This is a genomic window from Pseudoalteromonas sp. A25 (assembly GCF_009176705.1).
Lineage (GTDB): Bacteria > Pseudomonadota > Gammaproteobacteria > Enterobacterales > Alteromonadaceae > Pseudoalteromonas.
On the sequence record NZ_AP021846.1, the window covers coordinates 626,028 to 683,698 of the forward strand.

Genomic DNA, 57,671 nt, shown 5'->3' on the forward strand with positions numbered 1-57,671 from the left:
TCAGCTCTAAGTTAAATACGCAAGCGGCGAGTGACCAATTACAGCGATTAATGCCCGCCATAACGTGTCATACATTAACTCCTTTAAATAAAGGCTTAAGTAACGATAACTTTTTGGTGGAATCATCAATGGGGCGTCTGTTATTAAAAAGCTACAAAGAACATTTCCCTCTTGGTGCTTTAAAGTCGCAACAGCAATTGGCGAGGTGTCAGGATATAACGGCAAATGTACATGCATGGGATGAAACTTTAGGTATCGCTGTATTTGATTTTTTACCGGGTACAGACTCTCCTGTAATGCTAACTGACAGTTTGCTAAGCACAGTATTGACGGTTCATCAGTTTGAACCTTCTCACACATTTTCTTACGCTTCAGAACGTTTAGATATTCTTCCATTACTTAAGCAATTAGATAAACATATTATTCGTGAGATGGAAGAGGCGTGGGCTTGGAGTGTCGCTGTACTAGAGCGTTTGCCAAAAACATTAGCATTTTTTCACAATGATTTGGTCAAAGAAAATCTTATTGTTGGTAAGCAAGGGAGCAAGATTATCGACTTTGAATATGCGGCTTATAACGATACCTTTTTTGACTTAGCTGCACTTTGTTGTAGTTTTGAGTTGACGCGCGCTCACCGTAGTAATTTGTTAGAGCGGTATTTTGCATTGAAAAAACAACTTTTGCCTAAATACGCTGACAATAAACTTGCAGCGTATCAGCTCGGTTACCTGCTTTTGAGTATCCAGTGGTATGAACATCGAGGTCATGCTGAGCTGGCAATTCCTTTGCGGCATCAACTAGAGCAATGGCAAGTCTAAATACCGCCAAGTCTTTGGGCGAGCTCTTTGTATTTTTCAACATCTGACTTATCAAAAATAGGGTGACCTTCAGCATCTTGGTCTTTAGCAACGAGCAGGTTCTCACGAGCGAGTCGCTTTACGCGCTCAACTTTAACACCTAAAAATTCAGCAACTTGCTCAGTAGTCATAGGGGTCATAATTTAAAATCCTCTTGATGTATAAAATTGCAATGACGCTTTGTTGTATAAATGATGCGACAGTTGCATTGTCATTACGAGTACAGAGCCCAATTTAAACATCTGTATCTATAAGCATAGTTAAATATCGTGTTTTTTGTGTCTTGTATAGTGTTTTTTTAAATTTTAGGTTGTTTATTAACCATATAGCACACAAACGCTAGTATTTATCAGGTTATGCCATTATCATTATCGCACTGACGTGCTCTCGTGGTGAAATGGATATCACGTAGCTCTCCGGAAGCTAAGTTGCAGGTTCGATCCCTGCCGAGAGCGCCAGTCATGCAATGGTTCACCTGTTATTACAGCCAATGTTTAACCCTAAAATAGTACCCAATCCCGCCAGTCAATACACACAAAGAAGTCACAAACAAAGCAAACGCATAAGGTGATTCTGTGCCGGGTATACCGCCAATATTTACCCCAAGCAAACCGGTTAGAAAGCCTAATGGTAAAAATAATGCGGCAACAACCGACATAACATACATACGTTGGTTTAATTGCTCACTCAGCTGGTTGGATAAACTGTGTTGAATAACTTGTGCTCTTTCAATTGCTGACTCAAGTTCTTCAATATATCGACTCAAAGCATTGTCGGCTTCGTTTATTTTATGTGCTGCAGTGTCATCTAACCAAGTAAGTTGGCACTCTAGTAATTCGCTAATGGCGACTTTTTGTGGCTTTAAATAGCGTTTTAAAGCAATGGTTTGCCTGCGTGTAGTAGACAGTACAGTGGCATCAATCTGGCCATCATGGTTATCCAATATGTCTTCGAATATATCGAGTTGTTCGTCAATTTGATAAATAACATCTTGCATTCTTGCCGTTAGTCTTTGCACTAATGTGCTCAATAACTCTGCTATGTTTTTGGGTCCTTTGCCAACTTTTAAGGCATGAAGTATATCTTGTGCTGACATGAGCTGACGTTTTCTACAAGTGATCAGTATATGCTCATTCATAAAGCATCGAATTGACACCATATCTTCTGGGCTTTGCTGTGGATTTAAATTGACGCCACGTAAAAATAGCAACAGACCGTGTTCAGCTTGCGTTACTCGGGGTCTTGTCTCATCTGTGGTCATTGCCTGCCATTCCCACTCTTCAAGAAATGGTTGGGCTTTCAACCAATTTATCGTTTCGTCTGAGCTGTAGTCAAAGTGCAGCCAAACAGGCTTCTTCTTTGCTAGTAAGTGCGTAATATCAGTTAACTCAGCTAAGGGCGTTGCGCCACCTAAACCATCTAACTGTACTGCATGGACTAAACCTGAATTCATCGTACTATCCTTTTCTTATCTTGTTATCATGGTTGTACAAAACTATTGATACTTCAATGTAATTTACTTATTGTTTGGATAAATAATATTCGCTGTTATATGCTGGGAATTGCTGTATAAGACAGTTTTTTAAGGAGTGAGTATGTCTGACATGATTAATGTTGGTTGGCGAGAGTGGCTATCTTTACCTGAGCTTGGCATAGAGAAGATCAAAGCTAAGGTTGATACGGGGGCACGTACCTCTTGTTTACATGCGTTTCGAGTTGAGCAGTTCGATAAGCAAGGTCAAGCGTGGGTTAGATTTTGGCTTCACCCAGAGCAAGAACGGACCGATATCGAAGTATATTGCGAAGCGCCAATCAAAGATGAAAGACAAGTTACAGACTCTGGAGGCCACAAAGAAATGCGCTATGTGATAGAAAGCAGCGTAGTGATTGGTAACAAAAGCTGGCCGATTGAATTAACACTTACGAATCGTGACAACATGAAATTTAGAATGCTATTAGGACGAACAGCAATGGCCGGACGTATTGTTGTAGACCCAAGCGCTTCGTATTTAACTAAAGACATGGATTAACAATGAAAATTGCGATTTTATCACGTAACAAACAACTCTATTCAACACGCCGTTTAATTGAAGCTGCCAAGCAGCGAGGCCATGAAATTTTGGTACTAGATGCATTGCGTTGTTATATGAACATTAACTCTCAAGAGCCCGAAATTCACTTTAAAGGTGACAAGATAACTGAAGTAGAAGCAGTGATCCCGCGAATAGGTTCTTCGGTGACTTTCTATGGCTGCTCTGTGCTTCGTCAATTTGAAATGATGGGGGTTTACCCACTCAATGAGTCGGTGGCAATTACTCGCTCAAGAGATAAACTCAGATCACTACAATTACTGTCGCGCAAAGGTGTCGGCATGCCTATTACTGGGTTTGCGAGTAAACCTGATGATGTTAAAGACTTGCTAGAGATGGTAGGTGGCACACCGGTGGTGATCAAATTGCTTGAGGGAACTCAAGGTATCGGCGTAGTGTTAGCAGAAACCCGTAAAGCGGCTGAAAGTGTTATCGAAGCATTCATGGGACTTAAAGCAAACATTATGGTGCAAGAATATATTAAAGAAGCGGGTGGTGCAGATATTCGTTGTTTTGTTATTGGTGATAAAGTGATTGCTGCGATGAAGCGCCAAGCGCAAGAAGGCGAGTTTCGCTCTAATTTGCACCGAGGCGGTAGTGCCAGCTTAGTACGCATTACACCCGAAGAGCGAAAAACAGCCGTTGCTGCCGCTAAGGCGATGGGTTTAAATGTGGCGGGCGTAGATTTATTGCGTTCAAGCCGTGGCCCATTGGTTATGGAAGTGAACTCATCTCCTGGCTTAGAGGGGATAGAAAAAGCAACAGGTAAAGATATTGCCGGCATGATTATTGATTTTATTGAAAAAAATGCCGCTTCTAAGAGGACTGCAACGCGTGGCAAAGGCTAAAATAAATAGACCTTTTACTTTATTAGAAACGTCAATTGGTGTGGGCGAAAGGCAAACCTTGTCTTTAGAGATAGCCAAGCTATATACCCACACACCATTAACGATCCCTATCGAAGTTGTTAATGGTTTAGAGGCAGGGCCTGTGGTATTGGTGTGTGCGGCCATACATGGTGATGAGTTAAATGGCGTAGAGGTAGTACGCCAGCTGCTTGCAAAAGTCGATGTACACGATTTAAAGGGGACATTGATAGCCGTGCCAGTAGTTAACGTGTTTGGCTTTGTGCAAAAGTCACGTTATTTACCCGATAGACGAGATTTAAATCGTTGTTTTCCTGGCTCAGAGCGAGGCTCGCTGGGTGCAAGAATGGCACACATGTTTTTTTCACAAGTAGCGAGTTTATGTACTCATATTATCGATTTGCACACCGGAGCCATTCATCGTTCTAACTTACCACAAGTGCGTGCTGATTTATCTTGCCCAGCCACAGCTGAGATAGCGCACGCTTTTGGTACGCCTGTAGTGATTGACGCAACACTTCGTAACGGCTCACTGCGCAGTGAAGCAAGTAGCCGTAATATTCCCGTTATTACTTATGAAGCGGGCGAAGCATTACGCTTTGACCCTGTCGCCATTGCTGGTGGTTTACAAGGTGTTGAGAATGTACTGCGTAAGCTTAAAATGCTCAAAGGTCGGCGACGTAAGAAAGGGCCGGATGCAGTGATAGCTGCGTCAACTAGCTGGGTGAGAGCTGAAGTAGACGGGATAGTGCGTGCTCAGGTTAACCTGGGTGAAAAGGTGTCGAAGGGGCAAGTACTAGCCTATATTGATAACCCATTGGGAAATAATGAGTTAGCACTATTAGCCCCACGTAGTGGCATTGTTATTGGACAACAAACTATGCCCTTGGTAAACGAGGGAGATGCGGTGTTCCACCTGGCATATTTTGCTCATGCTAATAGTATCGTTGAGCAACAAGTGGAGTCGTTTATTGATGAACTCAGTGATACCAATGATAGTAATGGTAGCGTAACACTTAATAACTAACCTCAGCTGCACATAAGAGAATTTGCCCAATAAAGCTATTTCGCTCACTCTCTTCGTTATTTTCATTTGTAATAGCTCGCTATTACTTCACGAAAATGCCTTGATATTGAGCTAAATATCGTCATTGGATATTGAAGGGGTTGCAATGTCTCTCTTCTGAACTATCAAAACTCTTATCCGCAGCTGAGGTTAACTAAAACCAGCGAAGTGATCATCTAGGTTGTGAAAACAATAAAGGTCAACCATCAGGTTGATAGCGCCAGCAGGCGCTATCAACAAAATCTAAAGAGTCGTTATTTCCTCGGCCCTAATACGCGCTTAGATGCAACAGCCTTAGGTTTTGTTGGTTCTTGGTTAAGCACCAAAACGGGGCGGGTAACAAACAGATTATTTGGATAAATAACTCGGTGCCCATCAAGGTTTTTTAATACGACGTTCATTAGTCCCATTTCAATAATACAGCCTTCAACATGGTTTGCTCCGTCGACAATTCTCACCCAATTACCCACACGGCAATAGTTTTGTATAAACATCAGCAAAAAGGAAGTGAGATTGCTGAGCAAAGACCAGCCCGCAAAGAGTGCGACACCTAACATGGCAAAAAGAGAGGAGCCAAGCACTAACAAACCTCGTAATTCAATGCCCCAAAATACCAGCAATAAACACACTAATACCATGGCTGTGATCATTTTGAGCAGCAGTTCGGCTCTAAGCTGTCGGTGTGGATCAATTTTGCCTTGTGTAACTTTCTCTAACAGGCGTCGACTGAGCTTTAAAATGATGGGGAAAAGCAGCAATACAATAACGGTCACGATCAAACGGTATTGTTCGCTCAAAAAGGTCATAAGGTAAGACAAAATAATGTGTTCTCAGCTAAAATTCTATGGCTACATCATAGCGTTAGGATTGCGCTGTTAAAAGCGATTCTTAACGGTGAACAACCACTGTACGCCATCTATATTGTCTGGGCTGTTGATTGGGGCTGCAACATCTAAGTGTAGTACCAACCCGGCATTCGCCCTACTGGGCGCAAGGCGAAGTCCCATACCAATATTTTTCAAATAGTTAGGGTCGCTTGCAACTAAACTATTTCCTCTTACGCGGCCAATATCAAAAAATATCGCCCCTCCGACTTTAAATAGTTGCAATAAATCATATTCCCAGTAGTAGCGTTTTTCTAGGTTCACCAAGACACTTTTACTACCATGCTGATATTTAATTGGATAGCCACGTAAACCGGTTTCTCCCCCAAGTGTTAATTGCACATCTTCGGTTAGGTTTTTGGCAAAGCGTAACTGGATTTTTGCATACCAAGATTGATACAAGCTGGTGTTAAGGTAATATTCGAAGCTGGCTTGTGAGATCATATTTCGAGCGGTGTTTTGCTCGCTGTTCCACTGGCCATTAAGCGCTAGCGCTGTTCGCCAGAGGCTTCTATCTGAAGTGAAGTGAGCCTTTTCTATAGAGAGCTGATAGACAAAATGGCTTTCATCATTACTCAATTGGTTATCAGAATAGCCTACCAATGCATTAATATTCCAACCTAAATTAAGATCTTCTGTGCGGTAAATAGAATCAAAGTTTCTGACTTTTATAAAATCATCTTCAAACCAGTGTGCTCGTAAGTATGGGTAAGTGAGAGCTCGGTTTTGAGCAAGTGGTAATCGACTCGCTGGCGTGGCTTCAAAAATATCGTCTTGGTTGCGAAAACCAACGCTCAAACGCTGAGTCCAGTTCTTCTGTAAAGGTGTGGCTATGCCAAAGTAAACATCCGATACCTGACTGGTATGTTCATATTCTGAGACAACTTCGCCTGCTTCGTACAGAGATTCTGTGCGTTGATTATGAAAATCAGATATTCCGTAGCTATAAGGCGCATCTGTAGAGTAAAAGGGGTATTGAATACCAATGTAATGACGTTTTCCATCGCTGTTGTCTGCATATTCGACTCGGCCGCGGTAGCGAGTTGAGTATATTTGTGGGTCGTCATAGACGAACAAATATCCCGAGCGGTCTTTATCATTAGTTTGAGTGAGTGATAAACGTTTGCCCCAACCAAATAAATTGGTCTCTCTAAAGCCAATTCTAGACGAATTTTCTCCGCCGCTGCGACTAAAGCTAAGTTCGGGTAGCAGCGTCCATAAGTCTCGTGTAACAACATTAACTGTAATGCTGCCGTCGCAGTGTTCTTCTGCAAATACTCTGGCATCGTATAAAAAGCTTTGGTTTCGCAGTAAACGCTCTGACTCGACGAGTTTTTTCTGCGAATAGGTATCTCCTTCTTGGAACAGTAATATGCTGCGCAAGACTTCGGGCTTAGTGGTGATATGAGCACGGTTGGCAAAACGGAACAGCGGGTTGTTTTCCTCTGGAATACTCGTGTCAAATACGTTGAGCTGGTGAAAGTTGATAGTGCTTATCTGCTTGTTATCGCCTTCTTCGGGGAGCTTAACCGCTTTGTCTACTTGTCTATCCAAGTCGCTGTTGAGCGGCTCTTGTGGTCTTTGGTTTGCACAACTTTGGGTTATATTAAGGCTGTTATTTGATAGCGCTGGTACACTTATAAAGAAGCTGAAAATGATGAAAATTTGATTGCATTTTAGTGCTTTCATTCACAGCTCCTAAGGAATTATTTAGTCATATGAACTTGTTACTATAGTGAACTCTTTACATATAAGTCTATTTCATTATTGAGAATTTGATAGAAATAATAACGCCAAGTTTTCTAATTGTGCGTGAGCATCAAGCCCAAGTGGGGTTATCCAAATACTGTCGCTATAGTGTTCAAAGTTTAAGTGAAAGCTCTGTTGGGCATAATTAAAGCGTAGTTGGTGGCGATCTGCGCCTTGCGAAAATTCCAGTATTTGGATGTGCTCGGGGAAGTGTAAAAATATTTTCGCCCAGAGCTCGAATTCATCTGCTTCAGGGAAGCAGGTTGGATCTATGATCAATACCTGGTGCTCAAGATCAAGTTTAACTGTGCTCATAAAAGGCCTCTTAATGATTAACTAGCGGCAAGATAGTTGCGGATCAATTGCATAAAAGGTGCGCCATATTTGCTTAGTTTGGTAAAGCCGACACCGGAAACTTGCAAAAATTCGCTGTCATTGGTTGGCATGCGTTGAGCCATTTCTGCCAGTGTTTTGTCATTAAATACCACATAGGGTGGTACGTCATCTTCATCGGCAAGTTGTTTGCGCAAACTGCGAAGTTTTGCAAACAACCTTTTATCATAGTTAAACTTGGCTAGTTTATCTTGGTAAACATGCTGAGCTTGTAATCTTGGTTCAGCTAACTGTAGTGCGTATTCACCTTTTAAAACAGCACGAGCGGCTTCTGTTAACCGCAAGCATGCGCCTTGCGTTATATCTTGGGTTAGTAGACCATGATGAATAAGTTGCCTAAGCACACTGAGCCAATACTCATTGCTATGCTGTTTACCAATCCCATAGGTACTTAATGTATGGTGCTGGTTGTCTCTTACCCGACTGGTGTTAGCGCCACGTAATATATCTACGATATAGCCTAAACCAAAGCGCTGCTCAGCACGATATACGCAAGACAAAGCTTGTTGTGCGACCAGCGTGCCGTCAAAACGTTTTGGGGGGTTTAAACAAATGTCACAGTTTCCACATGGTTCTCGTTGGTATTCGCTAAAGTAGTTAAGTAAGATCTGACGACGACACGTTTGTGCTTCGGCAAAGCTAGCCATAGCATTAAAGCGTTGCTCTTCGACTCTGCGTCTATGCTCGTCTTCAATATCTTCAAAAAAGCGCTTTACGCGACCTATATCCGCAGGATCGAAGTACATTATGGCTTCTGCGGCGAGCCCATCTCTACCTGCACGACCGGTTTCCTGATAATACGCCTCAATGCTTTTAGGTATGTCGTAATGCAAGACAAAGCGAACGTTTGATTTATTGATCCCCATACCAAAAGCGACGGTTGCAACGACAATATGAATATCATCTTTGGCAAAAGCGCTTTGCACAAATTGACGTTGCTCGTTGCTCATTCCTGCGTGATACGCTGCTGCGTTAAACCCTGCATCCGCCAGTTTTTGTGCTATTTCGTCTACGCGTTTTCGACTCGTGCAGTAAATAATGCCACTTTGACCTTTTTGTGCCCTTAAATAGCGCATAAGTTGTGATAGAGGCTTAAATTTTTCCTCGACGGTATAGCGTATATTAGGTCTATCGAAGCTGCCGGTGTGAATGTAAGGCTGGTTTAACCCCAACTGCTGGACAATATCTCTGCGTGTCGCGGTATCTGCAGTTGCAGTCAGGGCCATCATTGGTACAGATGGAAAATGTTGTTTAAGCTCGCTCAAGCGACAATAGTGAGGCCTAAAGTCATGGCCCCAATGTGATACGCAATGCGCCTCATCAATGGCAAATAAACTAATGTTTAGCTGTTTTAAGCGCTCTTTAAACTCATACTGCAGAACTTTTTCTGGTGCGACATAAAGCAGCTTTATGTCTCCTAAGTGCAGACGCTGATAGATAACCTGTTGCTGTTCAAACGTGAGACTGTTATTCACAAACTCAGCGTTGATTTCCAGCGCTTTTAACTGGGCCACTTGGTCTTGCATTAAAGAAATAAGAGGCGATACAACAACGGTTAACCCAGGTAAGGTAAGAGCCGGAATTTGATAGCAAAGTGATTTTCCGCCGCCTGTTGGTAGCAAAACGAGTGCGTCTTGAGATTCTAATACCGCATTTATCACGGCATTTTGGCCATCACGAAACTCACTGTAGCCAAAAACGTCTTTGAGCACAGTGTACGTATGGGTTTGATCAGTTTTAAGCACTTGGTTTTCCATCGCCGAGCATTCTAGAGGTTTTTCACTCGCTTGTCTGTAACTTTTAGCGCTTGCAAAAAGGGGGCATTGCGCATAAATTTAACTGGTCAGATGAGCTTGTGGGGTAAATATGGATAAAACATTATTAATCAGCCAAGTAGGTAATATTTTTGTCGAGAAAATGCCATTTAATCGATTTTTAGGTATTTCGATTAAAGAACTCAGTGCAGAAACTGCGCGCATTGAGTTGCCATGGCAAGATGCATTTATTGGAAATCCTAGCCAAAAAATTCTTCATGGTGGAGTTATTTCTGCAGTGCTTGATAATGTTGGCGGAATGCTCGCTGCGGCATCTATTATTTATAAGTTACCAGACGAAGAGCTTCATAATGTACCGAGCAAATTAGCAACGCTTGGCACGATTGATATTCGTACTGACTTTTTACGCCCAGGCCGAGGAGAGTGTTTTGTTGCCAGTGCAACTTTGATACGTTCGGGTAATAAGGTGTGTGTTTGTCGCATGGAGCTGCATAATGAGGAGGGAGTACAAATAGCTTTCGGTACGGGCACATACTTAGTTGGATAGTCGCTTATGTTACTTATTCCAGCCTGCAAATGACGCATAAAATAAGATACTTTTAGTTGATAGAATATCGAGTGTAACTTTGTTTTTAAATTAACAAATCTATTACGTCAATTTGACGAACAACTTGTTGCAAAGTAGGTATAATGCGGCCTCTTTATTGAAGGGGGTGGTATGGGCCAAGAAAATGCAGCACAAAAAGGCTACTTTTTAGCTTCGTTAGCTTTTTTGATGTGGGGGTTAGCTCCTATCTACTTTAAGCAAATCGATTTTATTAACGCCGTTGAGATTTTAGTACACAGGGTCATTTGGTCGGTGGCATTTATTGCTGTGATCATTGGGCTTTTAAAACAGTGGCATAAAGTACAACATATTATAAAAAAGCCTAAATTGCTGCTTATGCTTTGTGTGAGTGCTTGCTTACTTGGCTTCAATTGGGGCTTGTTTATCTGGGCTGTAAACAGTGAACATATGCTTGATGCAAGTTTGGGATACTACATCAACCCGCTTTTGAATGTATTTTTAGGTATGATATTTTTGTCTGAAAGGCTACGAAAGTGGCAATTGATTGCGGTAGGTTTGGCTGTTGTAGGGGTTGTTATTCAAGTTATTAGCTTTGGATCATTTCCGGTAATTGCTTTTGCTTTGGCGAGCTCTTTTGCTGTGTATGGGTTAATTCGTAAGAAAGTGCCGGTAGAATCTTTACCTGGATTGTTACTCGAAGCGGCTATCCTACTACCATTGGCACTTGCGTATTGGTTTTTTTCTGCGCCTTCACCCACCTCAGATCTGAGCGCCAATAGCGCTAGCGTAAACATTTTATTGATCAGTGCAGGTATTGTTACCACGCTACCATTATTGTGCTTTACAGGTGCTGCTAAACGGATCCCATACTCTACTTTAGGGTTTTTTCAATATATTGGTCCAAGCTTAATGTTTGTTTTGGCAGTGGTGTTTTATGGTGAAGTTTTCTCGGCGCAGCGTATTGTAACATTTGCCTTTATTTGGAGTGCGTTGGCATTATTTAGTTGGGATTCTTATCAGTTCGCCAGAACGGCTCGAAAGCTAAAAATTCAAGCGCAGTAATGGTTTTGGCAAAAGGGTTAGAGAACAATCTTGTTTCTACCTAACTCTTTTGCTTCATATAATTTTTTATCTGCCTCTTTCAAAAGTTCGTCTATTTCTGGCTCTTGGATTGAGACATACCCAGCTGAAATCGTAAACGGTATATTATACTGGGTAAACGAGCTACTATTGAGTTCTATAAATTGTCGAAATTGCTCCAACCTGTCGGTGTTTTCTTGCTCATTATTACTATCAAAATAAATCACAAACTCCTCCCCTCCAAGTCTTGCCAGAAGTTGCTCGGGGAAAAATTTTGCAAACACCTGTGCGATTGCGACAAGTACATCATCACCAGCATCATGGCCAAAGTCATCGTTAATTCGTTTAAAGTGATCGATATCGATCATGGCAACTTGGCTGCGCTGGTTTTTAACTGTACGCACTTTTTGGGCTTTTTTGGCTTGCTCGAAAAAGTATCTGCGGTTGGGAAGCTTGGTTAGGTAGTCGGTATTTGCTTGCAGTCGAATAGTTGCTATTTGGTCTAACATATCGACGTTTAAGCTAAGTCGACAATAAAACTCTTCTGAATTAAAAGGTTTTCGTAAATAGTCATTGGCGCCGCATTTTAGAAATCGAGCTGATAGGTGCGCAGAGTTTGACCCTGAGACACCGATAATAACCTTGTCCTCATTACTATATAATCTGCGAATTTCTGAACATAACTCATCTCCGTTCATTCTCGGCATTTCGTTATCTGTGATGATGACAGAAATATCGGGGTTTTCTTTAAGCACCTCTAGCGCATCGATACCATCTGTGGCTTCTAACACTTGGTATTTATGTCTGCACAGTAAGTTTTTGATATATAGCCTTGAATGACGAGAGTCTTCAACAACCAGTACTTTAACCGTTTCGTTGCGCGGTAATCGCGAGAGTTGCTTTTTTAAGTACTGGTAAGCTTGTTTATTTTCTTTTGTGATGTAGTCAATGATAGGGTATTTGTCTACGGTTTCTCGGGTGCGTTTATCAATGTTACCCGTCATGACAATGGTTGGAATTTCCGCTTTCACTGTTACGGGAATTGCGTCACCGTTAGGTGCATCAGGTAAAATAAAGTCAACCACGGCGCAAAAGTAACTGTGCTCGTTTATAAGTTCTTGTGCTTGTGCCAGTGACTGAGCTATATCTGCCTCATAACCACAAGATACCGCGATGTGTTTTTGTACTTTTGCAATGGTCGGGGTATCTTCTACGATGAGTATTCTATGTGTCACTATGCTTACCTTGTTATATTTTGCACGTCTAAGTTGTAAACTGAACCACTCAAAAATGCAATGAATACGAACGAGTTTGTTCTATTAGTTTAGTATAAACTTATAATTTTAAGTAGTTTGTTAAAATGTTAGCGTGCTGCATAGTAGGTGCGCCGATAAAGACGCACCATAAAAACTAGGTTATAGATCGTCGTCAGCGCTGTATGCAGGGGTGTAAGAATCAGGAACGGCTCTTGAGCGACCAAATAAGGTATGAAATTTCGATTTACAAGTTGTGAGCTTTAAATATTTGGCCCAAGCACGTTCAACCACATTGCTAGGTGGGAGCTGACCGTCCATGACATTAACAAATTGTAGTTGAAAACTATTTTGTGGTTCGCAGTCTTTGTTGTATAAGCTTTTTAGTAATACACCATGTTGTTCAAGAGCTTGAGCTTCAGCAAGCGTAAAATGTCCGCTGCGGCTAAATCCTCTTGGAAAGTTGGCATCGTCATAAAAAGCGCGAGGGCTTACAAAAGCATTACGCAAATTTGCTAGGTTCTGATCCATAACTCAATCCTCACATTGATATTGGGTGGAGTATGGATCAAGATTGAAATTTTTTTAAACAAGTTTTTTTTATCGTAAGGAACAAAAGTGGACATAGACCTATTAAAAACTTTTGTCGAAGTAGTTAAGACGCGCCATTTTGGCCGAGCAGCAGAAAATTTATATATAACTCAATCAGCTGTGAGCTTCCGTATTCGTCAGTTAGAGCAAAGTTTAGGTGTGAATTTATTCATTCGTCAACGTAATAATATCCAGCTAACTGCACCTGGAGAAAGGTTGTTACCTCATGCCACGATGATCCTGACAGGGATGCAGCGAGCAAAAGTTGACGTAGCGCTGGCTAATAATATGCATAAACAGCTTTCTTTATCAGGGACTCCGAATATATGGGATGCATTTTTACAATTTGGCATTAACAATATTGTTGCCGCAATGCCCGGTGTATCGCTGGTTGCCGAAGTTAAAGCACAGCAAGAAAGCACTCGGTTGCTGCTAGAACGAACACTCGATCTCGCTGTGCTATTTGATCCCCCAAAGGTTGATGAGCTTATCGTTAAGCCAATTAGAGATTTGCCAATTATCCCTGTAAGTACCTTTGAGTGTGAAGATGCTTTAGCATTTTTTAATAATCAATATGTCTATGTAGATTGGGGCACCGCTTTTTCTCTGTGGCATGCCAAACAATTTTCAGGCAGTACACCCCCTTACTTTAGAACAAGTACAGGTCGAATTGCCCTTGACCTTATAATGCAATGTGGCGGTAGTGCATTTATTCCTCAAGCATTAGCACACGATATGATTGAGCAGAAAAAACTGTTTCATATTGATTGTGTTGACCAAGTTTCTAGAGAAATATTCATCGCATATCACAAAGATAATGAGCAAAAAGAACAGATAGAAACAATCACTAGATTACTCGAGTCATTAAATTGAGTCATTTGTATGTTTTTTTTATGACATGTTTGTGTTTTAGGTAAAGTTTTTAGTGTTTTGATTTGTAATGCTTTTTTTTGTTTGTTTCTAAAGGGTTTCATTTTTAAGACTGTTTTTTTACTAAGTTTCGCCCTATGTAATATTTTTGTCATTTATCGCTGGCAAACTGCGCTTGTTAAAAATTAACGTGTTGCGATATTGAGGAAATACACATGAAACTGACTAATTCTGCACTTTTGTTCTCTGTATTGAGTGCATTGTCATTAAACGCATACGCTGATGTATCAGTGTACGGTAAAGCAAACGTTTCACTGCAATCGAGTGATGAAGGTGAAGGGTCTGCCACTGAGATCAAAAGTAATGCGTCTCGCTTTGGTTTTAAAGGCGCAGAAAAGTTAGAAGGTGGTTTAGAGGTTATCTATAAGCTCGAGTTTCAAGTGGACGTATCTGACGCTGATTCAAAAAATGGCAAAGATAACATAACGGCACGTAACCAATATGTAGGTTTAAAAGGCAGCTTTGGTGAAGTTGTGATTGGTCGTAACGATACTGCCTTTAAACAGTCTCAAGGCAAACTAGACTTATTTAATGACCTTGAAGGTGATATTAAAAACTTATTCAAAGGTGAAAATCGTTTAGGTAATTCTATCTCTTATAAGTCTGCAAGTTTTAATGGCTTTAAATTTTTAGGTACTTTTATTGCTGAAGATGACGTTGAAGGTAAAAACGGCTATTCAACAGCGCTGACTTATGGTGACAGCAAATTGAAGAAAACTGCTCTTTACGCCTCTGTCGCTGTAGATAGCGAAGTAAAAGGTCGTGACGCTGTTCGCTTTGCTGTGCACGGTAAAGTTGCTGACTTTAAACTGGGTGCCATGTATCAAACGCAAGAAAAAGTAGATGGCTCTGATGAAGCTGATGGTTACATGCTTAATGCAGCGTATAGCTTTGGCGCAAATACGTTAAAAGCACAGTATCAAGTTATTGACTTTGACCAAGGTGACAAGCTAGACGGCGTGTCAATCGGTATCGATCACAAACTTAATAAAGCAACAAAACTTTATGGCTTCTACTCAACGTTTGACGGTGACAACCAAGTTGAGCGTGACTACCTAGGTTTAGGTATTGAATATAAGTTTTAATTGTTAGTTGACTAGAATTCTAGTTCGCTTAGACAAGAAAACGCTCGATGACCAATCGGGCGTTTTGTATTTCAAGCATTTACAGTATTTATACCTAAAGGCCCTTTATACTTTTCAGAGGAACGGCGACACAGCACAAAGTTCTTAACACATTTCTCGCTTATAGTATTTCTGAGTACAACTTCGTGTGTTGAAAAATATCTCTCCCCATTAAATACATACTTAAATCACCTTTTTACTAGAGTATATGTTGACCATTTAATAATATTAAGTAATGGATAAATGCATTATAAAATAATAGTCTTGAGTGCAATATAGCGACATAAAGAGTGATGATATGAAAGATTTGGACTGCGATGAGTTATTGCATAAGCTTCATGAAACCAGTAAAAAGCAATTTGCTCGGGCACATTTATCGAGGCGTAGCTCTTTAAAAGTAGACGCGTCTTTATGGCTAAATGACTTGGTTGATACAGGTCTTTGTCAGGTGTTTGCTGAACAGTTAAGCAAGGAGCCCTCCGCTTTTAAACAAGCTGCACTAATAGACAAGCTTATCGACGTTATGGTATCAGAGGAATTAGATAAACAGCTGATTTCTTACTTTCAAAGTGAATACGCTATTGCGAGCTGCAGTGCCCACACTATCAGTGATAGCGATGTTACACATTGGAACTACCATCTTACACCCAGACAGCAGCTCACTCTGAGGCTATATATCCAAAGTGATGGAAGTGTTGCTCATCATGGTAATCTCTTGGATGCCAACAGTACCGCCAAAATTAGAGAGACAGTAATCCTTAATGATGAGTTGGAAGAAACATTTGAAATATGGTGCCAAAATAACTCTATTGATCTTGATAAGAGTATTCTGCCACCTATCAGTGTCGGCTCCGGGTTATTGTATAACCCGACTGAATTGGCTTTAAAAGATAGTGACCATGCCAAGCATGCCTTCATCGAAATCTGCTTCGTACCCTCTCCATACCATTATAAATATGTTAAACAAAGTGTTGCGCCTGTTGAGTTTCATAAAGATGGGCTCATGAATGTAGTATTAAAGCTAACTGATGATTGTGAAAATAAAACTCAAACAACAGATGCCTTCACTTCATTCCCACCTACAAGTCAAATAACGTCTTTACAACAGTTACGAGTCCTTTTGAACAGTATTTTTCCAAATAATGATTTTGCATGGCATATGTTTACACAGTTTATTGCGTTGGACCCTGACTTGAAAGAGCTCAATAACCTTGGTGAGCTTGTGAACACACTGAAGTTGTCATTCCAAAATAGTATCGGATGGTCTCAAGCGAGTCGTCTTGGTACGGGGAATATAAAAAATTTAATGCAGTTAGCCGAGTTTGAGCAAAGATTTGATAACAGTACCACGCGATACGCGAAAAAGGGTAAACCAGATCCAAATGCTATTTTTTGGCCTAATCCAAATCCAAAAAAAGAGGACAATCGCGAGCCGTTATCTCGATTTAAACAATTACCATTTGTAAAGCGATACCCTATTGTGAATAAAGACACACCAATAGGCTCTGCTGGAAGTTGTTTTGCTCAAGAGATAGCCAAAGTGTTTCAAGAGGAAGGGTATAATTACATCATTGAGGAAAGAAATGATGATCCAGCTGCTGGAATGGTAGTGGATAATTATAAAATTGGAGATAAGCATGCAATTGCTTGTGCTAATTATGGTATCTTGTTTAATACTCCTAGTTTTAGGCAGTTAGCAGAGAGAGCATTTGCAACAAAACCTACCCAGAAAATTTTGTTTCAACGAGAAGATGGTTTGTGGCTAGATCCGTTTCGTGAAAATGTGGGATTTTATAGTCAACAAGCGTACAAAAATGATTACCAAAACCATTTGGATGCAACACGCCGAGCGCTCGAGAAGTGTGAGGTTTTTATTGTCACATTGGGTCTAAACGAATGTTGGGAGTTATACGATGGTACGGTACTATCGAGAAACCCACAGAAGCAAATATATGCACTTGTTAAACACAAGACGCTCAGTGTTCAAGAAAATGTAGATAATATTCAAGCATTTTTTGATACGGTTAAAAAGTATAATCCTAACTTTAAGCTTATTATCACGGTATCTCCCATCCCATTTTTGGCGACTGGGCATGGTGAAGAGCAGCATGTGATCACTGCAAATACGCACTCTAAGTCAGTACTGCGCGTAGCGGCTCATGAGCTGGTAGCAAATAACACAGATATGTATTATTTACCGAGTTATGAATTAGTTACTCAATGTATAAAAGATCCATGGCAAGAAGATGACCGCCATGTGACAGTCGATACTGTTAAGCAAGTAGTACACTTATTTAAAGAGATTTTTGTTGATGAGCTAAGTTGATGAATTTAATCAGTATTGGTTCTAACTCGAACAGTCCAGAAGGCTTACATCTTTGCTTGTATCAATATGCGAGCTGTAATTTACCTAACTCGAGTTTTAATTGACGTTACATAGATTGAAATAGCTTATGCTTTTTGATTTTTAACGCGAAAGATGCACAACGATCAAACAGCCATTCATTAGGCTTTAGCTTGAGAGGCTAATGAATGGCTTTAATCGGTAAAGGTTAACTTTGGCCGGTCAAACGTAAGTACTTCTCCGCGAGCGTATCTAAGTCTTCCTTATGATGAGGGTCGGGCTTGATACAATCAATCGGGCAGACACTAACACAAGTGGGTGTATCATAGTGACCAACGCACTCGGTACATTTATCCGGGTCAATTTCATAAATCTTTTCCCCAAAATAAATTGCCTGATTAGGGCACTCCGGATCGCACATATCACAATTGATACACTTTGAGTTGATCATCAAAGCCATGGTTATGCCTTTTTGAACGGATTACGCGTATCTTGGTTGTTATCTAAATTACGCATTAAAATAGCGTGATCTAAATTGAGGTCCTCAGGCAATGGAATTTTTACGATGTGGCCAGAACCTTTGGCATCATCAATGCGCTCACCTTTTTTGTTTTCCATGTGCTCAAGGTTAAAGGCAATATTGCCCTGTGGTGTCATCAGCTCAAGACTATGCCCAGTACAGAATTTGTTTTTAACATCAATTTCAACCAGGCCATTGTCGTGACGACCGAGCACTTCGCCTACAAACTGCTGCTTGTCTGACACTGAATGTCCGTACTCGTAGTTTTGATAGTCTTGATGCGCGTGGCGCTTTAAAAAGCCTTCTGTATATCCACGGTGCGCTAAGTTTTCTAGCGTATGCAGCAAGTTCGGATCAAATGGTTTGCCAGCTACCGCGTCGTCAATGGCTTTACGGTACACTTGTGCGGTACGCGCTACATAATAGAAAGATTTAGTGCGCCCTTCAATTTTTAAACTATGCACACCCATTTTGGTTAACTGATCAACATACTGCACCGCGCGTAAGTCTTTTGAGTTCATGATATAAGTACCATGCTCATCTTCAAACGCAGGCATATATTCGCCCGGGCGACCTTGCTCTTCTAGCATGAATACCTCAGAGGTGGGTTGGCCTTCACCGAGAGTGGGGATCACTGACTTGGGATCAATTTTATGAACCACATCACCCGTTTCGGTTTCTTTTGCTGGTTTTACGTCATATTCCCAGCGACAAGCATTGGTGCAAGTACCTTGGTTTGGATCACGCTTGTTGATGTAACCGGATAATAAGCAGCGGCCTGAGTACGCCATACATAAAGCACCGTGAACAAACACTTCCAGCTCTGTTTGCGGGCACAGTTGGCGAATTTCAGCGATCTCTTCCAGTGATAACTCACGTGATAAGATCACGCGTTCAATCCCTTGCTTGGCCCAAAACTGCACGCTTGCGTAGTTGACCGCATTCGCTTGCACAGATAAATGAATTGGCATGTCTGGCCATTTATCACGTACTAACATGATTAGACCAGGATCTGACATGATCAGCGCATCAGGCTGCATGGCAATAACAGGCTCTATATCGCGTAAGTAAGTTTTTACTTTGCTATTATGCGGCGCAATATTTGAGACCACATAAAGCTTTTTGTTTTGCTGATGCGCTTCATTTATGCCCAATGCTAGGTTGTCTAAATCAAACTCGTTATTACGGACACGTAAAGAGTAACGTGGTTGGCCGGCATAAACGGCATCTGCGCCATACGCAAAAGCGTAACGCATATTCTTTAAACTACCTGCAGGTGAAAGGAGTTCTGGTACAAACATGGTAAACCTCATACATCGAACTGGGTACAAGCCAGCTGTTTGGGTCAAAATTGACTCGAAATAAAAAAGCGGCGCAGTATAAATCAGCACCGAAAAGAGCGTTTTGATTTAGATCATGATTTGTTTTACCAAGAATGATGTTTGCTGTTGCATAAACTGCGTCACATTGAAAACAAATGTAGTAGGTTTTTGCAGCTAAAACGCGTATAATTCGCGCCCGTCAATAATCACAACTTTTTTGGAGCAAAAAAGATGGCTTTAGAGCGTACTTTTTCAATCATCAAGCCTGATGCGGTAGCTAAAAACCACATTGGTGCAATCTATAACCGTTTCGAATCAGCTGGTCTTAAGATCGTTGCTTCTAAAATGGTTCACCTTTCTCAAGAGAAAGCTGAAGGTTTCTACGCAGAGCACAAAGAGCGTCCTTTCTTTGGTGCACTAGTTTCTTTCATGACTTCAGGCCCAGTAATGGTTCAAGTTCTTGAAGGTGAAGATGCAGTTCGTAAGAACCGTGAAATCATGGGTGCTACTAACCCTGCTGAAGCACTAGCTGGTACTTTACGTGCTGACTACGCAGACAGCATCGACGAAAACGCGGTACACGGTTCAGACGCACCTGAGTCAGCTGCTCGCGAAATCGCTTACTTCTTTGCTGAAGAAGAAATCTGCCCACGTACTCGTTAATCTCGATACAAGGCAATTGAAAGAAGGGCTTTTGAGCCCTTTTTTCGTCCTAATCGTTTTTTGTTAAACACTCCAAGCGCTAACTATAGAGTTTTTAGCAAAGCACAATAGAGTTAAGATTGTTATCGCTGTTCATATTTTGTACAATGCGCGGCTACCTTACTAATGTTATACCGTCACTTGAATTGAGGTTGTTTCATGGCCAGTACTGAGAAAAAAATTAATTTACTTGATTTAAACCGCGAGGGCATGCGTGAGTTGTTTGCTTCTTACGGTGAAAAGCCGTTTCGTGCTGATCAAGTAATGAAATGGATCTACCACTTTGGCATTGATGACTTCGAACAAATGAGTAACATTAACAAGAAACTCAAAGCAAAGTTAGCTGCTGAGTGTGAGATTAAAGCTCCTGAGATCTCAGTAAAACAAGTTGCAAGTGATGGTACGATAAAATACGCACTGTTGCTTGAGGGGGGTCAAGAAGTAGAGACGGTATGGATCCCCGAAAAAGATCGCGCTACGTTATGTGTATCCTCTCAGGTTGGTTGTGCGCTGGAATGTACATTTTGTTCAACAGCCCAACAGGGCTTTAACCGCAACCTAAAAGTGTCTGAAATCATTGGTCAGGTATGGCGTGTTGCTAAAGACATTGGTCTTCATGATGGTGATAGTACTAAACGACCAATTACCAATGTGGTAATGATGGGTATGGGTGAGCCATTGCTTAACCTGAATAACGTTGTACCTGCAATGGAACTAATGATGGATGATTGGGCGTTTGGTTTGTCAAAACGCCGTGTTACATTGAGTACTTCAGGTGTTGTGCCAGCACTTGATATTCTGAAAGAAAAGATTGATGTTGCGTTGGCGATTTCTTTGCACGCGCCAAACAACGAATTGCGTGACGTATTGGTACCAATTAATAAAAAATATCCAATTGAAGAGTTCTTGGCTGCATGTCGTCGTTACATCGATGGCTCCAAAGCGAATAAAGACGTGACAATTGAATACGTAATGCTGCAAGGCGTGAACGACAGCACAGATCATGCCCATGAACTGGTAAAAGTGCTCAAAGGCACACCGTCAAAAATAAACCTTATTCCGTTTAACCCCTTCCCTGGTAACGAATACGGCCGTTCAAGCAACAGTCGCATTGACCGCTTCTCTAAAGTGTTACAAGCCGCAGGTTTAACCTGTATTGTGCGTCGCACACGGGGTGATGATATTGATGCGGCATGCGGTCAGCTGGTGGGCGATGTGGTAGACAGAACCAAGCGTTTAGCTAAAAAGCAGCAACGTGATGATAATGCGATTGCTGTTAAGGTAAGTGCTAGTTAATACCTTTAACCAGCGAAAAGTGTAGTTAGTGCAATTTTAATCTGTCCTTATGGTAAAAAATAGATGAATCATAAGGACTTTTAGGTAGTATAAGGGCACAGTGATATTACATAAAGGGTGGTACATGCGTTCTTGTTTGATTTCTCTCGTTGCAATTGGATTATTGTCGGCGTGTGTTACTGAGACAAGCTCAGTTACCAGAAATAAGCCAAATGTAAGAAATGAAGTTAATGGTCAAGAGGCCGCAAAAACGCGTATTACTCTAGCTTTACAATATTTGCGTTCGGGCAATAATAGTCAAGCCAAATATAATCTAGAAAAGGCGCTGCAACTTGCACCAGAGCTGCCTCAGGCTCACTACTCATTAGCTTATTATTACGAACAAGTTGGTGAAGATGCGCGTGCTGATAAAGCTTATCAACAGGCGCTATCAATCGATCCTAACAACCCTAATACTCTAAATAACTATGGTACGTTTTTGTGTCGTATTGGCGAGTATCAAGCGGCTAGCGAACAGTTTTTTAAAGCCATCGATGTGCCTAGTTATCTGCGAGTGTCGCGCAGCTATGAAAATTTAGCGCTATGTGCCATAAAACAAGATAACTTTTCAAAAGCTGAAGATTACCTCAACAGTGCGATAGCGCATGATGGGCGAAGTCAATCGGCTTTGATCAGCTTAGCGGCCATATTTTATGCTAAGAGTGATTTACACCAGGCTATGGGGGTTTTAGAAAACTACTCAAATAAAGGCTTTGTATCAGCGCGCAGTATGCTTTTACAGCATCTTTTGCATGTCAGCATGGGGCATTTACAAAAAGCACAAGAAGTAGCTAATTTGCTTATTCAAACATACCCAGATTCGTTTCAAGCTAAGGTTCTTCTTAATGAGCAAGCACAAAACAGTGAATTTGTGCGTTTAAAAGAGCAATATCGTGTTGCACAGCTAAAAAAAATAACACAAAAGTCACCGTCATATTTATCACAGCAACCAAAAATAAAAATTAAACGTAAGATAAATCATCAACAAAAGACATCTGTTGCAAAGACTGAGGCTGTTTCATTACGCCCATCAGAAGAATTCACAGCGCGTTCAGTTACTCAAACTACTATAGCGAGCGGATCTGACAATAACAGTATTGCTACGCTAACGAATGAAGCGGCATTACAAAAACAAGAAACCGCAGAGGCGGAAAAGCCCACTAAAGGGATGGTACGTTTTTACGAGCCTGATCCAAACGATGTACGCTTTGGCAAGTCAGCGACGACTGTAGCGTATGAACGCGACGCATTTGAAAGTAATTTGCAAAATTTGCCACTTGTGAATACTAAAGTGAGTGCACCAAAAGTTCCGTTTCATATAATACAAGTTGGTGAAAATGTGTTTAGCTTGTCCGTAAAATACGACATTAAGCTAGTAGATTTGCTGCGTTGGAATAACCTAAAAGAATCCGATAGAGTGGTAGCAGGGCAAAAAATTTACCTTAATAACCCGACTACCATGCATGCTATTCAGGCAGGAGATACTCTATTTAAAATTGCGACTCAACATGGATTGCTGATCGATGAGTTAATGCGATGGAATGATTTAACACCGGATGTGGCCTTAAAAGAAGGTCATGGATTATTGATTGTGGACCCTGATAGTTACGTTTTATGAAACAAGAAAACATCGAAATGGAAGAACAAGTTCCTACTATAGGACAGTCGCTGCATACTGCTCGAATTGCTTCTGGCATGAGTGTTGAAGATGTATCGCAGCGTCTAAAACTGACGGCGTTGCAAGTAACTAAGTTAGAGCAAGATGATTACCAAGACTTAGGCCCTGTCACTTTTATTCGCGGCTATATCAAAAGTTATAGCAATTTACTGGGTCTTGATTCTCAACAGCTATTGGCATTAATGGATGCTCCTAAAGCACCTGAGCCTACCAAGAGAATGCAGAGCTTTTCGAGGCGTACAGAAAAGGAAGCCAGCGATAATCGGTTAATGATTTTTAGCTATTTAATATTAGCGTTGGTGATAGGCTCTTCAGGGGTATGGTACTGGCAAACGAGTGATAGTGCGCCAGAGGCAAAACCACAGTCATCAAGCAATTCGCTCGCAACAGAAACTGTTGAGCGTGAGTCTGCCGCCAATGCTGTCGGTGCTATTGTAACTCAAGATGATTCTCTTAATGACAATAGTGAATTGAATCAAACTGAGTTGGTAGCTCTGAGCGATATTACAAAACATGAGCAAGTGACCTTAGCTGAAGACGCTACGCAGCAGGAGCAGCTTAAACAAGAGCTTGATGTACTGCCAATTGAAGAGCAAAAAGACGCAGATTTGAGCACGATTGTTATGCGTTTTAGTGATGATAGTTGGGTTGAAATTTTTGATGCGACACAAGAGCGCATCGCATTTGGTGTTAAAAAAGCGGGCTACACCATGACAGTGGAAGGCAAAGCCCCTTTCAATGTTGTACTGGGCAAACACCAAGTTGTGGCAGTTGAGCTGGATGGGCAGTTAATTGACTTATCGAGCTTGCCTAGAAACCGTTTAGCAAAATTTAATTTACCGTTAGCAGAGTAACCGTCTATGTTTTCAGAATCTCCGATAAAACGCAGAAAATCAACACGCATTAACGTGGGAAATGTTCCAATTGGAGACGGCGCGCCGATAGCTGTGCAGTCGATGACCAACACCAATACGCTGGATATCGATGCGACGGTTGCGCAGATCAAAGCTATCCAGGATGCTGGTGCTGACATTGTGCGTGTTTCAGTACCAACTATGGATGCGGCCGAAGCGTTTAAAAGTATCAAAGAGCAAGTTGATATTCCGCTTGTGACAGATATCCACTTTGATTATCGGATAGCTTTGAAGGTAGCCCAATATGGTGCTGATTGCTTACGCATAAACCCGGGTAATATAGGATCTGAAGATCGTATTCGCGCAGTGGTAGACGCTGCGTCTGAACGCAACATCCCGATCCGTATTGGTGTCAATGGGGGATCACTAGAGCGTGACTTGCAGGAGAAGTACGGCGAGCCAACACCTGAAGCGCTGCTTGAGTCAGCGATGCGCCACGTTGAAATTTTACAGCGTTTGAATTTTGACCAATTTAAAGTGTCGGTAAAAGCATCCGATGTCTTTTTGGCTGTGGGCGCGTATCGACTGCTTGCTAAAGAAATCGATCAGCCATTACATTTAGGTATAACCGAAGCGGGTGGGTTTCGCTCTGGTTCGGTAAAATCAGCTGTGGGCTTGGGCATGCTATTAGCCGAGGGCATTGGTGATACATTACGTGTATCACTGGCTGCTGATCCCGTTCAAGAAATCAAAGTTGGTTTTGATATTTTAAAGTCTCTGCGAATACGCTCTCGCGGTATTAACTTTATCGCTTGCCCAAGCTGTTCTCGCCAGGAGTTTGACGTGGTCAATACCATGAACCAATTAGAAGAGCGTTTGGAAGATATCATCACGCCAATTTCAGTGTCTGTGATAGGTTGTGTTGTTAATGGACCGGGAGAAGCGCTGATCAGTGATATTGGCTTAGCAGGCGCTAACCGTCGTTCAGGGCTATACATCAATGGTGAGCGACAAAAGTTACGCATTGATAATGACAATATTGTTGAGCAATTAGAAGCTCAAGTTCGAGAATTTGTTGCCAAAAAAGAGCAGCAACCAGAAATTGATATCAAGATCGTTGAGTAATTCATAAATATTAAAATGTTTTTTATATTCAAGTAAAGGCTGTTTGCGCGTTAGGTCGCATTTTTAACCTGTTTGGGTATAATGAGCGATTAATTTTTTACGCAAGTCAGGCACTTTGCGACGATCTCATTGATAAAACAGATTTATTTAGGAATTTAAGTGGCAAAACAAATTCAAGCAGTTCGTGGTATGAACGACTGTCTGCCAGGTACAACACAAATTTGGCAGAAAGTAGAAGATACGTTGCGCAAAACGGTGGCGTCTTATGGTTATCAAGAGATCCGTTTTCCTATTGTTGAGTCTACTGATTTATTCAAGCGCTCTATCGGTGAAGTAACCGACATTGTTGAAAAAGAAATGTACACGTTTGAAGATCGCAGCGGTGACAGTTTGACATTACGTCCCGAAGGAACCGCAGTGTGTGTTCGTGCTGGCAATCAAAATGGGTTGCTATACAACCAAGAACAACGCCTGTGGTATATGGGGCCTATGTTTAGACATGAGCGCCCTCAAAAGGGTCGTTATCGTCAGTTTCATCAATTTGGTGTAGAAACCTTTGGTATTGCCAGTGCAGACATTGACGCAGAGGTTATTTTACTGACAGCCCGTCTTTGGCAAGAATTTGGTATCAGTGATCACGTCTCGCTCGAGCTTAATTCGTTGGGGTCAAATGAAGCGCGAGCACACTATAGAGATGCGCTAGTAGCATTTCTAGAGCAACACGTTGAGCAATTAGATGAAGACAGCAAACGTCGTATGCATTCGAATCCTTTACGCGTGTTAGATAGCAAAAACCCTGAAGTACAGGCTGTATTAGAGCATGCACCTAAGCTGTCTGAGCATCTAGATGAAGAGTCGCAGGCGCATTTTAAAAATTTATGTGAACGATTAGATGCCGCAGGCGTCAAATACCGCGTTAATGAAAAGCTGGTTCGTGGCTTAGATTATTATAATCGCACTGTTTTTGAGTGGGTGACCGATAGTCTTGGTGCACAAGGTACAGTGTGTGCTGGTGGTCGTTACGATGGCTTGGTAGAGCAATTAGGCGGTAAAGGTACGCCCGCAGTCGGTTTTGCGATGGGCCTCGAACGTTTGGTACTCATGTTACAAGAGCTTGAATGTGTAGGCTCTCTTCGTCGTAATGCAGACGTTTACGTTGCTGCCATGGGGGATAAAGCAAGTATCCAAGCGCCTGTTATCGCAGAACAACTCAGAAATGAAGTCGCTGGTTTGCGTGTTATGGTGCACGCTGGTGGTGGTAATTTTAAGAAACAATTAAAACGCGCAGATAAAAGTGATGCTTTAGTCGCTTTGATCCTTGGCGAGGATGAGCTTGCACAAGGCAAAGTAACCGTTAAGTATCTGCGAGAACAAAAAGAACAGATCACAGTGGCTTTGGGTGAGGTTAAAACTTTACTGCAAGCGCTGGTAGCATAAGAGGTTATAATGGAAATTTACTCAACAGAAGAACAACAAGCCGAGGCAATAAAACGATTTTTCCGTGAAAATGGAGTGTCTTTAGCGTTGGGCATTATTATTGGCTTAGGTGGTTTATACGGTTGGAAAGCTTACAATCAAAGTCAAATCGATAACGCGGAAGCAGCTTCTAATGCGTATAACCAATTTGTTGAAAGTGATGATGTATTAGCTGCAAGCGACAGTTTTGTAAAAGAAAATGCAGATTCTAACTATGCTGTACTAGCAGCATTTGTAGCGGCTAAAGAAGCGGCTGACAAGCAACAGTTAGATGTTGCTGCGCAAAAGCTTCAGTGGGCCGCTGAGAATGTACAAAGTTTAGAGCTAAAAGCCACAGCATTAACGCGACTAGCACGTGTACAGCTTGCTCAACAACAATTTGATGCAGCATTGGCGACATTGGACAAACCAATGCCTGAGAGCTTTAAAGCGCAAATTTCAGAGATCAAAGGTGATGTATTCTTAGCCCAAGGCAATAAAGAAATGGCCAAGTCGCAGTATCAAGCCGCTCTTGATGCCTCGACGGAAGGCGCAAATACTCTGCTTAAAATTAAGTTAGATGACTTAGCTTCAGCACAGCCTGCAGCATAGGAGTCAGTATGAATAAGCTTAGTATGGCCACCTTGGCGCTTTGCATGGCGTCGCTGTTAGGATGTTCATCTAGTGATGAAGAAGAACTCGTTCTACCAGAAATCAACAACCAGTTTGAGACACAAGTTGTTTGGCAGGAAAGTGTTGGTGATGGTGTAGAACATTACTTCTCTCGTTTGACACCAACGATTTATAAAGATTTCGTGTTTGTGGCAGAGCGTGATGGTTTAGTTAAAGCGCTTAACCTTGAGTCGGGCAAAACGTTATGGCAAACAGATACACGAAAAGCCCCAGCGTTTTGGCCATGGGAAGATAGTGATAGTGCAAAGCTCTCTGGTGGCATTTTGCAAGCATATGGAAACATTTATATTGGTTCCGAGCACGGCGAAGTCATTGCTTTAAATAGAGATTCTGGCGAGATAATCTGGCGTAAGAATGTTCCAGGTGAAGCCTTATCATCACCTGCTGCGGGCGACGGCCTGGTGTATGTTAACTTAGGGTCTGGTAAGTTGCTTGCTCTTCATCCTGATACCGGCGAAGAACGCTGGCGTCATGAGCAAGAAGTACCAGCTTTAACGTTGCGGGGCTTGAGCTCGCCTACGGCGGCTAACGGTGGTGTATTATTTGGTGAAGAAAGCGGTAAGTTATCTGTATTGATCGCTGAAAATGGCTATAGTGCCTGGAGTGCAGATGTCGCATTAGCCAAAGGTTCGTCAGAGTTTGAACGTTTAGTTGATGTAGATACAAAGCCTGTTGTTAGCGGCGCAATGGCTTATGCAATAGGCTATAATGGTAATTTAGCAGCCGTTGATGTGCGCAGCGGAAATGTTGTTTGGAAAAGAGAATACAGCAGTTACCGAGACCTAAGCTTGGATCTAAACGTACTTTACTTAGTGGATAGTAATGGCGTTATTTATGCTTTGGATAAAGACTCAGGCATTGAACGTTGGAGTCAGCCTGCACTGAGAGGTTGGTACTTAACGGCACCAACTGTTGCTGGTAACTATGTTGCGGTGGGTGATCAAGAAGGTAATTTGCATTGGCTAGATAAGCAAACAGGTCAATTGGTTGCTCGTGAATCATTTGATAGCTCAGGTTTTTTTGTAGAGCCTGTTGTAGCTGATGATAAATTGATTGTTTACACCCGCAATGGTGAAGTTAGCGCAGTAAAAATTCCATAACACTTAATGTTAGTTAAGTATGTTAAGGCTTCGCTTTGCGAAGCCTTTTGTTGTTTATTAAAGAGGTAGTCTATGCTTCCGGTGATCGCTCTTGTTGGGCGACCTAATGTGGGTAAATCCACGCTGTTTAACCGCTTAACGCGTACTCGAGATGCTTTGGTGGCAGATTTTCCTGGTCTTACGCGTGATCGTAAATATGGCCAAGCTAGTTATGATGGTTACGAGTTTATCGTGGTCGATACAGGTGGTATTGACGGCTCTGAAGAAGGGATTGAAACAGAAATGGCCGAACAGTCGCTACTGGCGATTGAAGAGGCTGATATTGTGCTGTTCTTGGTAGATGCACGTGCAGGTATGAATGCCGCTGATCAGGCAATTGCACAGCACTTACGTAAACAACAAAAAAAATGCTTTTTGGTGGCCAATAAAACCGATGGTATTGATGCTGACTCAAATTGTGCTGAATTTTATCAATTAGCACTTGGCGAGGTTTATCAAATTGCTGCCGCTCATGGTCGGGGCGTAACGCAATTATTAGACGTAACATTACAACCTGTTATTGCTGAATTAGCTGAACAGGAAGATGAGTTAGAGCAAGATGACGCTCATCTGGCTGAACTTTACCTTGAAGGTGAAGAAGGCGCTGATGAAGATGGTAAGTCGGCGTTTGAAGACAAGCCAATTAAATTAGCCATTATAGGTCGCCCAAATGTAGGTAAATCAACATTGACTAACCGAATTTTGGGTGAGGAGCGTGTCATTGTCTACGATATGCCTGGTACAACGAGAGACTCTATTTACATTCCTATGACTCGTAATGAGCGTGAGTATGTTCTTATCGACACAGCTGGTGTGCGTAAGCGCAAAAAGGTAAGTGATGTAGTTGAAAAGTTCTCTGTGATCAAAACCCTAAAAGCAATTGAAGATGCTAACGTGGTGTTATTAGTGGTTGATGCGCGAGACGGGATCTCAGATCAAGATTTAAGCTTGCTTGGTTTTGCTTTGAACTCTGGTCGCTCTTTAGTTATTGCTGTTAATAAATGGGACGGGTTAGACGATTATGTAAAAGAGCGCATAAAGTCTGAACTAGACCGTCGATTAGGGTTTATCGATTTTGCACGCTTGCATTTTATTTCGGCGCTTCATGGTACTGGCGTAGGGCATTTATTTGAATCTGTTGATGAAGCCTATGAATCTGCAACAAAACGGATCAGTACTGCGATGTTGCGTAGGATCATGGATATGGCGCAAGCAGATCACCAACCACCATTGGTACGAGGCCGACGCGTTAAGCTAAAATATGCACATGCGGGGGGATATAACCCACCAAGGATCGTTATTCACGGTAACCAAGTACATGATTTACCTGATAGCTACAAGCGCTATTTGATGAACTATTATCGTAAAGCATTAAATATCATGGGTACACCGATTAAGATTGAATTCCGTGAAGGGGACAACCCTTATGCTGGACGTACAAATAAGATGACCTTATCGCAAAAGCGTAAGTTAAGAGCGTTTAGTAAAGAAAACCGTAACAAATCTTAGCGCGATTAGCGCAAACGCTATCGACTTAACATTGTCTGATCCGCAAACTTTGCAGTTTGCGGATTTTTTATATTTATCACAGCAATACTTATGTCTTTTTCATAATAACAAGCACGAGTTGGTTGTAATTTGCCCATGTTTAATTTTATGCTTAATGAGTGAGAATAGTGAACAAAGACTATTCAGCATGACTTTGGCTGATATTATTTTAAGTGGTTAAAAATGCGTTTTGCAAAAACTGTGATCTATGTTGACAACGTTGAGGAAGTACTCGACTTTTATTATCAAGCATTTGGGTTGAGTACGCTCAATTTGACTGAATCAGGAGATTATGGCGAGTTAGACAGTGGAGAAGTTATTCTTGCTTTTGCTAGCCACCCTTTAGCACAGGCGCAATTTAAACAAAGCTATATTCGTGCACAGCCCAAACAACCCGCATTGGGGTTTGAGCTCACTATATACTGTGAAAATGTAAGTGAAAGTTACGATAGAGCGGTGATTGCTGGAGCTGAACCTTTAATGCCTCCAACAACAAAGGGAATAAGCGCGCAAGCTTATGTACGCGCTATTGAGGGCACCTTAATTGCATTAGTCAACGAGTGCGCGGGCTAACCCTACAGGCTCTATTTCAACGCATACATTGTCATCATTCCAATTCAGACCAAACAGCGCTTGATCTTCGTTTAAGTCTTCAACCCATTCATCTAAAAACTCATCAAGAGAGATTGCCACTGGTGAATAGTCTTGCCATTCATCTTTACATTGGGCTTGCGCTTTTTGCTCGCTATCCCAAATGAGTAGTACGTCAGTCTCTTCAAATTGGTTGGACTCACAAACGACGACGCCACCGTCTTCAGCGCCTAGCGCCCATATTTGTTGGTTGGTACGAACCTGCTCTACAAAAGTAACTAATTCGGATTCTATTTCAATGTCGCTCATTGCCTTTACCTTCTGTGTGTGACAACTATATTCTGGGATCTGAATCTGTACTTCCTGGTAAGTTACTGTGTACTTCATAAAAATGCAGTAACGCGGTAAACGAACTTAAATCAGTTAATTTTCTAAATTCAATCCAATCTAGCAAGCAGTATAAACTGATCTGCAAATAGTCGCAGTCTAAAAAGTCACTTTTAACACATTGTTCATTTAAGTCTGATAATACAGCTTCAATGCGCTCTCTTTGCAAGTTAAAGAACAGTGTATCTGATTGTGTATCAAACCCTGAGCGCTCGCACAGCAGCAGCTCAACCAACGAATCATTGCAGGCGTTTATGTTAACAAGTTGGTTTTCTTGCCAGTAAGTCATTTTAGTAAGCTGAAATTTGTCGACTAAATAGCGGTGAATAGCACCTGAATCACAAATGGTGGTTTGTTCATCAATGAGAAAGGGGATTTTCCTCGCTGGATTGTTGGCAATTAAAGTCGCCTTGTCTTGTTCACTAAAAATATCTAAATGTTGATAATGAACAGTTAGGTTGTGAAGGGCAGAAAACATTCTAATACGTCTTGCAAATGGAGAGGTATTTGAGCCATATAATTGCATATAGATCCCTTTTTATAAAAAAGGCCGCATGAAGCGGCCTAAAAACTAAAAATACAATTTACTCTGAGCGACTGGTAACTTCAAGCAGATGATAGCCAAACTGCGTTTGCACAGGGCCTTGAACCTCGTTGATAGGGGCAGAAAACACGACTTTGTCAAATTCAGGTACCATCATACCGGGCCCAAATTCACCCAGTGCACCACCGTCTTGCCCAGATGGACAGCTCGAATATTGTTTTGCAAGTTCTGCAAAATCCTCACCTGCAGCAATTCTTGATTTTAAATCTAAGCACTCAGCCTCGCTCTCAACTAAAATGTGTCTTGCACTTGCAACTGTCATATGCTCTCCATAATGGCTTGTGTTTGTTTTTTTCTCAGTCTTTATTCTAATACAAGAATGTCAAAAACTCACTATTTGCTTACAAAGCTTTTTCAATTGCTGTGGTTAGCTCTTCTGATAGTGGTTTGGTCCGACTATTAAAGCGTGTGACCTGCGTTCTATCCGCAGAGACTAAATATTTGTAGAAGTTCCAGTTTGGCGAGCTCGTTTGCTTATTTAAGTGTTTAAAAATGGGGTTGGCGTCATCGCCCCTCACCGCTGATGTAGCAAGCATGTTAAATGTGACACCGTAGTTTATAAAGCATACTTTTGCGGTTTCTTTTTCACTATCTTCTTCTTGAAAAAAATCATCAGACGGAAAGCCCAATACCACTAACCCTTTATCCTTATACTGTTGATGCAACTTTTCAAGACCTTCGAATTGGCCAGTAAAACCACAGTTACTTGCAGTGTTAACTATCAGTAGTGGTTTGCCTTTGAACTGGCACAAATTGATGGTGTCGTCAGAGCGAAGTTTGCGCAGTTCCACATTGGTAAAATCATCACACTGTTGAGCGTAAGCGAAACCGCTCAGAGTAAGGCCTGCGAACAATATGGCCTTGGTTACAGTTTTTTTAATCATCGGCTCTTTCCCTCTAAGATAATAATCTTCTATGATACGCCATTACATTCAAATGCGATCAAACATTTACTGAGCATGACAATAAGAATAGCTGAAATTGACGACCTTCAAAGTATCACAGATATATATAACGAAACGATTGCAAGTAGAATGGTCACCGCAGACACCGAGCCGCTTACGGTAGAGCAGCGCATGGAGTGGTTTAGTAGCCATAATTCGGACAGGCCGTTATTCGTATATGAAGCTAAAGGCCGTGTCGTGGCGTGGCTTAGTTTTAAGTCATTTTATGGACGTCCGGCCTATTCTCAAACCTGCGAAATTAGCATTTATATTTCAACACAGGCAAGAGGACAAGGACTGGGACAGCAATTGTTGGAATTTGCACAAGTGCACGCACAGGTAATAAAAGTGTCTACCCTAGTTGGGTTTATTTTTAGTCACAATATACCCAGCTTAAAGTTATTTAAGCGCCATGGTTTTGAAAGTTGGGGAGAGTTACCTGATGTCGCAATCATGGATGGTAACCCCTACAGTCTCACCATAGTGGGTAAACATTTGAGAAATTAAAGCAAGCCAGTTAAACCGAAAAATTCGTCTACACTTGAGGAAGATAGGAGATAGGTTGTGTAGATAGATGACAAACAAGGTTTTGATTGTAGACAGTAACAGTGTTCTTGCTATGCGCTTGAAAGTATTGTTCGAGCTGCTGGGCGGTGAAGTTGAGCATATACATTATCGTATGCTAGACCAAATTGAAGACTTAGAGCGCTATGACGCTATCGCCGTTGCTAATGGAATACCAACCAGCTTCTTAGATTCACTGTCGTCATTAAGACAGCATGAAAAGCTAATTTTGCTTGCCCCCAAACCCGACAATGCTCAGCAGCTTGCTTTATTTAGCCAGTTTAACAAAGCGCTACCCAATGGCATTGTGGTTTACCCTTTTTTTTCGAATAAAGAAATCACGAACCTGCTGGAACGAGTGTTTGAGATCGGAGCCGAAAGCCGACTCGTATTGCCTTCTGTATTACTCGTTGATCACGATTTAGAGCGGTTATCTGAGTTAGCAACGAGCCTATCCGGAGCTCAACTAAACGTATATACAGCCGATACATGTGTGGTTGGTATGAGTCAAGCACAGCATCAAGCAATCGATTTATTGATTGCTGCTTATGAACCGCATGATAAATGTGCACTGGACTTGTTTGGGCAAATGAAAGTGCTAAATAATAACTTACGCTGTTTGCTTTACACAGAGAAAGCTGACCAAGTAGACATGCTCGAAGCAATACGTTTTGGTGTTGAAGATGTATTAATATGGCCGTTTGATGAAGGAGACTTGCTCAAGGCGCTACACAAACTGTGGCAAACTGAAATGTTAAAAAGGCATAACCAAGAGCTGGTTGAGCGCTTGCAAGATACGGTTGACGCCCTGATAGAGCGAGATAGTTTGTTGCGAGTGATTTATAAACATACACCAGACTCAATTATGTTGTTTAACCGAGATGGCAGTATTATTGAAGGCAATGATGCATGTGTAGAGCTATTTTGCTGCACTCAAGAGCAAATGCAGTCAAGCTCTATATTTGAGCTTTTTGATCGCGAATCGGTTGAAAACTTAAAGCAGCAAATGCATGAGCTCAAAGGACGGCGCAATTTTGATTGTGAATTGTTACTTACGCGTAACGATACGATTATACCCTTGATGGGCACGTTCAATGAAATTGACCATCACGGCGAACTGGCTTTCTCTGTTATATTGAAAAATGTCGCTCATCTCAAGAAAAAGCAGCAGGTATTAGAAGAAGCAAAAGAGGTACTAGAAGCAGAAGTGCAAGCCAGAACAGCGCAGTTGCAAAAGGCGAAAGAGGCGGCTGAGGCTGCAAATATTAGTAAATCAGAGTTTCTTGCAAATATGTCTCATGAGCTACGTACTCCCATGCACTCTATTCTTAGCTTCGCCAGATTCGGTCTAGATAAGCTGGGCGCAGACGATATTCCATTAGACAAACTAGAAAAATATTTATCGCGCATTGAAACAAGTGGAGAACGCTTGTTGCTGTTACTAAATAATTTACTGGATTTATCTAAGCTTGATGCTGGTCGGTTTCCGTTTAACCCCAGTTCTCAAGATTTATGTGCAATTGTCAAGACAGCAATGGATGATGTGTCGGGTTCTGCGCTTGCGAAACAGATTAAGCTAAAACTGATTGCAACTCATCAGCCATTGCTAGTTTACTGCGATAGAGAGCAAATAAATCAGGTTTTTAGGAACTTACTTGGCAATGCGATTAAGTTTAGCCCTGAAAACGGCAAGATACAGGTTGAGGTAGAAGGTTGTCTTGATAAGGTTTGTATCAAAGTACGAGATCAAGGTATCGGTATTCCAGAAGAAGAATTGAGTCTTATATTTTCTAAATTTGTACAAAGTTCTACAACCAATAGTGGGGCGGGTGGCACAGGCTTGGGTTTGGCTATTTGTAAAGAGTTTGTGCTGCTGCACAAAGGGTGCATTTACGCAACCAATAATGATGATGCTGGTGCGACGATCCACATCGAGCTGCCACTGGATAAAAAGTAGGGCCTGTGCATTCGCATAAAATAAAAACCACAACTATAAGTATTAAAGACGATGAAATAACACAAGGAATTTATATATGGCATTACAGCGTGTTTTGGCCGTGGATGACGAACCATTTAACCTCGAAATTATTGAAGAGATTCTAGAAGACTTGGACTTTGAGCTCAGAACTGCAGCAAGCGGGCCAGAATGCTTAGAAATGCTTGAAGAGTTTAATCCTCAGGTTATTTTACTCGATGTCAGTATGCCACAAATGAGTGGTTATGATGTATGCCGAGCAATTAAATCAAACCCCGAAACTAGCCATATTGTTGTGATGTTTGTTTCTGCAAGAGGTTCGGTTGAAGAGCGCATGGAAGGCTACGCTGTTGGCGCTGAAGACTACATTGTAAAGCCTTTTGGGCAAGGTGAATTAACTGCAAAGTTGCTTAAACTGGGTCAAATGTTGCTAGAAAAAGAAATTTTAGAGCAGCAGGTAGAAGACGCCACAACCACTGCTTTTAGCGCAATGGCAACAAGCAGTGAAATGGGCCAAATTGTCAATTATATCGAAAGTATTGGCAATGTGAATGACGTACCTACACTCGCTAACGCGCTGATAAACTGCATGTCTCATTTTGGCTTGAGTTGTAATGTTGAATTTAGAGTTGATAATGAGCAGATGCATTATGCGACTTCAGGAATATGCTCGCCAATAGTCCTTGAACTGTTTGAAATCTTGAAATCAAAAGGCCGCCTGCACGAATTTACTAGTCGTATATTAGTTAATTATCAGTATGTGAGTGTTCTTGTGCTCAATATGCCTGAAGGGGATGACGAAAAGCATGGTCGGATCAGGGATCACATTTGCTTTATTGTGAGTGTGACGGAGCAGCAATTACTGGCTATTTTGACACGCAATGAACTTCGCCAACAACAGCAAAATTTAAATGCGGCAGTGGCGATGATAAACAGTAAGTTTAAGAGTTTAATGTTGATGTTAGATAATAACCGACGAGAAAACGAAGCGGTATTTCGGGGACTGCAAGAGCAATTTGAGAATCGTATACCAACGATGGGGTTGGATGAAGACCAAGAGCTATTTATATACAATCATGTAGATACAGCAATCCAAAATTCGGTAGCAAGAGAAGAAGCGCTGATTCAAGTTAAAAAAGCATTTACTGAAATCGAATCAGATTTAGCTGAATTAACTCATAAGGTAGATGAGAGTTAATGCTTTATTTGGCGTAGGCCTAATTTGGGGAGCGCATATTGAGTTGTTCTTATTAGGCATCCCTAGGTAGGCCCTTTTCTATAATTCGAATTAAACGCGCATGCTTTCTTTGCATATGTTTTTGCTTGCTAAGTTGCTGTTTTAAAGCCCAACTTATATGCTCTGCAAGCATGTCTGATGCACCTGTTAAGCGGCTATTTAGCACAGCAATAATCTGCTCATCATATGGGGCATTGCCTAACCCTACAGCTATGTTTCTGAGCCAACGTTGATGGCCTATCCGTCGTATCGGGCTGCCCTCGGTTTTTTTTAAAAATGTTGCTTCGTCCCAGCTGAATAGTTCAATTAATGACTGATCTTTGAGTGCTGCTCTTGGTGAAAAGTCGGCCTCTTTAGTTAATTGACCATATCGATTCCATGGGCACACTAGTTGACAATCATCACACCCGTACACACGGTTACCAATCAGTGAGCGGAACTGCTCTGGTATTGAGCCTTGTAACTCAATGGTTAAATAAGAAATACACCTGCGAGCATCAACAACATAGGGTTCCACAATGGCACCTGTTGGGCAAAGCGTGATACAGGCATTGCATTTACCACACCCCTCAAATTCATCGGGTTTATCTATAGGTAGGGGAATGTCCACAAAAAGCTCGCCAATAAAAAACCAAGAGCCAGCGTGTTTTTGGATCAGTAAACTGTTTTTTCCTCGCCACCCAAGTCCTGCTTTTTCTGCGAGCTGTCTTTCCAGCACTGGTGCGGAGTCAACAAATGGTCGAAATCCAAGCTCTGCAACTTCGCAAGAGATCCTTTGCCCGAGTTGCTTTAAACGATTTCTTAGTACCTTGTGGTAATCTCGCCCTAAAGCATATCGGCTTATATAAGCGGTATGCGAGTTTTTTAATGCTTTTGCAAAGCTTGCATCGGGTGGGAGGTAGTGCATTCGAACTGAAATGACTCTTTGTGTGCCTGGCACCAGCTCAGCAGGGCGAGCTCGCTTCATTCCATGTGCTGCCATATAATCCATTTCGCCGTGATAATTGTTATCCAACCAGCGTTTTAGCTGCGCTTCATGTTTAGATAGGTCAATGTCGGTTATGCCCACCTCGGCAAATCCAAGTTCTTTGCCCCATTGCTTAATTTTTGTTGCCAGTTCAATATAATTAATACTATCTGCAGTCACGGAATGTTTATCTTGGAAGCTAAATACACCTCTAATTTACCACAAGTTGCATACACAGCCCAACAGGTGCAGCAATATGAAGCGTTAGCTGCGAAAAAGTCGGGTACGAGTTTATCGAGTTTAATGCTTCGAGCGGGCGAATCACTGTTTTCATTGTTTGAAAATGAGTTTGTAAGCGCGCAGTGTATCCTGCTGTTGGCAGGTAAGGGTAACAATGCGGGAGATGCGTATGTGTTGGCTAGGTTACTTCATGAGTCAGGGCGCAAAGTAACCGTATTTAGTGTGTTTGAAACAAGTTTATTAAAAGGGGATGCAGCTAAGGCTTTTAAAAAAGCCATAGCCGCGAATGTTGAAATTGTCACAGAGCAACCTTGTCTGAAGTCATATTGCGTGATTGTTGATGGAGTATTTGGTACAGGGTTTAGTGGTGACTTACCAAATCATATACAAAAGTTATTTGCTGAATGTCAGGCTGTGGCAGCTAAAAAGCTCAGTATTGATATTCCTAGCGGCGTAAATGGGTCGACCTCTGTGGTTACTAAGGGGTCATTTTATGCAGATGTCACAATCACTTTTATCGCCTTAAAACAGGGATTATTAACTGGTAAAGCGAAAGCGCATTGTGGTCAGTTACTATATGCCTGTTTGGGGGTCGCACAAGCTTTTGGGCAATTAGTTGAACCTAGTGCAACGTACATGAACCATGAATCGCTTTTTGCAAAGTTTCCACCTCGTCCTATCGATAGCTATAAAAATATCTGTGGTCATGTATTGGTTGTCGGTGGTAACAAAGGAATGGCTGGGGCTGTGCGTTTGGCCGCTGAAGCTGCACTTCGAGCTGGTGCTGGTTTGGTAAGCGTAGCAACGCATCCTGATAATGTGAACAGCGTATTACAAGGCAGATATGAGTTAATGGTTCATGGCGTGGATCACGAAAAACAGTTATTACCTTTGCTCAAAAAGGCAGATGTAATGGTTATAGGTCCAGGTCTCGGGCAAGATGAGTGGGCACGTTCGTTGTTTTCACAAAGTTTGGAGTTTGGAAAACACGTTGTGTGTGATGCCGATGGGTTAAATTTGTTAGCACAAACCCATAAGCGGTTTGATACCGCCATACTCACTCCTCATATTGGAGAGGCTAAACGTTTACTTTCCGAAAAAAGCATTGTTAACGAAGCGGACCGCTTTGAGTTAGTCATGCAAATAGTTAAATCTTACGAAGCGAAAGTGCTATTAAAAGGTCCAGGCACGCTCATTGCTAACAGAAAGAGCGTAAATATTAATCGCACAGGGTGCGCCGCTATGGCTAGTGCTGGGATGGGAGATGTTTTATCTGGTATAATCGGCGCTTTAATTGCACAAGGCATGCAGCCGTTTGCTGCTATGAGCTTAGCTGTGTATATTCATGGTTTAGCAGCGCAAATTGCGGCAAAAGAAGGCGAAAAAGGGCTTCTGGCTAGTGATTTATTTGTGCATATTCGACGCTTATTGGGGTGAACATGGATAATACATTTAGTCAGCACTTGGCCGATGAGGCGCAAACGGTGGCTATGGGCGAACGCTTGTGCAAATATATAAGAAATGGCGCGGTGTTGTTCTTGCATGGTGATTTAGGTGCTGGCAAAACAACATTATCTCGCGGAATTGTTCAGGGAATGGGCCATACTGGTAAGGTGAAAAGCCCAACGTATACCTTGGTTGAACCTTATGAACTGGAGAATGTCTCAATATATCACTTTGATCTGTATAGGTTAGGCGACCCTGAAGAGCTTGAATATATGGGGATCAGGGATTATTTTAGTCCAGATGCTATTTGCATTATTGAATGGCCACAAAAAGGTGAAGGGTTCATTCCCACCCCAGATCTAAATGTCGAGATGGCTTACGATGGTGAACAAAGAACAATTACCGTGACTGCAAATAGTGAGCGCGGACGAACAATCATAATGCAATTAGGACAAGATGCGTAGTATAGGAACAGTATCAGGCATGCTACTGAGCGTTATTTTCATGGTGCTCAGTAATTTTGCACAAGCAAAAAATAATATCGAAGGTGTACGTGTTTGGCCATCGCCAGATAGTACTCGCGTTGTATTTGATTTATCTGCCAAGCCTGATTACAGCTACTTTATGCTGAAAAACCCGTTGAGATTGGTGGTTGATTTTGATAACACCAACAAAGCTGATAAATTCCCTAAAATTCCCGCTGAGCATCGTTTAATAAGTAAATTACGCTACAGTAAGCCGAAAACTGCAAGCGGCACGCGGGTGGTTTTTGATTTAGCTAGTAGTGTAAAGCCCGTGGTTATGGCACTTGCACCTGCAGGGCCTTATAAAAACCGTTTGGTTGTAGACCTTTACGCTAAACAAACTAGTTTGTACAGCAACGACAAAGTGCAGACCAAAAAACGTGAACGGTTAGTCGACAGAGACATTATTATTGCTATTGATGCCGGACATGGTGGTGAAGATCCAGGCTCCATTGGTCCATCAGGTACCTATGAGAAAAATGTTACCCTGCCAATAGCGAAGCGATTAGCACGTTTGATAGATAAACAGCCGGGAATGAAAGCGCGTTTGATCCGCACCGGCGATTATTATTTAAAAATACACACCCGTTCGGCAAAAGCACGGGAAAAAAGAGCAGATTTTTTTGTTTCTATTCACGCTGATGCATTTTCAAGCCCTGGCCCCAGTGGGTCTTCTGTATGGGTTTTATCTTTACGTAGAGCTAACTCTGAGATTGGTAAATGGCTAGAGGACAAAGAAAAACACTCTCAATTACTGGGAGGCGCGGCTGAACTGATAAAAGATACGGCCAATGAAAAGTATCTTGCCAAGGCACTGTTAGACATGTCGATGGATCACTCGATGAAAACCGCATTGCAAGTGGCTGATGAAATTGTAGGTGAGCTTAAAAAGGTCACTAAGCTTCATAAAAAACGTCCTCAATCTGCAAACTTTGGGGTGTTAAAGTCTCCAGATATCCCATCAATTTTAGTTGAAACTGGGTTTATTTCTAATCCAAAAGAAGAGCGACTATTAAAATCGGGTAATCATCAAGAAAAGTTAGCCAGAGCCATTTTTAAGTCGATAAAAAATTATTATAAGCGTAATCCGCCAGACGACTCTTTATTTGCGCGGTTAAAAGAACCTGCGCAGCATGTCGTTAAAAGTGGTGAATCTTTAAGTGTATTGGCAAATCGTTATGGCGTATCTATTACAGCATTAAAAAAAGCAAATAGGTTGACCAAAGATACGCTTTATATAGGCCAAGTATTAACCATTCCAAAGGCATGATCTGCTATGAGTATTGAAATTTTACCAGCGCGGCTTGCCAACCAAATAGCTGCCGGTGAGGTAGTAGAAAGGCCCGCCTCTGTTGTTAAAGAGCTGGTTGAAAATAGCATTGATGCTGGTGCGACAAAGATCCACATTGATATTGAACGAGGGGGTCACAAATTGATCCGCATTCGTGACAATGGCAATGGTATTGCAAAAGACGAGTTAACTTTAGCCCTATCTAGACACGCAACTAGTAAATTAAAAAGCTTAGATGATTTAGAGTGTATCTCTTCACTGGGTTTTCGTGGCGAAGCGTTAGCATCAATTAGCTCGGTGTCTCGATTAACTCTCAGTTCTAAGCCTCCCGAGCAAGAAACCGCGTGGCAAGCATTCGCCGAAGGGCGAGATATGGCGGTGCAAGTTCAGCCCACCGCGCACCCAGATGGAACGACAATAGAAGTTAAAGACTTATTTTTTAACACGCCTGCACGGCGCAAGTTTTTACGTACAGAAAAAACAGAGTTTAGTCATATTGATGAGTTGGTTAAGCGAATTGCTTTAAGTCGCTTTGATGTTGCTATCACACTGACACATAATCAAAAAGTAATGCGACAATATCGTGCTCGCGGTAAAGTGGATGGCGTAAAACGTGTCGCGCAAGTAGCTGGTAAAGCGTTTGAACAGCAAGCGGCTTTTATTGAATCAGGAAGCGACGGTCTGATGCTGTATGCTTGGGTGTTGCCTGTTGGTAGTAGCAATAGTACGCAGTACACCTATGTTAATGGTCGAATGATGCGTGATAAGCTTATTTTGCATGCAATTCGCCAAGCTTTTGAAGAGGTTGCAGGGGAGCACGATATTCCAGGGTTTGTGGTTTATTTAGAAATCGACCCTCGGCAAGTGGATGTCAATGTTCATCCTGCAAAGCATGAAGTACGTTTTCATCAAGCCAGACTTGTGCATGATTTCATTGTGCAAGCGGTGAAACAAGCGGTGATACCCACAACGCATGAGTTGGCCACACAACCCGACAGCACATCCATATCTGAACTTGAACATCAAGACTACCGCAGCACTTTAAAGCCGTTGGCAAGCACCTCAGTAAGTGACGAGCTGGCCTCACCAGTTACATCTGGTAGCGCTTCTTCCTATGGCGCTGACAGAGCGCCTTCTACTGCCAACAAAGCAAATGTACAAAGAGAGTCAACATCTAGGCATTACAATGTTAATCAGCTATATCAAGCACTAAGTCATCAACAGGCGAGTGAGTTTGATGTGCCCGTTGAGCAAGGGGTAGCAAACGAGCCAGTTCTGCAAAAGAGCAAAATGCTATCCATAGAAGGTGGGGTAGCCCTCATCGAGGATAAACAGCAGTTACTGGTATCGCACTTTAAATATGCATTACATCTTTATTGGTCAAATGAGTTAGAGCGCGATGCGAGTTTAGCTAGTAAGGCGCTATTATTGCCAGTGCGAGTGAGTTTAGAGAAAGCGGAAATAACCTCTTTGGCGGAACAAGAATCATGGCTGACGTTATTGGGCTTTGATATTCAGTTTTTTGAGCGATACATCATGGTTAAAAAGCTGCCTGTGAGTTTATATAGTGTCGATGTTGGGACATTCAGTTCAGACATGCTCAAAGCCTGTAATAGCCAATTACAAAGCATCGATGATTGGCTTAGGTGGTTGGTTATCAAAACACCAGAGCGGTTCTATGCGAGTGAATATTTTACTAAAGCGCAGCAATATATTGAAAAAAATCAAAAATGTTTGGCGCGTATTCAGGAAAAAGCAGTTAAAATAGATAACAAGATGTTTTTACAATTATTACCACAAGAGTTTTAGAGTGAATAAATTACCGGTTATAACACTAATGGGCCCTACAGCTGCGGGAAAAACGGCCCTAGCGATAGAGTTATGCCAACATTTAGACACGGAAGTGGTGAGTGTTGATTCTGCTTTGGTTTACAAAGGGATGGACATAGGCACTGCAAAACCAGATGCCGATGAACTTGCCTTGGCTCCGCATCATCTTATTGATATCATTGATCCTTTAGAGAGCTACTCGGTTGCTGATTTTCGCAAAGATGCTTGTCGGCATATTGATGCTTTACATCAACAAGGCAAGGTGCCAATTTTAGTTGGTGGAACCATGATGTACTTTAAGGGACTCATTGACGGATTATCACCACTACCTGAAGCGGATCCTGGTATTCGCGCCCAGCTTGAAATTGAAGCAAATCAATTGGGATGGCCTGAGTTACATAAACAATTAACTTATATCGATCCACAAGCTGCTGAAAAAATTAGTGAAAATGACTCGCAGCGTATCAACCGAGCATTAGAAGTATATCGCATAAGCGGTAAAACAATGACAGAGTTGCAGCAGCAAAAGCAGGCACCGCTGCCTTATGAATTTCACCAGTTTGCTATCGCACCAAGCGATCGCAAGGTGCTACATCAACGTATTGAACAAAGATTTCAAATTATGTTGGATCAAGGGTTTAAAAACGAAGTTTTGACCTTATATCAGCGAGAAGATTTACATCCAGATCTTCCCTCGATACGTTGTGTTGGGTATCGACAAATGTGGGAGCACTTAGCTGGAGAGTGTGACTATGAACAAATGGTTTTTAAAGGCGTAGCAGCTACCAGACAACTTGCAAAGCGGCAACTCACCTGGTTGAGAGGGTGGCCACAGCTGACTTGGTTAGAGACCAATGATCAACAAAACTTGCAACGCGTATTAACTTCGCTAAGCTAATAGTAGCTGTTAAATCAAGCTGCTGAGATATAATCGACAGCGAAACTAATAATAACACCTAGAACGAAGGAAAAGAAAATGGCAAAAGGCCAATCGTTACAAGACCCATTTTTGAATGTCTTACGTCGTGAGCGCATTCCTGTTTCAATTTTTTTAGTCAACGGCATAAAATTACAAGGTAAAATTCAATCATTTGACCAATTCGTTATTTTGTTAGAGAACACAGTAAATCAAATGGTTTACAAACATGCTATCTCTACGGTTGTACCTGCTCGTGCAGTGAATTTCCAAAGTGCACAGGGCGCGGAAGGTACAGAGCAAAATGATGATGGTAACTATTAATTCACTTTAGGAGCGTAATGCTTGTTTGACCGTTATGAAGCCGGCGAACAGGCAGTCTTAGTACACATCGACTTTCCTAACGAAGGTGATCGCGAAGATTTGCGAGAGCTGGAAATGTTGGTGTCTTCTGCAGGTGTTAGTAGTTTGGCGATTGTGCAAGGCAGTCGCCAAGCACCACACGCTAAATTATTCGTCGGCACGGGTAAAGCAGAAGAAATAGCTGAGATTGTCAAAATTCACAATGCAGATGTCGTTATATTTAATCACCAGCTTAGTCCTTCTCAAGAAAGAAACTTAGAACGTGTTTGCCAATGTCGTGTGCTCGACAGAACAACCTTAATACTTGATATTTTTGCACAACGAGCTCGTACGCACGAAGGTAAGTTGCAAGTAGAACTGGCCCAACTTAGACATATTTCAACTCGTTTGATCCGAGGTTGGACGCACTTAGAGCGTCAAAAAGGCGGTATCGGGTTACGAGGTCCAGGCGAAACGCAGCTAGAAACTGATAGACGTTTGTTACGAGAGCGGATCAAAAGTATTCGTAAGCGGCTGGAAAAAGTAGCCACTGTTCGTGAGCAAGGACGACGAGCGCGTAGTCGTAATGAGGTACCAACGGTATCATTGGTGGGTTATACCAACGCCGGTAAGTCGACGCTATTTAATTTGATAACCAACTCAGATGTTTATGCGGCAGATCAATTGTTCGCAACGCTTGATCCTACTTTGCGTAAACTGCATATAGATGATATCGGTCCTGTTATTTTGGCTGATACGGTAGGCTTTATTCGTCACTTACCTCATGATCTTGTTGCCGCTTTCAAAGCGACTTTGACAGAAACACGAGAAGCTGACTTGCAGATCCATGTTGTTGATGTAGCCGACAACCGACGAAAAGAAAATATCGAAGAAGTACAGTCTGTTCTCAAAGAGATTGAGGCTGATGACATTATGCAATTGTTGGTTTATAACAAAATAGACCTACTCGAAGATGTTAGACCGAGAATAGACCGCAATGATGAAGGACAGCCGATCCGCGTTTGGTTATCAGCGCATAGTGGAGTTGGTACTGAGCTGCTTTCACAAGCTATTTCGGAACTGTTAGCGAAAAAAATATTTCACCATACCTTATGCATTCCTCCTGCGTTAGGTCGTTTGCGAGGCGCATTATTTAATTTAAATGCGGTGCAGCAAGAAGACTACGATGAGCAGGGTAATTGGCTTTTGCAGGTGCGTTTACCGCAAATTGATTGGGAGCGTCTGAAAAAAGATCAAGGTATGGATATAGAAAAATTTATTGAAACATAATTTTTACACAGAAAAGTGCGGTTTTGCTCGTATTTGGGTATGAGAAACGCCTTATATTTGTTAGATTTACCCTAATTGACTTTAATAAAAATGGAGTATAGCTATGGCCTGGAATGAACCGGGTAATAATGGCAATGATAACGATCCGTGGAAAAACCGCGGTGGTCGGGATCAAGGCCCACCTGATCTAGACGAAGTATTCCGTAAATTCAGCAACAAGTTTGGTGGTTTGTTCGGTGGTAAGTCCGGCGGCGGTGGCAGCGGCGGATTAGGCGGAGCAGGCATGACATTCATTCTGCTTATTGCTGCAATCGTTTGGGCATTAAGCGGTATTTATACGGTTAAAGAAGCTGAACGCGGAATTGTATTACAGTTTGGTCAGTTTGACCGTATTGCTGAGCCTGGCTTACGTTGGAAAATGACCTTTATTGAGCAAGTTATTCCAATTGATATTGAAGCGGTGCGTTCTCTTTCTGCCTCTGGTTTTATGCTGACAGAAGATGAAAACGTTGTGAGCGTAGAATTTGAGGTTCAGTATCGAGTTATGGATCCTCGCCTATATAAATTCAGCGTGACAGACGCCGATCATAGCTTGCAGCAATCTTTAGACAGCGCGTTACGTTACGTTGTTGGTCACTCTCGTATGGACCAAGTTTTGACGACGGGTCGTGAGCTTGTGCGTCAAAGAACTTGGGATGAGCTAAATAAAATTATCGAACCATACAACCTGGGTATTTTAGTTACCGATGTAAACTTTAAAGACTCTCGTCCGCCAGCAGAAGTTAAAGACGCATTTGATGATGCTATTGCAGCACAAGAAGATGAAGAACGTTTTATCCGTGAAGCTGAAGCGTATGCGCGTGAGATTGAACCGCGTGCTCGTGGACAGGTTACACGTATGACCCAAGAAGCTGAAGCGTATAGAGAACGTGTTACGTTAGAAGCACGAGGTGAAGTTGAACGTTTTGAAAAGCTTTTACCTGAGTATCAAGCTGCTAAAGAAGTAACCAGACAACGTTTATACATAGACGCAATGGAAGAAGTGCTTACTAATAGTTCAAAAGTCATTGTCGATGTTAAAGGTGGTAATAACATGATGTATTTACCATTGGATAAAATTATGGGGCAAATGGGCGCTGGTAGCCAAATCAAGCTACCTAGTAAAAACGACATCAATGAGCTTCGTAAAACATTGGGTCAATCACGCAACAGCTCTGTGAACAGCGGCAATGATCGTTTTTCGCAAGACAGATTTAATAACGGGAGATAAGCGCAATGAAGAATTTTAGTATTGTGATATTGATAGCTGCCGTTTTGCTATCTTTCTCTTCGGTATTTGTTGTTACAGAAGGACAGCGTGCGATTGTTTTGCTATTTAGTAAAGTGCAAAAAGACAGCGAAGACAACGCAGTTGTTTACGCGCCTGGCTTACACTTTAAAGTGCCATTTTTTAGTCAGGTACGTAAGCTAGATGCGCGTATTCAAACTTTAGATGGTGCGCCAGACCGTTTTGTTACAAGCGAGAAAAAAGACTTAATTGTTGACTCGTTTGTAAAGTGGCGAGTGAATGACTTTAGTTCATTTTACTTACGAGCTCGCGGTGATAAGCAATATGCCGAAACGCTCCTTAAACAAAAAGTAAACAATGGTTTGAGAACCAACTTTGGTTCGCGCACTATTCGTGAAATTGTGTCTGGTGAACGTAGTGAATTGATGGAAGAGGCACTGGTACAAGCTTCTGAAAGTGCCAAAGAGCTAGGTATTGAAGTGTTGGATGTACGAGTTAAGCAAATTAACTTACCAAACGAAGTGAGTAGCTCTATTTACCAACGTATGCGTGCTGAGCGTACTGCTGTAGCAAAAGAGCACCGCTCTGAAGGTCAGGAAAAAGCAGAAACTATCCGCGCAGAAGTAGACCGACGCGTTACCGTTATGCTCGCTGATGCGGAGCGAAATGCTCGCGCTGTGCGTGGTGAAGGTGATGCAACGGCGGCAAAGGTTTACGCTGATGTTTATAACAAAGATCCAGAGTTTTATAGCTTTGTTCGTTCGTTAGAGGCTTACAAGCGTACTTTCCAAAACAAAGGCGACGTAATGGTATTATCACCAGACAGTGAGTTCTTTGATTATATGAAAGCTGCAAAAGGTAAATAGTCACTATTTGCCTTGATAAGAAAAAAAGCTCTGAGAAATCTCGGAGCTTTTTTTGTTTTATATCATGTGTTTTTGACACAATTTTTGCGAATGAGGAAAAAACAGCCAAAACGGGGTGATCTCCCCCCCGCTTTTCTGGTAAAATCTGCCCCTAATTTTTTCTAAGTGATTTTGCAATGGGTAAAAACGTCGTTGTATTAGGCACCCAATGGGGTGACGAAGGTAAAGGTAAGGTTGTAGACTTACTAACAGATAAAGCTTCTTTAGTTGTGCGTTATCAGGGTGGTCATAATGCTGGCCATACTTTGGTGATCAATGGTGAAAAAACAGTACTGCACCTAATTCCATCAGGTGTTTTGCGTGATAACGTAAAATGTGTGATTGGTAATGGTGTTGTATTAGCACCAGATGCGTTGATGAAAGAAATTGGTATGCTAGAAGAGCGTGGTGTGCCAGTTCGTGAGCGTTTATTGATCAGTGAAGCATGTCCATTAATCCTGCCTTACCACGTTGCACTTGATAAAGCGCGTGAGCTAGCGCGTGGTGAAAAGGCAATTGGTACAACTGGTCGTGGTATTGGTCCAGCTTATGAAGATAAGGTCGCACGTCGTGGTCTTCGTGTTGGTGACTTATTTAACCCTGAACAATTTGCAGCTAAGCTTAAAGAAGTTCTTGAGTATCATAACTTTACATTAGTTAATTACTATAAAGTTGATGCTGTAGATTTCCAGAAAACATTTGATGATGCAATGGCTGTTGCTGACATTCTTAAGTCAATGGTTGTTGATGTAACTGAGCTGTTAGATCAGACTCGTGTTGCTGGCGATAACATTTTGTTTGAAGGTGCGCAGGGTACACTACTTGATATTGATCACGGTACATATCCATATGTTACGTCATCTAACACAACTGCTGGTGGTGTAGCTACAGGTGCAGGTTTTGGCCCGCTAAACCTAGACTATGTGCTGGGTATTGTTAAGGCATACACAACACGTGTTGGTTCAGGTCCTTTCCCTACTGAACTGTATGACGGTCAAGAAAAGCAAGATCCAGTTGGCAAACACTTAGGTGAGAAAGGCCATGAGTTTGGTGCTACAACTGGCCGTTTACGCCGTACAGGCTGGTTTGATGCCGTAGCGATGCGCCGAGCTGTACAAATCAATAGTATCTCAGGTTTTTGCTTAACCAAGCTAGATGTACTTGATGGTGTTGAAACAATCAAGATCTGTACTGGTTACCAGTTAGAAGATGGCACCGTTACTAACGTAACGCCACTGGCCGCTGAAGGTTATGAGAAAGTTACTCCAGTATACGAAGAGATGCCTGGTTGGAGTGAAAATACATTTGGTGCGACGAGTGTTGAACAGCTACCTCAAGCTGCAATCAATTACATCAAGCGCATTGAAGAGATCACTGGTGTGCCAGTAGACATTATCTCTACAGGTCCTGATCGTGTCGAAACAATGATTGTTCGCAATCCATTTGGTGCATAACCAAGTTTTGACTAAGAAAAGCTGCATTATGCAGCTTTTTTTGTGCCTATAATAAATATGAACGAAAGGCTGAACTACGTCAGGTTAAATAGTTGGTATGGACTTTGTATAAATTTTTAGGTGTGCCAAACAGATTAGGTTAATTATGATTAAAAAGTGGTATTGCATGGGGTTGTTATTCAGCATAACGGCAACGGCTCAAGCGCAGATCACGGCGGTGCCGCTCTATACCCAAGCTGAACTCATTGAGTTGATAAAGAAAAATGAGCATTTAAAACGTGTTAAAGATGATGAATGTCAGCTTGTTCAAGATATTGAAGCCCGTGCAGAAACAATGGCGTTGCCTTCTTACCAGTTTTTATACGGTGATATGTTGGCGTATGGTGTATGTGTGGAACGTAATGTTGAGCTTGGGCTGTATTATATGCGTCAGTCAGCAGAGCAAGGCTTGTCGTCTGCGCTTGAACAGTTAGGCCGATATTATGACGTCGGTCAGCTGGTGCAAGCAGATAAAGCGATGGCGGTGGTGTATCTGCGTGAAGCGGCTTCTCAGGGTAACCTTAAGGCACAACTACGTTTGGTAAATTTATTTAATGACGGTCATGGTAGCCCAAGGGATTATGAAGATGCATACCGTTGGTTATTTCACTCCGCTGTCGCAGATAAAAAACTCCACAAAACAATTGAAAAAGCACTGGCACAACTGGCAGAAAAAATGCCACAAAGTGCCATTCGCCGCGCGCGTTTGCCTCTATAAATGCTCGTCATCAACGTTAGAACTTTTAAGTTGATGACGAGGTTATTGGGTGTGCCTATAGTACTCAACGCTACTGAGTGTATGATTAATGACTTAGCTTTTCGCCAAGAGAGCTGTTTGCTTCTTTACCCTGTGTTGGCTCTTTTAGAACTGACATTTTTGGGGGTTGCAATGCGATGATACGCTCACCTTGCTCTGGAGGCTTTTTCATATCAATTACAAATGGTCTTATTTGTAATTCTCCATCGTTATTTTCAGTCGTAATGAATAATGGGATCGCCTCTTTGTTTACCTCTAAGTATTGTTGCCAATCAAACTCGTCAGACAAGCGTGTAGAACTCACTTTTCCACCTTTTGCAATTAAGCTACTCAACTTGGCGTAATAGCCTTGCTCGCCAAATAAAACCTGTCTAGATAAAAAGGTCGCACTGTCTTTGTTTGCTTTGGCATGGTTTGTTGAAGAGCGTAAAGAAAATACGTTTTGTTCATTTAGTAAGTGTGAGAAATATTGCACACCTAATGCGTTGTGATGGCGGTTTGGCGACAGTGCTAACACCGACTGGATAGATGTCAGTGGCAAATAGCGCTCAGCATGCTCTGATTGCGGGTTCCCGTAATAACACGGCAGTCCATCCATTCTTGCCATTTTGCAGTTTTCCCAGGCGGGATCGGAAAGATAAACGTCAATATTTTGTTCTTTTAAGCCTTTGGCAATCGCTCTAGCAACATGGTTGGCGCCAATGATGAGCAGAGTATTGGGACTCGGTTGGCGCACACCCAATAATTTAGCCAGTGGCGTTGCAGTTAAGCTTTGTAATACAACCGTGACGATAATAACGGTAAAAATTAGAGGTACTAGCTTATTCGCATCTGGTATTTGTGATTCAATCATACTTAGTGCAAATACTGAGCCCACAGCGGCCGCAACAATTCCTCGCGGTGCAATCCAAGATAGCAATAAACGAGACTTAAATGGCAAATCGGTATTATAGGTCGACAGTGCAATGCAAATAGGGCGCGCGATAAATAATACAACGGCTAAAAACACAAATGTTTCAATATCTAATAGCATCAAATCGCTTAGTTGTAATCGCGCTGCAAGCAAAATAAATAAACTTGAGATGAGTATCATTGACAGATCTTCTTTAAACTCTAAAACAGAGTCAATCTCCAGATCATCTTGATTTGCAAGCCATATCCCGAAAATTGTTACTGCTAAAAGGCCTGATTCATGTGCCAAATGATTTGAAACGGTAAAGCTAAATAAAACTAATGCTAAAATACCAAACTTGTGAAGTTCGTAAGGTAACCATTCTTTACGGATCAATGCGCTGGTGATCCAGCCAGCTACGACGCCCACGCTGATGCCGACGCCAAGTGTTGAAAACAAAGCAATTAAAGTGTGGCTTAGTACCTCACCTTGACCAACAAAGCTGACGGCTTCGAAAACTAAAACTGCAAATAGCGCACCGATTGGGTCAATCACTATACCTTCCCAGCGCAGTACTCGGTCAATGTCTTGGTTTGGACGCATAGCGTTAAGCATGGGGGCAATGACGGTCGGACCTGTAACAACCAACACTGCACCTAACACGGCTGCAACACGCCAATCTAAGTCTAAAACTAGGTAAGCAGTCAAAGCGATGATCACGAAGGTGGCAAGCATGCCAATTGAGCATAAATTACGAACTATTTTGCCAATGCCTTTGAGTTCTCTAAAGTGCAAGGTGAGTGCACCTTCAAAGAGTATGATAGCAACCGACAGCGAGACTACTGGGAACAATAAATCACCCAATAAGTCATCAGGACTAAGTTGACCTGTCAGGGGGCCAAGTAAAAGACCGATGAGTAGCAAAAATAAAATGGCGGGTACTTTTAGCACCCACGCGAGCCACTGAGCGATAACCGAAAAAACGGCAATTCCAGCAATGTAAATAGCTGACATAGTCTCTCCTGTTAACCTATTGGTTAACATAGTTAAAATAAACAAATGGGTTTATACCATAGTTATATGACGGCTACGAAGTAAAGCTCCAACAAAAGTTGAGCCTCTCACCTAACCATAGTCCGTATAATCAAAATTGGATCATTTCATTGTCTAATGTACCTATAAAGATTTATTCATCAGCTTTATGGTGGGTATAAGTGCTTATTTTGATATTGAGTTGAAATCTTTGGCAGGTATACGTTATGCTATAAAGCGTTTGGTGCGAGTCACCATGATTCTTTTTGGTTTTGTTATAGCAATTATAATGAACTAGCTTTTAGTATTATGTTTTAGCCTAACAGGTTAGATATTAAATACTTTTCAACAATTTAACTATTCTTTGCGCAATTATTCATTGCGGCTTAGGTCTTTTCAGCTTCATCAAACCATGATGTACCAGCTGAAAACGGCTCGACGTTGTAGAGCAAATACAATGTCACAATCCATTATTTAGTAAAGCGACAGCCAGTGTTGGGCACATATGTGTGAACGCGTAAGCTGTATTATATTTGTATTGTTCAACTCTGGTTGTTTTTACTCACGCACGTCTGCTCTTTGATGCGGATGTCGCGTGGAATTAATTTAAGCAAGGGCAACTGCAGGAAACAATATGAACATTTCAAATTCTCGGCGTATAGTGATTAAGATAGGTAGTGCACTGATCGCACCAGATCAAGACGGCTGTCGTGCGCGTTACTTATTGACCATTGCTCAGTTTATTGTGCGTTGTCGCGCAATGGGCAAAGAGGTGGTACTGGTCTCTTCTGGTTCGGTTGCAGCTGGCTCTCATTTATTTCCTGAAGATGCTAAAAATTCATCGGTTGTTTTGAAAAAAGCGATGGCAGCGGCAGGTCAAACAGAGATGATGGCAACTTGGGACCGCTTCTTTGACTTTCCATCTGCACAGATTTTACTAACGCATGGTGACTTACGTGATTTAGAGCGCTATAACAGTATTCGTGAAACAGTGTTCACCTTACTTGAGCATGGCATTCTACCTATTATTAACGAAAACGATGCAGTAACAACGGATGAGTTGAAAGTAGGTGACAATGATAATTTGTCGGCCATGGTTGCGGCTGCAGCAGATGCTGATGTGCTGTTAATGTGCTCAGACGTCGATGGCTTATATGACAAAAACCCTAATCTTCACGAAGATGCTAAATTGATACCTCAGGTACCAGAAATATCTGAAGATATTTACGCAATGGCAGGGTGTGCAACAAGCCAAGTGGGTACCGGCGGCATGAAAACAAAAATAGAAGCCGCTGAAAAAGCCACCTCTCATGGTATTAGCACCTACATTGTGAATGGCTTTAAAGAGACGACATTTGAGAGGCTACTCGCTGGTGATAACCCTGGCACCGTGTTCTTACCGTATGATGAACCGATGCATTCTCAGCAGCACTGGATGACCCATACAGCCTCAGAGCAAGGTGAGATAATCGTAGAGCATGGCTATGCTGAAGAGCTTAAAGATCATGCCGAGCCTTTAGCCGCTGAAAACATATCCCATGTACATGGTGAATTTTCAGTTGGTGACACTGTATTGGTGCGTACCGCAAAAGGCGAACGCTTGGCAAAAGCAACCACAAATTATAGTAGTTGTTTACTAAACTTTTTAGCTGAGCAAGAACAAACATCTGATAACGGGCATTTACAAGAGAGCATAGGACCCGTTATTTCAGAACAAGATATTGCAATTTTGGAGAAATCGTAACTCATGAGTTTAATTACAGAATTATCACAGCAAGCTGCGAGCGCAGCAAAGCAGCTAGCACTATTAACAACGCAGCAAAAGAACGCGGTGCTAACTGATATGGCTGCAGCGTTAGTCGCACATAGCGACGATATATTGGCTGCAAATGAGCACGACTTATCATTAGCAAGAGACAACCAGTTATCGGCGGCAATGATCGACCGTTTAACACTCACACCCGAGCGTATTGCCGATATGGCAGATGGTATTAAAACCATTGTTGAGCTAGATGATCCAGTGGGTTTAACTCGAGACATGGGTGTTAGGCCAAATGGCATAAAAATAAGTAAGATGCGTGTGCCTTTAGGCGTAGTGTGCATGATTTATGAGGCGCGCCCAAATGTAACTGCGGATGCGGGTGCATTATGTTTTAAATCAGGTAACGGCGTTATTTTACGAGGTGGTAAAGAAGCATTGCAAAGCTCACAGGCAATAGCCAAAGTAATGCACCAAGTGCTTGAGCAGCATAGTTTATCTACAGCGCTTATCACGGTGGTGCCAGATCCAGACCGTGCCCTGCTGATGGAGTTGATGCAGCAAAAAGACTATATTGATCTAATTATTCCACGTGGTGGTGAAGGCCTGATTAATTTTGTAACTGAAAACAGCACTATTCCAGTTATTCAGCACTTTAAAGGGGTATGTCACCTTTATGTTGATGAAGCGGCAGACTTAGATGTTGCGCTTAAACTCGCATTAAATGGTAAAACACAACGTACGGGTGTGTGTAACGCGTTGGAAGGGATTGTTGTTCACAGATCAGTGGCACCGACCTTTTTGCCTCGCTTGCAAAAAGCATTTGCACACAAGCAAGTGGTGATCAATGCCGATAGTCAAGCAGCTCAGTATTTTGAAGGGGCTAATGTGATTGATGAGTCACAATTTGGCGAAGAGTATCTACGCTTAGAAGTTGCGATTCGTATTGTTGATGACTTTGCTGGTGCCCTTGCACACATTGACCGCTTTGGTAGCCATCACACTGAGGTGATCTGTACACAAGACATGCAAACGGCTGAGTTATTCCAGCGTAGTGTTGATGCATCGGTTGTAATGGTCAATGCGTCATCTCGCTTTTCAGATGGCTCTCAATTGGGATTAGGTGCTGAGATTGGTATTGCAACAACTAAATTGCATGCTTACGGACCAATGGGTCTTGAGTCACTCACAACAGAAAAGTTTTTGGTAAATGGCGAAGGTCAGATCAGAGAATAAAAAGTAAAACGAAGATGCTGAAGATGCTAAGGCGGGCTGACAAGTCCGCTTTTTTTTTTGCGTAAAAAAAGTAAATGTTTAGAGATTAAAAGCAGAGAAAGTTTATACCAGTGAGGGCGGAAAGTGGTGGAGCTAAGCAGGATCGAACTGCTGACCTCCTGCGTGCAAGGCAGGCGCTCTCCCAGCTGAGCTATAGCCCCACATTCCGATTTGGACGCTGCGAAATTTATAGCTTTTTAATTATCCCGTCAAGCCCCTAACTGTAAAAAATTCACATTTTTACAATTGGCTTTGATAGACTAATCAAAACGAATTCAAAAATAGAATGATGGATGTTCAAACAGAAAATTAGAGCTTTTTATGTAAGTGTATGTTTTGCAATGTTGGCGGGGTGTTCTTCAGCGCCAGATACCCCCAAGTTGGAAATTGAAAAACAAGTACTCCATACCAAAGTGTCAGAGTCAGGCCAGCAATTGTTTGTTTATATTGTTACAGTGGAGCCAACGCCTATTATGGTACTCGATGCGAGTAAACGATTATCCCGTTCAGATCTCAAAGCGTATGCTAAACATCAACGAGTAGAAGATTCTCCCGAGTTAAAGTTACAGCTTGAAGAGCGAGCTGTAGAGTTACTAAAAGTGGAATTAGCCAATAAAAACTATTGCCAAGAGGGGCACACAATAAACCAAGTATATTGGCGTCAGCGCAGCGTGCAGTTACGAGGTATGTGTGAGTAACCCACAGGTTTTACAATTAGAAAATGTACTGACCAAGTTGAATATTGAGGCGTTACAGTACGAACACCCACCACTGCATACCTGTGATGAGGCAGATAAGTTACAGCTTGAGCGAGCCGGCACACGTATTAAAAACTTATTTCTACGAGACAATTATGGCCGTCGCCATGTTCTATTGTTGCTCAGAGCACAGCTAAAAGTAGATTTAAAAGCGCTTTCTCAACAGCAAGGCCTTTCTCGATTGGGGTTTGCGTCAAACGACCGACTAGCTAAATACCTGAATATTAAACCAGGTTGTGTATCTGCTTTAGCGTTACTTAATGACACAGAGCATCAAGTAGAACTGTGGGTTGACCGCGGCCTGTGGTGCGCCCAGCAGTGGCAGTGTCATCCATTAGATAACAGCAAAACATGGGTGTTGAGCAAACCACAATTGCAAACCTTTTGGCAGTATACCGGTCATACCCCTGAAGTGATTGAGATCCCTTGTTTATAGGTGGTATAGCTCAGTGCTAGGCCAACAGCACACATAAATAGTAATGCCATTAAAAAAGCATGATAGCCAAAACTTTGCAGTATTAAACCCGGTATAAAAGAGCCCAGTGCACCGCCACTGTAATAAAAAGACACATAGGCACCATTTGTGACCGTAGGCGGAGCATCGCTGAGTTTATTTGCCAAGGGTGAGGCAGTTGAGTGGATCATAAACATGCACGCACAAAACAGGGTAAAGGCAATAAGAAATACACTTAATATTGGCAGTTGCATGGCGATAAGTGTTAAGCAATAGAGCGTGAATAGCGCACTTAAAAATAACCATGAATTATTAAAGTAGCGACTAATATGTGGCGTTGCCATAGATAAAACCGCACCAATCAAGTAGCCAGTATAAACCCACCCAATCGTTTTGCTATCGGTGATATTAAACACATCTTGCAAAATAAACGGCAGATAATTCATCAGTGCAGCAAAGCAAAAAAACATACAAAATACACAGCCAAACAAACGCGCGATAAGCGGGTGGCGTAAAGGTTTTAAATAGGCACTAGGTGAAGCAGGTTCGCGCTTAGGTGGCTCACAGCGCTTGGGTTTTATAAGTAGCGCCAAAATAACCAACGACACTGCCAGTACATAATAAAAGCTTTGCCATGAGAACCAACTAGCAAAATTAGCTGCCAATACTCGCCCTAAGTAGCCACCCAAAATAGAACTACCAATGTAACGGGTCATATTTTGTTGTAATTGTGTGCCATTGTACTGCTGCCCTATAAAGCCTGTCATGGCGGTGAGCGCGGCAGGAAGTGTTAGGCCTTGAATAAAGCGCAAAGTAAGCAATAACTCAAAACTGGGGGCCAATGCAAAGAGTAAACTGGTCACACTCAAAACCAGCATGGCGACTTTGAGAATAGTCAGTGGGTTTTTACGGGCAAAGATTAAACCGTAAAAAATAGGCGCGACTGCCAGCGGCAGCATGGTCAACGACATTAACGCGCCACTAGTTGCTGTTGAGACATTAAAGTTGTGGGCAAATATGGTTAATAGCGGCTGCGGTGCGTAGAGCACAAAAAATATAAACATAGATGAAATCAATAACTGCAATAACGGCATGACGCTACTTAGATATTATAATTTGTGCGGTTGCTGCATATTATGCAGGGCTTTGCATAGATTGAACAGTTTTAGATCAAATAGTTAGTGATTTTTTGCGTTAAATCATATTGCGCTGTGAAAGTCTTTGTTATGGTGATGCTAGGTACAAAAAAATCTCTTGAAGCGTGCTTTGCATATGGTCAAAAAAAACCACTGCGTTAGAATATGACTATTAATATTTTATGGAGCAGCATAATGGGTTCGTTACAAGAGCAGCTACTAAAAGCAGGGCTGACGACTGAACACAAAGCCAAATTGGCTAAGTCGGAAAAGCGAAAAGCGCAAAAAAAGAAAAAGAAAAAAGGCGCAACCAGTGATCCTAGCGATCTACAAAAGCATATTGAACAAACTAAACTTGAGCAGCAAAAAAAGGCTGAAGAACTCAACAAGGCCAAGCAAGCTGAGTTAAAAGAACGCGAGCAAGTTGCGCGTGTTAAACAAATTTTAGAGCATCACAATCAAGATGAGATCCGTGGTGATGTGACCTTTAACTTTACTTATGAAAACAAAGTTAAAGAGCTTGATGTAAACGAGAAAACCAAACAAGCGTTGTCAAAAGGCCGATTGGCTATTTGTGTGCTTGAAGGGCAGTTCTATGTGTTGCAAGATGAACCAGCACGTAAAATTGCTGAAGTTGACGAAAAATATATCGTGTTCCACGTTGAAGACGACAACAGCGGCTCTGATGAGGACGACCCATACGCGGGTTATGAAGTACCAGACGACCTAGTTTGGTAAGTTAATTTTACTCATCACAGAGCTGGCTAATTAGTGACGTATGTGTAGCGCGCTCAAATGGTCTACACTGTAAGAGATTTGTCCGTTAATTAACA

At 42.0% G+C, this 57,671-nt stretch carries 56 protein-coding genes and 2 tRNA genes (2 of these 58 cut by a window edge); 40 read left to right on the forward strand and 18 right to left on the reverse strand.

Translation table 11 applies throughout. The annotated features are described in order from the left end of the window. Window positions 1–10 carry the final stretch of a nicotinamide riboside transporter PnuC gene (gene pnuC / locus GDK41_RS02925; protein WP_152085008.1) on the forward strand. 617 nt of this gene lie to the left of the window's left edge, so only the last 10 of its 627 coding nucleotides appear in the window; its start codon lies off the left edge, out of view; the stop codon is at window positions 8–10. Then, window positions 1–818: the 3' portion of a phosphotransferase gene (locus tag GDK41_RS02930; protein ID WP_152085009.1), read on the forward strand. The gene continues 4 nt to the left of window position 1, outside the view; the window shows 818 of its 822 coding nt (coding positions 5–822); its start codon lies off the left edge, out of view; its stop codon occupies window positions 816–818. Before pnuC ends, GDK41_RS02930 begins: the two co-directional genes overlap by 14 nt. Here GDK41_RS02930 and GDK41_RS02935 read toward each other — a convergent pair. After that, the gene (locus GDK41_RS02935) at window positions 815–997 is read right to left on the reverse strand and encodes a helix-turn-helix domain-containing protein (protein WP_152085010.1); all 183 of its coding nucleotides are present in this window, start codon (window positions 995–997) and stop codon (window positions 815–817) included. The two genes, GDK41_RS02930 and GDK41_RS02935, sit on opposite strands and share 4 nt — an antisense overlap. 243 nt (window positions 998–1,240) lie before the next feature. On the opposite strand from GDK41_RS02935, the gene GDK41_RS02940 reads away from it, so the two are divergent. Beyond that, window positions 1,241–1,315 (forward strand) — tRNA-Arg (locus tag GDK41_RS02940). A 23-nt stretch (window positions 1,316–1,338) separates the two neighbouring features. On the opposite strand, the gene GDK41_RS02945 is transcribed toward GDK41_RS02940, so the two are convergent. After that, on the reverse strand, window positions 1,339–2,310 hold the full coding sequence (locus GDK41_RS02945; RefSeq protein WP_152085011.1) for a zinc transporter ZntB: 972 nt from the start codon (window positions 2,308–2,310) through the stop codon (window positions 1,339–1,341). A 142-nt stretch (window positions 2,311–2,452) separates the two neighbouring features. On the opposite strand from GDK41_RS02945, the gene GDK41_RS02950 reads away from it, so the two are divergent. Genes GDK41_RS02950 through GDK41_RS02960 form a run of 3 tightly spaced genes read left to right on the forward strand, consistent with a single transcriptional unit; the run spans window position 2,453 to window position 4,840 of the window. Continuing rightward, complete coding sequence (locus tag GDK41_RS02950; RefSeq protein WP_172971540.1) at window positions 2,453–2,887, forward strand: ATP-dependent zinc protease family protein; 435 nt, start codon at window positions 2,453–2,455, stop codon at window positions 2,885–2,887. A 2-nt stretch (window positions 2,888–2,889) separates the two neighbouring features. Then, the gene (gene rimK, locus GDK41_RS02955; RefSeq protein WP_152085012.1) at window positions 2,890–3,795 is read left to right on the forward strand and encodes a 30S ribosomal protein S6--L-glutamate ligase; all 906 of its coding nucleotides are present in this window, start codon (window positions 2,890–2,892) and stop codon (window positions 3,793–3,795) included. After that, the gene (locus GDK41_RS02960) at window positions 3,782–4,840 is read left to right on the forward strand and encodes a succinylglutamate desuccinylase/aspartoacylase family protein (protein ID WP_152085013.1); all 1,059 of its coding nucleotides are present in this window, start codon (window positions 3,782–3,784) and stop codon (window positions 4,838–4,840) included. The genes rimK and GDK41_RS02960 overlap by 14 nt, the downstream gene beginning before the upstream one ends. A gap of 293 nt (window positions 4,841–5,133) precedes the next feature. Here the strand turns inward: GDK41_RS02960 and GDK41_RS02965 are convergent, their stop codons facing one another. The 4 genes from GDK41_RS02965 to recQ form a co-directional block, all read right to left on the reverse strand. Next, window positions 5,134–5,685, reverse strand: coding sequence for a mechanosensitive ion channel family protein (locus GDK41_RS02965; protein WP_152085014.1), 552 nt, complete (start codon window positions 5,683–5,685; stop codon window positions 5,134–5,136). 69 nt (window positions 5,686–5,754) lie between these two features. Next, window positions 5,755–7,452: a POTRA domain-containing protein gene (locus GDK41_RS02970; protein ID WP_232056518.1), complete on the reverse strand. Its 1,698-nt coding sequence runs from the start codon at window positions 7,450–7,452 to the stop codon at window positions 5,755–5,757. A gap of 75 nt (window positions 7,453–7,527) precedes the next feature. Further along, window positions 7,528–7,827: a DUF3630 family protein gene (locus GDK41_RS02975; RefSeq protein WP_152085015.1), complete on the reverse strand. Its 300-nt coding sequence runs from the start codon at window positions 7,825–7,827 to the stop codon at window positions 7,528–7,530. Between the two features lie 17 nt (window positions 7,828–7,844). Next, window positions 7,845–9,662 (reverse strand): DNA helicase RecQ, encoded by a 1,818-nt coding sequence (recQ, locus tag GDK41_RS02980; RefSeq protein WP_152085016.1) that lies wholly within the window; start codon window positions 9,660–9,662, stop codon window positions 7,845–7,847. 109 nt (window positions 9,663–9,771) lie between these two features. Between recQ and GDK41_RS02985 the strand changes: the two genes are divergently transcribed. Then, window positions 9,772–10,227 carry a thioesterase family protein gene (locus tag GDK41_RS02985; protein WP_152085017.1) on the forward strand — a complete coding sequence of 152 codons (456 nt, stop codon included), beginning with the start codon at window positions 9,772–9,774 and terminating at the stop codon, window positions 10,225–10,227. 171 nt (window positions 10,228–10,398) lie between these two features. Continuing rightward, complete coding sequence (gene rarD, locus GDK41_RS02990) at window positions 10,399–11,310, forward strand: EamA family transporter RarD (protein ID WP_152085018.1); 912 nt, start codon at window positions 10,399–10,401, stop codon at window positions 11,308–11,310. Window positions 11,311–11,327: 17 nt separating this feature from the next. On the opposite strand, the gene GDK41_RS02995 is transcribed toward rarD, so the two are convergent. Both GDK41_RS02995 and GDK41_RS03000 read right to left on the reverse strand, forming a co-directional pair. Continuing rightward, window positions 11,328–12,563 carry a GGDEF domain-containing response regulator gene (locus tag GDK41_RS02995; RefSeq protein WP_152085019.1) on the reverse strand — a complete coding sequence of 412 codons (1,236 nt, stop codon included), beginning with the start codon at window positions 12,561–12,563 and terminating at the stop codon, window positions 11,328–11,330. 180 nt (window positions 12,564–12,743) lie between these two features. Further along, window positions 12,744–13,112 carry a DUF413 domain-containing protein gene (locus GDK41_RS03000; RefSeq protein WP_152085020.1) on the reverse strand — a complete coding sequence of 123 codons (369 nt, stop codon included), beginning with the start codon at window positions 13,110–13,112 and terminating at the stop codon, window positions 12,744–12,746. A gap of 87 nt (window positions 13,113–13,199) precedes the next feature. Between GDK41_RS03000 and GDK41_RS03005 the strand changes: the two genes are divergently transcribed. From GDK41_RS03005 to GDK41_RS03015, 3 genes are all read left to right on the forward strand, one after another. Further along, window positions 13,200–14,045 carry a LysR family transcriptional regulator gene (locus GDK41_RS03005; protein WP_152085021.1) on the forward strand — a complete coding sequence of 282 codons (846 nt, stop codon included), beginning with the start codon at window positions 13,200–13,202 and terminating at the stop codon, window positions 14,043–14,045. Between the two features lie 212 nt (window positions 14,046–14,257). Further along, complete coding sequence (locus GDK41_RS03010; protein ID WP_152085022.1) at window positions 14,258–15,187, forward strand: porin; 930 nt, start codon at window positions 14,258–14,260, stop codon at window positions 15,185–15,187. A 337-nt stretch (window positions 15,188–15,524) separates the two neighbouring features. Then, window positions 15,525–17,552 carry a GSCFA domain-containing protein gene (locus GDK41_RS03015; protein WP_152085023.1) on the forward strand — a complete coding sequence of 676 codons (2,028 nt, stop codon included), beginning with the start codon at window positions 15,525–15,527 and terminating at the stop codon, window positions 17,550–17,552. Between the two features lie 226 nt (window positions 17,553–17,778). Here the strand turns inward: GDK41_RS03015 and GDK41_RS03020 are convergent, their stop codons facing one another. Both GDK41_RS03020 and trhP read right to left on the reverse strand, forming a co-directional pair. After that, the gene (locus GDK41_RS03020; RefSeq protein ID WP_152085024.1) at window positions 17,779–18,030 is read right to left on the reverse strand and encodes a YfhL family 4Fe-4S dicluster ferredoxin; all 252 of its coding nucleotides are present in this window, start codon (window positions 18,028–18,030) and stop codon (window positions 17,779–17,781) included. A 2-nt stretch (window positions 18,031–18,032) separates the two neighbouring features. Beyond that, the gene (gene trhP, locus GDK41_RS03025) at window positions 18,033–19,391 is read right to left on the reverse strand and encodes a prephenate-dependent tRNA uridine(34) hydroxylase TrhP (protein WP_152085025.1); all 1,359 of its coding nucleotides are present in this window, start codon (window positions 19,389–19,391) and stop codon (window positions 18,033–18,035) included. A gap of 252 nt (window positions 19,392–19,643) precedes the next feature. Between trhP and ndk the strand changes: the two genes are divergently transcribed. From ndk to GDK41_RS03075, 10 genes are all read left to right on the forward strand, one after another. Beyond that, window positions 19,644–20,075, forward strand: coding sequence for a nucleoside-diphosphate kinase (ndk, locus tag GDK41_RS03030; protein ID WP_010377338.1), 432 nt, complete (start codon window positions 19,644–19,646; stop codon window positions 20,073–20,075). A 198-nt stretch (window positions 20,076–20,273) separates the two neighbouring features. Then, window positions 20,274–21,410 (forward strand): bifunctional tRNA (adenosine(37)-C2)-methyltransferase TrmG/ribosomal RNA large subunit methyltransferase RlmN, encoded by a 1,137-nt coding sequence (locus GDK41_RS03035; protein ID WP_152085026.1) that lies wholly within the window; start codon window positions 20,274–20,276, stop codon window positions 21,408–21,410. Window positions 21,411–21,534: 124 nt separating this feature from the next. Further along, on the forward strand, window positions 21,535–23,067 hold the full coding sequence (gene pilW / locus GDK41_RS03040; RefSeq protein ID WP_152085027.1) for a type IV pilus biogenesis/stability protein PilW: 1,533 nt from the start codon (window positions 21,535–21,537) through the stop codon (window positions 23,065–23,067). Continuing rightward, a complete protein-coding gene (locus tag GDK41_RS03045; protein WP_152085028.1) occupies window positions 23,064–23,981 on the forward strand; it encodes a RodZ domain-containing protein in 918 nt (305 codons plus the stop codon). The genes pilW and GDK41_RS03045 overlap by 4 nt, the downstream gene beginning before the upstream one ends. Before the next feature lie 6 nt (window positions 23,982–23,987). Next, window positions 23,988–25,106 carry a flavodoxin-dependent (E)-4-hydroxy-3-methylbut-2-enyl-diphosphate synthase gene (ispG, locus tag GDK41_RS03050; RefSeq protein ID WP_152085029.1) on the forward strand — a complete coding sequence of 373 codons (1,119 nt, stop codon included), beginning with the start codon at window positions 23,988–23,990 and terminating at the stop codon, window positions 25,104–25,106. A gap of 159 nt (window positions 25,107–25,265) precedes the next feature. Further along, complete coding sequence (gene hisS, locus GDK41_RS03055) at window positions 25,266–26,543, forward strand: histidine--tRNA ligase (RefSeq protein ID WP_152085030.1); 1,278 nt, start codon at window positions 25,266–25,268, stop codon at window positions 26,541–26,543. 9 nt (window positions 26,544–26,552) lie between these two features. Next, window positions 26,553–27,173, forward strand: coding sequence for a YfgM family protein (locus GDK41_RS03060; RefSeq protein ID WP_152085031.1), 621 nt, complete (start codon window positions 26,553–26,555; stop codon window positions 27,171–27,173). Window positions 27,174–27,181: 8 nt separating this feature from the next. After that, the gene (gene bamB / locus GDK41_RS03065) at window positions 27,182–28,354 is read left to right on the forward strand and encodes an outer membrane protein assembly factor BamB (RefSeq protein ID WP_152085032.1); all 1,173 of its coding nucleotides are present in this window, start codon (window positions 27,182–27,184) and stop codon (window positions 28,352–28,354) included. A gap of 72 nt (window positions 28,355–28,426) precedes the next feature. Beyond that, a complete protein-coding gene (der, locus tag GDK41_RS03070; RefSeq protein WP_152085033.1) occupies window positions 28,427–29,902 on the forward strand; it encodes a ribosome biogenesis GTPase Der in 1,476 nt (491 codons plus the stop codon). A gap of 222 nt (window positions 29,903–30,124) precedes the next feature. After that, window positions 30,125–30,514 carry a VOC family protein gene (locus GDK41_RS03075; RefSeq protein WP_152085034.1) on the forward strand — a complete coding sequence of 130 codons (390 nt, stop codon included), beginning with the start codon at window positions 30,125–30,127 and terminating at the stop codon, window positions 30,512–30,514. Here the strand turns inward: GDK41_RS03075 and GDK41_RS03080 are convergent. The 4 genes from GDK41_RS03080 to GDK41_RS03095 form a co-directional block, all read right to left on the reverse strand. Next, on the reverse strand, window positions 30,491–30,841 hold the full coding sequence (locus GDK41_RS03080; protein ID WP_152085035.1) for a DUF2750 domain-containing protein: 351 nt from the start codon (window positions 30,839–30,841) through the stop codon (window positions 30,491–30,493). The genes GDK41_RS03075 and GDK41_RS03080 overlap by 24 nt on opposite strands. 25 nt (window positions 30,842–30,866) lie before the next feature. Beyond that, the gene (locus tag GDK41_RS03085; RefSeq protein ID WP_152085036.1) at window positions 30,867–31,445 is read right to left on the reverse strand and encodes a glutathione S-transferase family protein; all 579 of its coding nucleotides are present in this window, start codon (window positions 31,443–31,445) and stop codon (window positions 30,867–30,869) included. Between the two features lie 58 nt (window positions 31,446–31,503). Next, a complete protein-coding gene (locus tag GDK41_RS03090; RefSeq protein WP_152085037.1) occupies window positions 31,504–31,785 on the reverse strand; it encodes a peptidylprolyl isomerase in 282 nt (93 codons plus the stop codon). Window positions 31,786–31,864: 79 nt separating this feature from the next. Next, window positions 31,865–32,407, reverse strand: coding sequence for a glutathione peroxidase (locus tag GDK41_RS03095; RefSeq protein WP_152085038.1), 543 nt, complete (start codon window positions 32,405–32,407; stop codon window positions 31,865–31,867). 75 nt (window positions 32,408–32,482) lie between these two features. Here GDK41_RS03095 and GDK41_RS03100 point away from each other — a divergent pair, with 75 nt between their 5' ends. The 3 genes from GDK41_RS03100 (at window position 32,483) to GDK41_RS03110 (ending at window position 36,204) form a co-directional block, all read left to right on the forward strand. Continuing rightward, window positions 32,483–32,974, forward strand: a complete 492-nt coding sequence (locus tag GDK41_RS03100) for a GNAT family N-acetyltransferase (RefSeq protein ID WP_152085039.1) — start codon at window positions 32,483–32,485, stop codon at window positions 32,972–32,974. Between the two features lie 67 nt (window positions 32,975–33,041). Continuing rightward, entirely contained in the window at window positions 33,042–34,988 is a 1,947-nt protein-coding gene (locus GDK41_RS03105; protein ID WP_152085040.1) for a sensor histidine kinase, read from the forward strand. Between the two features lie 76 nt (window positions 34,989–35,064). Next, entirely contained in the window at window positions 35,065–36,204 is a 1,140-nt protein-coding gene (locus GDK41_RS03110) for a response regulator (RefSeq protein WP_152085041.1), read from the forward strand. Window positions 36,205–36,256: 52 nt separating this feature from the next. On the opposite strand, the gene queG is transcribed toward GDK41_RS03110, so the two are convergent. After that, complete coding sequence (gene queG / locus GDK41_RS03115) at window positions 36,257–37,390, reverse strand: tRNA epoxyqueuosine(34) reductase QueG (RefSeq protein WP_152085042.1); 1,134 nt, start codon at window positions 37,388–37,390, stop codon at window positions 36,257–36,259. Between the two features lie 3 nt (window positions 37,391–37,393). Between queG and GDK41_RS03120 the strand changes: the two genes are divergently transcribed. The 11 genes from GDK41_RS03120 (at window position 37,394) to GDK41_RS03170 (ending at window position 49,493) form a co-directional block, all read left to right on the forward strand. Continuing rightward, window positions 37,394–38,887, forward strand: coding sequence for an NAD(P)H-hydrate dehydratase (locus GDK41_RS03120; protein WP_232056519.1), 1,494 nt, complete (start codon window positions 37,394–37,396; stop codon window positions 38,885–38,887). A 2-nt stretch (window positions 38,888–38,889) separates the two neighbouring features. Beyond that, the gene (gene tsaE, locus GDK41_RS03125) at window positions 38,890–39,360 is read left to right on the forward strand and encodes a tRNA (adenosine(37)-N6)-threonylcarbamoyltransferase complex ATPase subunit type 1 TsaE (RefSeq protein WP_152085044.1); all 471 of its coding nucleotides are present in this window, start codon (window positions 38,890–38,892) and stop codon (window positions 39,358–39,360) included. 19 nt (window positions 39,361–39,379) lie between these two features. Next, the gene (locus GDK41_RS03130) at window positions 39,380–40,690 is read left to right on the forward strand and encodes an N-acetylmuramoyl-L-alanine amidase (protein ID WP_232056554.1); all 1,311 of its coding nucleotides are present in this window, start codon (window positions 39,380–39,382) and stop codon (window positions 40,688–40,690) included. Between the two features lie 6 nt (window positions 40,691–40,696). Continuing rightward, complete coding sequence (gene mutL / locus GDK41_RS03135) at window positions 40,697–42,520, forward strand: DNA mismatch repair endonuclease MutL (RefSeq protein ID WP_152085046.1); 1,824 nt, start codon at window positions 40,697–40,699, stop codon at window positions 42,518–42,520. A gap of 1 nt (window position 42,521) precedes the next feature. After that, the gene (gene miaA, locus GDK41_RS03140; protein WP_152085047.1) at window positions 42,522–43,439 is read left to right on the forward strand and encodes a tRNA (adenosine(37)-N6)-dimethylallyltransferase MiaA; all 918 of its coding nucleotides are present in this window, start codon (window positions 42,522–42,524) and stop codon (window positions 43,437–43,439) included. Window positions 43,440–43,517: 78 nt separating this feature from the next. Further along, on the forward strand, window positions 43,518–43,781 hold the full coding sequence (hfq, locus tag GDK41_RS03145) for an RNA chaperone Hfq (protein WP_152085048.1): 264 nt from the start codon (window positions 43,518–43,520) through the stop codon (window positions 43,779–43,781). A 21-nt stretch (window positions 43,782–43,802) separates the two neighbouring features. After that, window positions 43,803–45,089, forward strand: coding sequence for a ribosome rescue GTPase HflX (hflX, locus tag GDK41_RS03150; protein WP_152085049.1), 1,287 nt, complete (start codon window positions 43,803–43,805; stop codon window positions 45,087–45,089). Window positions 45,090–45,192: 103 nt separating this feature from the next. Continuing rightward, window positions 45,193–46,359: an FtsH protease activity modulator HflK gene (gene hflK, locus GDK41_RS03155; RefSeq protein ID WP_152085050.1), complete on the forward strand. Its 1,167-nt coding sequence runs from the start codon at window positions 45,193–45,195 to the stop codon at window positions 46,357–46,359. Between the two features lie 5 nt (window positions 46,360–46,364). Continuing rightward, window positions 46,365–47,243, forward strand: coding sequence for a protease modulator HflC (gene hflC, locus GDK41_RS03160; protein ID WP_152085051.1), 879 nt, complete (start codon window positions 46,365–46,367; stop codon window positions 47,241–47,243). 176 nt (window positions 47,244–47,419) lie between these two features. Next, entirely contained in the window at window positions 47,420–48,736 is a 1,317-nt protein-coding gene (locus GDK41_RS03165; RefSeq protein ID WP_152085052.1) for an adenylosuccinate synthase, read from the forward strand. Between the two features lie 166 nt (window positions 48,737–48,902). Continuing rightward, window positions 48,903–49,493, forward strand: a complete 591-nt coding sequence (locus tag GDK41_RS03170) for a tetratricopeptide repeat protein (protein ID WP_152087500.1) — start codon at window positions 48,903–48,905, stop codon at window positions 49,491–49,493. A gap of 85 nt (window positions 49,494–49,578) precedes the next feature. Here the strand turns inward: GDK41_RS03170 and GDK41_RS03175 are convergent, their stop codons facing one another. Then, the gene (locus GDK41_RS03175) at window positions 49,579–51,438 is read right to left on the reverse strand and encodes a cation:proton antiporter (RefSeq protein WP_152085053.1); all 1,860 of its coding nucleotides are present in this window, start codon (window positions 51,436–51,438) and stop codon (window positions 49,579–49,581) included. Between the two features lie 652 nt (window positions 51,439–52,090). Here GDK41_RS03175 and proB point away from each other — a divergent pair. Next, window positions 52,091–53,200 (forward strand): glutamate 5-kinase, encoded by a 1,110-nt coding sequence (gene proB, locus GDK41_RS03180; RefSeq protein WP_152085054.1) that lies wholly within the window; start codon window positions 52,091–52,093, stop codon window positions 53,198–53,200. 3 nt (window positions 53,201–53,203) lie between these two features. Continuing rightward, entirely contained in the window at window positions 53,204–54,451 is a 1,248-nt protein-coding gene (locus GDK41_RS03185) for a glutamate-5-semialdehyde dehydrogenase (RefSeq protein WP_152085055.1), read from the forward strand. Between the two features lie 124 nt (window positions 54,452–54,575). Here GDK41_RS03185 and GDK41_RS03190 read toward each other — a convergent pair. Continuing rightward, window positions 54,576–54,651, reverse strand: a tRNA-Ala gene (locus tag GDK41_RS03190). Between the two features lie 132 nt (window positions 54,652–54,783). On the opposite strand from GDK41_RS03190, the gene GDK41_RS03195 reads away from it, so the two are divergent. Further along, window positions 54,784–55,188: a hypothetical protein gene (locus GDK41_RS03195; protein WP_232056520.1), complete on the forward strand. Its 405-nt coding sequence runs from the start codon at window positions 54,784–54,786 to the stop codon at window positions 55,186–55,188. Further along, window positions 55,181–55,684 (forward strand): prolyl-tRNA synthetase associated domain-containing protein, encoded by a 504-nt coding sequence (locus GDK41_RS03200; RefSeq protein ID WP_152085056.1) that lies wholly within the window; start codon window positions 55,181–55,183, stop codon window positions 55,682–55,684. The genes GDK41_RS03195 and GDK41_RS03200 overlap by 8 nt, the downstream gene beginning before the upstream one ends. Here GDK41_RS03200 and GDK41_RS03205 read toward each other — a convergent pair. Next, the gene (locus GDK41_RS03205) at window positions 55,648–56,796 is read right to left on the reverse strand and encodes an MFS transporter (RefSeq protein WP_152085057.1); all 1,149 of its coding nucleotides are present in this window, start codon (window positions 56,794–56,796) and stop codon (window positions 55,648–55,650) included. The genes GDK41_RS03200 and GDK41_RS03205 overlap by 37 nt on opposite strands. A gap of 237 nt (window positions 56,797–57,033) precedes the next feature. Here GDK41_RS03205 and GDK41_RS03210 point away from each other — a divergent pair, with 237 nt between their 5' ends. Then, window positions 57,034–57,576 carry a DUF2058 domain-containing protein gene (locus GDK41_RS03210; protein ID WP_152085058.1) on the forward strand — a complete coding sequence of 181 codons (543 nt, stop codon included), beginning with the start codon at window positions 57,034–57,036 and terminating at the stop codon, window positions 57,574–57,576. Window positions 57,577–57,671 lie beyond the last annotated feature (95 nt).

Coding starts and splice junctions, on each gene's coding strand:
- GDK41_RS03110 (WP_152085041.1), top strand. CDS start 35,065: ATGGCATTACAGCGTGTTTTGGCCGTGGATGACGAACCATTTAACCTC.
- hflK (WP_152085050.1), top strand. CDS start 45,193: ATGGCCTGGAATGAACCGGGTAATAATGGCAATGATAACGATCCGTGG.
- pilW (WP_152085027.1), top strand. CDS start 21,535: ATGCGTTCTTGTTTGATTTCTCTCGTTGCAATTGGATTATTGTCGGCG.
- GDK41_RS02950 (WP_172971540.1), top strand. CDS start 2,453: ATGTCTGACATGATTAATGTTGGTTGGCGAGAGTGGCTATCTTTACCT.
- GDK41_RS03015 (WP_152085023.1), top strand. CDS start 15,525: ATGAAAGATTTGGACTGCGATGAGTTATTGCATAAGCTTCATGAAACC.
- ispG (WP_152085029.1), top strand. CDS start 23,988: ATGTTTTCAGAATCTCCGATAAAACGCAGAAAATCAACACGCATTAAC.
- recQ (WP_152085016.1), bottom strand. CDS start 9,662: ATGGAAAACCAAGTGCTTAAAACTGATCAAACCCATACGTACACTGTG.
- GDK41_RS03105 (WP_152085040.1), top strand. CDS start 33,042: ATGACAAACAAGGTTTTGATTGTAGACAGTAACAGTGTTCTTGCTATG.
- GDK41_RS03010 (WP_152085022.1), top strand. CDS start 14,258: ATGAAACTGACTAATTCTGCACTTTTGTTCTCTGTATTGAGTGCATTG.
- tsaE (WP_152085044.1), top strand. CDS start 38,890: ATGGATAATACATTTAGTCAGCACTTGGCCGATGAGGCGCAAACGGTG.
- GDK41_RS02985 (WP_152085017.1), top strand. CDS start 9,772: ATGGATAAAACATTATTAATCAGCCAAGTAGGTAATATTTTTGTCGAG.
- GDK41_RS03080 (WP_152085035.1), bottom strand. CDS start 30,841: ATGAGCGACATTGAAATAGAATCCGAATTAGTTACTTTTGTAGAGCAG.
- rimK (WP_152085012.1), top strand. CDS start 2,890: ATGAAAATTGCGATTTTATCACGTAACAAACAACTCTATTCAACACGC.
- GDK41_RS03090 (WP_152085037.1), bottom strand. CDS start 31,785: ATGACAGTTGCAAGTGCAAGACACATTTTAGTTGAGAGCGAGGCTGAG.
- GDK41_RS03085 (WP_152085036.1), bottom strand. CDS start 31,445: ATGCAATTATATGGCTCAAATACCTCTCCATTTGCAAGACGTATTAGA.
- GDK41_RS03075 (WP_152085034.1), top strand. CDS start 30,125: ATGCGTTTTGCAAAAACTGTGATCTATGTTGACAACGTTGAGGAAGTA.
- GDK41_RS03130 (WP_232056554.1), top strand. CDS start 39,380: ATGCTACTGAGCGTTATTTTCATGGTGCTCAGTAATTTTGCACAAGCA.
- GDK41_RS03185 (WP_152085055.1), top strand. CDS start 53,204: ATGAGTTTAATTACAGAATTATCACAGCAAGCTGCGAGCGCAGCAAAG.
- hfq (WP_152085048.1), top strand. CDS start 43,518: ATGGCAAAAGGCCAATCGTTACAAGACCCATTTTTGAATGTCTTACGT.
- GDK41_RS03000 (WP_152085020.1), bottom strand. CDS start 13,112: ATGGATCAGAACCTAGCAAATTTGCGTAATGCTTTTGTAAGCCCTCGC.
- GDK41_RS02970 (WP_232056518.1), bottom strand. CDS start 7,452: ATGAAAGCACTAAAATGCAATCAAATTTTCATCATTTTCAGCTTCTTT.
- rarD (WP_152085018.1), top strand. CDS start 10,399: ATGGGCCAAGAAAATGCAGCACAAAAAGGCTACTTTTTAGCTTCGTTA.
- GDK41_RS03060 (WP_152085031.1), top strand. CDS start 26,553: ATGGAAATTTACTCAACAGAAGAACAACAAGCCGAGGCAATAAAACGA.
- bamB (WP_152085032.1), top strand. CDS start 27,182: ATGAATAAGCTTAGTATGGCCACCTTGGCGCTTTGCATGGCGTCGCTG.
- GDK41_RS03100 (WP_152085039.1), top strand. CDS start 32,483: ATGACAATAAGAATAGCTGAAATTGACGACCTTCAAAGTATCACAGAT.
- GDK41_RS03210 (WP_152085058.1), top strand. CDS start 57,034: ATGGGTTCGTTACAAGAGCAGCTACTAAAAGCAGGGCTGACGACTGAA.
- GDK41_RS02975 (WP_152085015.1), bottom strand. CDS start 7,827: ATGAGCACAGTTAAACTTGATCTTGAGCACCAGGTATTGATCATAGAT.
- GDK41_RS03020 (WP_152085024.1), bottom strand. CDS start 18,030: ATGGCTTTGATGATCAACTCAAAGTGTATCAATTGTGATATGTGCGAT.
- GDK41_RS03095 (WP_152085038.1), bottom strand. CDS start 32,407: ATGATTAAAAAAACTGTAACCAAGGCCATATTGTTCGCAGGCCTTACT.
- GDK41_RS02945 (WP_152085011.1), bottom strand. CDS start 2,310: ATGAATTCAGGTTTAGTCCATGCAGTACAGTTAGATGGTTTAGGTGGC.
- GDK41_RS02965 (WP_152085014.1), bottom strand. CDS start 5,685: ATGACCTTTTTGAGCGAACAATACCGTTTGATCGTGACCGTTATTGTA.
- der (WP_152085033.1), top strand. CDS start 28,427: ATGCTTCCGGTGATCGCTCTTGTTGGGCGACCTAATGTGGGTAAATCC.
- GDK41_RS03045 (WP_152085028.1), top strand. CDS start 23,064: ATGAAACAAGAAAACATCGAAATGGAAGAACAAGTTCCTACTATAGGA.
- GDK41_RS03120 (WP_232056519.1), top strand. CDS start 37,394: ATGTTTATCTTGGAAGCTAAATACACCTCTAATTTACCACAAGTTGCA.
- GDK41_RS03165 (WP_152085052.1), top strand. CDS start 47,420: ATGGGTAAAAACGTCGTTGTATTAGGCACCCAATGGGGTGACGAAGGT.
- GDK41_RS03170 (WP_152087500.1), top strand. CDS start 48,903: ATGGGGTTGTTATTCAGCATAACGGCAACGGCTCAAGCGCAGATCACG.
- GDK41_RS03195 (WP_232056520.1), top strand. CDS start 54,784: ATGTTCAAACAGAAAATTAGAGCTTTTTATGTAAGTGTATGTTTTGCA.
- trhP (WP_152085025.1), bottom strand. CDS start 19,391: ATGTTTGTACCAGAACTCCTTTCACCTGCAGGTAGTTTAAAGAATATG.
- proB (WP_152085054.1), top strand. CDS start 52,091: ATGAACATTTCAAATTCTCGGCGTATAGTGATTAAGATAGGTAGTGCA.
- ndk (WP_010377338.1), top strand. CDS start 19,644: ATGGCTTTAGAGCGTACTTTTTCAATCATCAAGCCTGATGCGGTAGCT.
- GDK41_RS03205 (WP_152085057.1), bottom strand. CDS start 56,796: ATGCCGTTATTGCAGTTATTGATTTCATCTATGTTTATATTTTTTGTG.
- GDK41_RS03035 (WP_152085026.1), top strand. CDS start 20,274: ATGGCCAGTACTGAGAAAAAAATTAATTTACTTGATTTAAACCGCGAG.
- GDK41_RS02935 (WP_152085010.1), bottom strand. CDS start 997: ATGACCCCTATGACTACTGAGCAAGTTGCTGAATTTTTAGGTGTTAAA.
- hflC (WP_152085051.1), top strand. CDS start 46,365: ATGAAGAATTTTAGTATTGTGATATTGATAGCTGCCGTTTTGCTATCT.
- GDK41_RS03175 (WP_152085053.1), bottom strand. CDS start 51,438: ATGTCAGCTATTTACATTGCTGGAATTGCCGTTTTTTCGGTTATCGCT.
- mutL (WP_152085046.1), top strand. CDS start 40,697: ATGAGTATTGAAATTTTACCAGCGCGGCTTGCCAACCAAATAGCTGCC.